This window comes from Kitasatospora sp. NPDC023118 (genome assembly GCF_055560875.1).
This window is the reverse complement of the sequence record NZ_JBVHHW010000041.1, coordinates 1-57,671: the sequence shown is the minus strand read 5'-3', so window position 1 is coordinate 57,671 and position 57,671 is coordinate 1. Positions and strand designations below refer to the sequence as shown.

Genomic DNA, 57,671 nt, shown 5'->3' with positions numbered 1-57,671 from the left:
ACCACCGCGCGGACGTCGTGGCGGGCGAACAGCCCGGTGACGGCGGCCTCGTCGGCGACGTCGCAGGCCTCGACGGCCGTCTCGGCGCCGAGCCCGGCCAGTTCGGCGACCAGTTCGGCCACGCCGTCGGCGGCGGCGCCGCTGCGGCTGACCAGGAGCAGGCTGCGCACGCCGTGCTCGGCGGCGAGGTGCCGGGCCACCAGGCGGCCGAGGCCGCCGGTGCCACCGGTGATCAGCACCGTGCCCTCGGTGGGCCAGCTCGGGGCCTCGGTCGCGAGCTCCTCCCGCGCGAGGCGGGCGGCGAACAACTCGCCGTCGCGGATGAGAAGTTGCGGCTCATCGACGGCGAGGGCGGCGGGCAGGATCCCGGTCTCGGCGGTGGCCAGGTCGAGCAGGCCGAACCGGCCCGGCTCCTCCGAGGCCGCCGAGCGGACGAATCCCCAGGCCGCCGCGCCGGCGAGGTCGGCGCCGGACACCGCGCCCCGCGTGACGAACACCAGCCGCGAGGCGGCGAACCCGTCGTACGCGAGCCACGTCTGGACCATCTCCAGGACGGCGGCCACTCGGGCGTGCACCGACTCGGCCCCGCCGGCGGGGAGTTCGGCCAGCACCACCGGCGGCACGCCGGACCGTGCGGCGAGCTCGGTCAGCGCCTGCGCGGTCGGCTCGACGGCGACGGACGCCACGTCCGCGTCGGCGGGCGCCTGCACCGGCACCCAGTCGAGGCGGAACAGCGCGTCGTGGCCCGCCGGGCGGGCCGCCGCGCCGAGCTGTTCGGCAGCGATCGGCCGGACGGTGAGCGAGCCCACCGACGCGACCGGCCGGCCCTCGGTGTCGGCCGCGGCGAGCGCCAGCCCGCCGGACGCCGACGGCGCCAGCCGGACCCGGAGCGCGGACGCCCCGGAGGCGTGCAGCACGACGTCCTCCCACGCGAACGGCACCCCGGCACCGCCCTCCCCGAGCCCGCCGCCCACGGCGAGCGTGTGCAGGCAGGCGTCGAACAGGGCCGGGTGCAGACCGTAGGCGCCGCCCTCGACGCCCTCGGGCAGGGAGACGTCGGCGAAGAGCTCGTCGCCCCGGCGCCAGACCGTCCGGAGGCCCTGGAAGGCGGGGCCGTACCCGAACCCGGCCTCCGCCAGGCCGTCGTAGAGGCCGGTCAGGTCGAGCTGCTCCGCGTCGGTCGGCGGCCACACCGAGGCGTCGAACGCCGCCGGTGCCGCGCCCGTGCCGAGCACGCCGCTGGCGTGCAGGGTCCACGGGTGCGGGCCGCCCGAACCGGGCCGGGAGTGCACGGTCACGGGCCGGCGGCCCGCGTCGTCCGGCGCCCCGACGGCGACCTGGAGCTGCACGGCTCCCTTTCCCGGGAGGACCAGCGGCGCCGCGAGCGTCAGTTCCTCGACGACGTCGCACCCGACCTCGTCGCCCGCGCGCACGGCCAGCTCGACCAGCGCCGTGCCCGGCACCAGGACCGAGCCCATGACGACGTGGTCCGCCGCCCACGGGTGGGAGCGCGCCGACAGGCGGCCGGTGAACAGGAGGCCGTCGCTGTCGGCCAGCTCCAGCGAGCCGGTGAGCAGCGGGTGTTCGGCGTTCCTGAGCCCGGCGGACTCGGCACCGCGGCCGGCGGGCAGGCCGGTCGGCCAGTAGTCCCGGTGCTCGAACGGGTAGGTCGGGAGCTCGGCGAGCTGCCGGCCGGCTCCGGCGAGCAGGGCCCGCCAGTCGACCTTCGCGCCGTGGACGTGCAGGCGCGCGAGTGCCTGGAGGAGGTTCGCCTCCTCAGGCCGGTCCTTGCGGAGCGCGGGGGTGGCCACGGTGTCGGCGTCGTCGGGCAGCGCGCCCGCGGTGAGCGCGGTGAGGACGGCGTCGGGGCCGAGTTCGAGGAAACGGCGGACGCCGGCCTCGTGGAGGGTGCGGACGCCGTCGGCGAAACGGACGGCCTCGCGGACGTGGCGAACCCAGTAGTCGGGGGTACGAAGGTCCTCGTCGCCGAGTTCACCGGTGAGGTTGGAGACGACCGGGGTCGAAGGGGTGCTGTAGGTCAGCCCGTCGAGGACCTCGCGGAAGTCCGCCAGCATCGGGTCCATCAGCGGGGAATGGAACGCGTGGGACACCCGCAGGCGCGTGGTCCGGCGGTCGGCGAAGTGCGCCTCGATCGCCGCGACGGCCTCCTCCGCTCCCGAGACGACGATCGAGCGCGGGCCGTTGACGGCCGCGATCGACACGAAGTCGCCCAGCAGGGGCAGCACTTCGTCCTCCGTCGTCTGCACGGCGAGCATCGCACCGCCGGACGGCAGCGCCTGCATGAGACGGCCGCGGGCGGCCACCAGGGCGCAGGCGTCGGCCAGGCTGAACACTCCGGCGACGTGCGCCGCGGCGACCTCACCGATCGAGTGCCCGGCCAGGAACTCGGCGCGCACGCCGAGTGATTCGACGAGACGGTAGAGCGCAACCTCGACGGCGAACAGCCCGGCCTGGGCGTACGCGGTCTGGTTCAGCTGCTCCTCGTCCGCGCCCCACACGACGTCCCGAAGCGGAAGCTCCAGAGCCCCGCACACCTCGTCGAAGGCACGGGCGAACACCGGGAACCGGGCGTACAACTCCCGTCCCATGCCGAGCCTTTGCGAGCCCTGCCCGGAGAACAGGAACGCCGTCTTGCCGTCGGTCGCGACCCCTCGGGCCACCTCCGCGCCGTCCACGAGCACCGTGCGGTGCGGCAGCGCCGACCGCCCGGCCAAGGTGAACGCCACGTCTGCGGAGGGCAGTTCCCCGGCATCCGTGAGCCGCGCGAGCTGTGCGTCCAGCGCCACCTCGGACTTGGCGGACACCACCCACGGCACCAGGCCGGGTGCGGCCTCGCTCTCCGGCTCCGCCGACTCGGGCAGCTCCAGGATGACGTGCGCGTTGGTGCCACTGATCCCGAAGGACGACACGCCCGCGCGGCGCGGTCGGTCGGTGGCCGGCCAGTCGGTGCGCTCGGTGAGCAGCTCGACGGCGCCGGCCGTCCAGTCGACGTGGGTGGAGGGCTGGTCGATGTGCAGGGACTGCGGGAGCACTCCGTGCTGCATCGCCAGCACCATCTTGATCACGCCGGCGACACCGGCCGCGGCCTGGGAGTGGCCGATGTTCGACTTGATCGAGCCCAGCAATAGCGGAACTTCGCGGTCCTGGCCGTACGTCGCGATGAGCGCCTGGGCCTCGATCGGGTCACCGAGCGTCGTGCCCGTGCCGTGCGCCTCGACGGCGTCCACGTCGCCGAACGACAGCCCGGCGTTCGCCAGCGCCTGGCGAATCACGCGCTGCTGCGAGGGACCGTTCGGCGCGGTGAGGCCGTTGGACGCGCCGTCCTGGTTGACGGCGCTTCCCCGCAGCACCGCGAGGACGCGGTGCCCGTTACGGCGGGCGTCCGACAACCGTTCCAGCACGACCATGCCGACGCCCTCGCCCCAGCCCACGCCGGACGCCGCCTCGGCGAAGGCCTTACTGCGGCCGTCCGCGGCCAGGCCGCGCTGCCGGGAGAACTCGACGAACGTCGCCGGGGTGGACATCACCGTCACGCCGCCGGCCAGGGCCAGCGTGCACTCGCCGCTGCGCAGGGCCTGGGCGGCGAGGTGCATCGCGACGAGGGACGAGGAGCACGCCGTGTCGACCGTGACCGCCGGGCCTTCAAGGCCGAGCGTGTACGAGACGCGGCCCGAGGCCACGCTCCCGGCGCTGCCGCTGCCCTGGTGGCCCTCGAACTCGCCGCCGCCGAGCAGGTTCGCGTAGTCGGCGTACATCACGCCCGCGAAGACGCCGGTCCGGCTGCCGCGCAGCGACACCGGGTCGATGCCGGCCCGCTCGAAGGCCTCCCACGAGGTCTCCAGCAGCAGACGCTGCTGCGCGTCCGTCGCGAGCGCCTCGCGCGGGCTCATCCCGAAGAACGCCGCGTCGAACGCCGCCGCCTCCCGCAGGAACCCGCCCGTCCGGGTGTAGGACGTGCCGCTGTGGTCCGGGTCCGGGTTGTAGAGGGTCTCGACGTCCCAGCCACGGTCGGCCGGGAACTCCGACACCGCGTCCACGCCGTCGGCCACCAGGTGCCACAGGTCCTCCGGCGACGCCACGCCGCCGGGGTAGCGGCAGGCCATCCCGACGAGCACGATCGGATCGTCGGACGGGACGGGCAGGGCCGCCGGGAGTTCCACGGTCTCCGCAGTGCCGAACAGGCCCTCCAGTAGGAAGCCGGCGAGCGCGTGGGCGGTCGGGTAGTCGAACACGACGGTGGCCGGCAGCTGGAGACCGGTCACGGTCCGCAGCCGGTTGCGCAGTTCGACCGCCGTCAGCGAGTCGAAGCCGAGGTCCTGGAAGGCCCTCGACGGGTCCACCGTCGCCCGGCCCTCGTGGCCGAGCACGAGCGCGATCTGATCGCGCACCAGGTCCAGGACGGCCTCGCGCCGCTCCTCACCGCCCAGGCCCGACAGCCGCCGGGTCAGGTCGATCGCGGCGGGGGCTGTGGCCGCCCGGCGCACCGGGGTCCGGACCAGGCCGCGCAGGAGGGCGGGGACGTCGCCGTGCGCGGCCGCCGCCGCCAGGTCGAGGCGGACCGGCAGCACGGCCGGTTCTCCGGTGGCGAGGGCCGCGTCGAGAAGCGCCAGCCCGTGCGCCGGGTCGAGCGGCGGCACGCCCGCGCGGGTCATCCGCTCGCGCTCGGCGTCGGTGAGCGTGCCGGTCATGCCGGCCACGTCCGACCAGGGACCCCAGGCGAGGGAGACGGCGGGCAGGCCGAGCGAGCGGCGGTGGAGCGCCAGGGCGTCCAGGTAGGCGTTGCCCGCCGCGTAGGCGGCCTGGCCCGCGCTGCCGAACGTGCCGGCCATGGAGGAGAAGAGGACGAAGGCGTCGAGGTCGAGGCCTTCGGTGGCCTGGTGCAGGTTCCAGGCCGCGTCCGCCTTCGGGCGCAGGACGGCGCTCACGCGCTCGGGGGTCAGCGAAGCGATCACACCGTCGTCGAGCACGCCGGCGGTGTGCACGACCGCGCGGATGTCGTGGCGGGCGAACAGGTCTGCCACGGCGGCCTCGTCGGCCACGTCACAGGCCTCGACGACCGCCTCCGCGCCGAGCTCAGCCAGCCCGGCGAGCAGCGCCTCGACGCCCTCGGCGTCCGCGCCGCGACGGCTGACCAGCAACAGGCTGCGCACGCCGTGCTCGGCCGCCAGGTGCCGGGCCACGAGCCTGCCGAGGCCGCCCGTGCCGCCCGTGATCAGGACCGTGCCCTCGCTCGGCCACACAGCCGCGTCGGCCGCCGCTTCCGTCCGGACGAGCCGGGCCGCGAGAATCTCCCCGTCACGGACGAGCAGCTGCGGCTCGTCCAGACCCAGGGCAGCGGACGGCAGCTCCGCCTCCCCCGCCAGATCCACCAGGCCGAAGCGACCCGGCTCCTCCGACATCGCGGACCGCACCAGACCCCACACGGCCGCGCCCGGCAGGTCCTCGCCCGCCACCACGCCGCGCGTCACGAACACCAGCCGGGAGGCCGCGAACCGCTCCTCCACCAGCCAACCCTGCACCAGCTCCAGCACGCGGGCCGTACGCGCGTGCACCTCATCGGCGGCCGTCTCGATCACGACCACCGGCGGGACGTCCGCCGGCACCTCCGCCAGCGACCCGACCGCCACGAACTCCGGCGCGTCGGAGGCCTTCACCGGCACCCAGTCCACCCGGAACAACGCGTCCCGGCCCACCCGCGTCCCAACCGCGAGCTGCTCGGCGGCGATCGGGCGCACCGTCAGCGCGCCGACCGAGGCCACCGGCCTGCCGTCGGCGTCGGCCACGGCAAGCGCCAGCACGCCGGAGGCCGACCGCGTCAGGCGCACCCGCACCGCCGACGCGCCGGAGGCGTGCAGCGCCACGTCCTCCCACGCGAACGGCACGCCGCCGCCCTCGCCGGACCCGGTCAGCGCGAACGCGTGGAGGCAGGCGTCGAACAGCGCCGGGTGCAGGCCGAAGCCGGTGCCCTCGGTACCCTCGGGCAGGGCGACCTCCGCGAAGACCTCGTCCCCGCGCCGCCAGACGGCCCGGAGGCCCTGGAACGCCGGGCCGTACCCGAACCCGGTGTCCGCCAGGCCCTCGTACAGTCCGGTGAGGTCCAGTTGTTCGGCTTCGACCGGCGGCCAGACCGAGGCGTCGAACTCCGCCGGTGCCGCGCCCGAGCCCAGCACGCCGCTCGCGTGCAGGGTCCAGACCGGCTCCGGACCGGTGTCCGCCGTGGAGTGGATGCCGACCGCACGGCGGCCGGAGTCGTCCGGCTCGGCCAGCCGCACCTGGATCCGGACGGGCCCCTCCTCGGGCAGCACGAGCGGCGCGGCCATGGTCAATTCCTCGACCAGGTCGCAGCCGACCTCGTCGCCCGCGCGCACGGCCAGCTCGACCAGCGCCGTGCCCGGCACCAGGACGGAACCCATGACGACGTGGTCCGCCAGCCACCCGTGCGACCGGGCCGACAGCCGGCCGGTGAACACCAGCCCGGCGGAACCGGCCAGTTCGAGCGAGCCGGTGAGCAGCGGGTGCTCGGCGTTCCTGAGCCCGGCGGACTCAGCCGTGGGGAAGAACGCCGAGGCGTCCGTCCAGAAGCGGCGGTGCTGGAACGCGTACGTCGGCAGGGCGACCGGGCGGGCGCCCGTCCCGGCGTGGAAGGCTGACCAGTCCACCGGCACGCCCAGCACGTGCAGACGCGCCAGCGCCTCGACGACGGTACGCTCCTCGTCGCGTCCGCGGCGCAGCGCCGGGGTCGCTTCGGCCTCGCGGTCGGGCAGCGCGCTCGCGGTGAGGGCGGTGAGGACGGCGTCGGGGCCGAGTTCGAGGTAGCGGCGGACGCCGGCCTCGTGGAGGGTGCGGACGCCGTCGGCGAAGCGGACGGCCTCGCGGACGTGGCGCACCCAGTAGTCGGGCGACGTCAGGCCATCGGCCAGCCGGCCCGTCAGGTTGGAGATCACCGGGATCGAAGGCGCCTGGTACGTCAGCCCCGTGAGGACCGCACGGAAGTCCTCCAGCATCGGATCCATCAACGGCGAGTGGAACGCGTGGGACACACGCAGGCGGGTCGTCTTGCGGTCCGCGAAGTGCGCCTCGATCGCCGCGACAGCCTCCTCCGTGCCCGAGACGACGATCGACGTCGGGCCGTTGACGGCCGCAATCGACACGAACTCGCCGAGCAGCGGCAGGACTTCGTCCTCCTTCGCCTGCACGGCCAGCATCGCGCCACCCTCCGGCAGCGCCTGCATCAGACGGCCACGGGCCGCCACCAGCGCGCAGGCGTCCTCCAGCGAGAACACCCCGGCGACGTGCGCCGCAGCCACCTCGCCGATCGAGTGCCCGGCCACGAACTCCGGTCGCACACCCAGCGATTCAACGAGCCGGTAGAGGGCCACCTCGACGGCGAACAGGCCCGCCTGAGCGTACGCCGTCCGGTTCAGCAACTCCTCGTCCGAGCCCCACACGACATCCCGGAGGGGCAGGTCGAACCGCGAGCACACCGCGTCGAACGCCTCCGCGAACACCGGGAACCGCACGTACAACTCCCGGCCCATTCCGAGCCGTTGCGAGCCCTGCCCCGAGAAGAGGTAGGCCACCCGCCCACTCGTGGCGATGCCGCTCGGCGCCTCGCCGTCCGCCACCGCCCGCAGGCCGACCAGGAGTTGCTCCATCCCGTCGCCGACCACGGCCGCGCGGTGTTCGAGCGCGGCGCGGGTCGCCGCCAGGGAGTACGCGACATCCACCGGACGGGCACCGCCGTCGGCCGTGACGGCGGTGAGCAGCCGCTCGGCCTGCGCGCGTAGGGCCTCCGGGGTCGCGGCGGACAGCAGCCACGGCACGACACCGGGCTCGACCTCAGGCGACTCCGTGGACAGGTCCGCCGTCGGGGCCTCCTCGATGATCACGTGGGCGTTGGTACCGCTGATACCGAAGGAGGACACGCCGGCGCGCCGCGGGTGGTCGCCCGGGGCCCACGCCCGACGCTCGGTCAGGAGCCGGACCGCCCCCTCCGACCAGTCCACCTTCGAGCTCGGCTCGTCGACGTGGAGCGTCGAGGGCAGCTCGCCGTTGTGCATCGCGAGCACCATCTTGATCACGCCGGCGACACCGGCCGCGGCCTGGGTGTGGCCGATGTTCGACTTCACCGAGCCCAGCCAGAGCGGCCGGTCCTCGGGGCGGTCCTGGCCGTAGGTGGCGAGGAGGGCCTGCGCCTCGATCGGGTCGCCCAGCGTCGTGCCCGTGCCGTGCGCCTCGACCACGTCGACCTGGTCGGCGCCGAGGCGCGCGTTGGCGAGCGCCTGCCGGATCACCCGCTGCTGCGACGGACCGTTCGGCGCCGTCAGACCGTTCGACGCACCGTCCTGGTTGACGGCGCTGCCTCGGACGAGCGCCAGCACCGAGTGCCCGTTGCGCAGCGCGTCCGACAGCCGCTCGACGACCAGGAATCCCGCGCCCTCGGCGAAGCCCGTGCCGTCGGCGGCGGACGCGAAGGACTTGCACCGCCCGTCGGGGGCGAGTGCGCCCTGTCGGCCGAACTCGGCGAACACCCCGGGTGTGGCCATGACCGTCACGCCACCGGTGATCGCGAGCGAGCAGTCGCCCTGCCGCAGCGCCTGGACGGCCAGGTGCAGCGCGACCAGCGAGGAGGAGCAGGCGGTGTCGACGGCGACCGCCGGACCCTCCAGGCCGAGCTTGTACGAGACGCGGCCGGCCACGACACTGCCGTTGCCGTCGCTGCCCGGGTAGTCGTGGTACATCACGCCGGTGAAGACGCCGGTGCGGGTGCCGCGCAGGCCGGTCGGGTCGATGCCGGCACGCTCCAGGGCCTCCCAGGAGAGCTCCAGCGTGAGCCGCTGCTGCGGGTCCATCGCGAGGGCCTCGCGCGGGGAGATCCCGAAGAAGCCGGGGTCGAACTCGGCGGCGCCGTCGAGGAATCCGCCCTCGCGGGTGTCGTGCGCGTCTCCGGTTCGCAGGGTCGACAGGTCCCAGCCGCGGTCGGCGGGGAACGGGGAGATCGCGTCCGCGCCGGACGTCACCAGCTCCCAGAGCTGCTCGGGCGTGGTCACCCCGCCCGGGTAGCGGCAGGCCATGCCGACGATCGCGATCGGGTCGTGGCGGACCTCCGTCGCCACCGGAACGTCCGTCTCGGCATCGATGGAACGGACCCGGTCGTCGGCCAGGTCGAGCAGGGCGTCGACCAGGCCCGCGTCACGGAGGCGGCGGGTCGGGATCGACTGCAGCGCGGCGCGCAGGTCGGCCTCGGCGCGGGACGCCTCGCCGCTCGCGGCCGCCGTCCGCACGCCGAGCTCGGTGACGATGTAGTCCGTCACGGCCTCGGCGTTCGGGTGGTCGAAGGCGAGGGTCGCGGGCAGGCGCAGGCCGGTGAGGGTGTTGAGCTGGTTGCGCAGGTCCGTCGCGGCGAGGGAGTCGAAGCCGAGCTCCTGGAACGCGCGGTCCGGCTCGATCGCGTCGCCCGACTCGTGGCCGAGCAGACCGGCCACCCGGGCCCGGACGAGTTCGAGGACGGTCCGCCGCTGCTCCGCCTCCGTCAGCCCGGCGAGCCGGGCGGCGAAACCGTCGGCCGGCGCGGCCGACGCCGGAGCGTGGGCCGCCGTGCGGCGGGCGGCCGGGACGAGGGCGCGCAGCAGCGCGGGGACCTCGTCGGTGCGGGCGCGCAGGGCGGCGGCGTCGACCCGGATCGGGACGACGGCGGCGCGCTCGCTGCGCAGACCGGCGGCGAACAGCGCCAGACCGGCCTCGCGGGAGAGCGGCGGGACACCCTGGGCGGCCATGCGGTTGCGATTGAGCTCCAGGAGGTGCTCGCCGAGGCCGGCGCCGACGTCCCAGAGGCCGTAGGCCATCGAGGTGGCGGGCAGGCCGGCGGCGTGGCGGTGGGCGGCGAGGGCGTCGAGGAAGACGTTCGCGGCGGCGTAGTTGCCCTGGCCGGCGGTCAGGACGAGACCACCGGCGGAGGAGAAGAGGACGAAGGCGGTCAGATCGAGGTGGCCGGTCAGCTCGTGCAGGTACCACGCGCCGTCGGCCTTCGGCGCCAGGACGGCATCCATGCGCTCGGGCGTCAGCGCGCCGACCAGACCGTTGTCACCGACACCGGCCGCGTGGATCACGGCCGACAGGCCAGGGATCGCCTCGATGAGCGCTGCGACCGCGTCGCGGTCCGCCATGTCACAGGCACGCACGTCAACCACAGCACCGAGGGCAGACAGCTCCGCCACCAGCTCCGCCGAGCCCGCCGCCTCCGGGCCACGACGGCTCGTCAGCACCAGACTCCGGACCCCGCACTCGGCAACCAGGTACCGGGCCACGACAGCACCCAGACCACCCGTGCCGCCGGTAATCAGCACCGTGTCATCCGCACCGACCGGCAGCGGACCCTCCGGCTGCGGCAGACGGCCCAGACGCGGAACGTGAACGGCCTCGGCCCGCACGGCCGACTCCGGCTCGGCGGTGACGATCACCTCCCCGTCCGTGTCCAGCAGGCCGAACCGGCCCGGGTTCTCCGCCTGCGCGGACCGCACCAGACCCCACACCGGAGCCTGCGCCAGATCCACCGGCTCACCCTCACGCACCGCCACCGCACCACGCGTCACCACCACCAGACGCGACGCCGCGAAACGCTCCTCCGCCAGCCAGGTCTGGAGGACTTCCAGCACGGCGTGGACGCTCACGCGGACACCGCTCGGGACGTCCTCGGGGGCCGCGAAGGCACCGCAGTCGAGGACGACCACGTCGGGCGTCGGCTCCTCGGAGTTCGACACGTCCTCCCACCGAGCCCAGGAGCTCTCCGCGGCAGGCGCGTTCGACAGCTCCGCCCACTCGATCCCGTAGAGCGGGTCGACCGAGCCCAGGTGCTCCGCCGACACCGCCCGGCCCACCATCGAGGCCACCGTCAGCACCGGACCGCCCGCCGGGTCGGCGAGGTCGAGCCGCAGCCCGCCACCGGCGAGCCGGACGATCCGCACCCGTACCGCGGAGGCGCCGACGGCGGACAGGGTCACGCCGGTCCACGCGAACGGGATCATCGTCTCCCGCTCGCCGCCGGCCAGGATCGCGGCGTGCATGGCCGCGTCGAGGAGCGCCGGGTGCACGCCGAAGCCGTCGGCCTCGACGCCCTCCGGCAGCACGACCTCGGCGAACAACTCCTCGCCGCGCCGCCAGGCCGCGCGCAGTCCCTGGAACACCGGGCCGTAGCCGAAGCCGGACTCCGCCATCCGCTCGTACGCGCCCTCCATCGGCAGCGGCTCCGCGCCGACCGGTGGCCAGACGGCCGCGTCGAACGACCCCGCCTCGACGGACCCGGAAGCGGCCAGCGAACCGGCCGCGTGCTGCACCCACCCGGCGTCCGGATCCCCGTCCGGCCGCGAGTGGATGGTGACCACGCGCCGGTCCGAGGCGTCCGGGCCACCGACCCGCACGTGCAGTTGGACGGCGCCGCGCTCGGGCAGCACCAGCGGTGCGGCCAGCGTCAGTTCCTCCACCAGTTCGCACCCGACCTCGGCCGCGGCCCGCAGCGCGAGCTCGACCAGCGCCGCGCCCGGCACCAGGACGGTGTCCAGGACCTGGTGGTCGGCCAGCCACGGGTGCGAGTCCAGCGACATCCGGCCGGTGAGGAGGAACCCGTCCGTGTGGGACAGGTCGACGGCCGCGCCGAGTAGCGGGTGTGCGAAGGCGCCCACGCCCACCGCGCCCAGGTCGCCGAGCGGGGTCGTCGCATCGAGCCAGAAGCGGCGGTGCTGGAACGCGTAGGTGGGCAGCTCCACCGTCCGGGCGCCGCTGCCGGCGAAGAGGACGGACCAGTCCACCTCGGCCCCGGCCGCGTGCAGCCGGCCGAGGGCGCCGATCAGGCTCGCCTCCTCGTCCCGGTCCGCGTGCAGGGCGGGCACGACGCACGTGCCGGCGGCGGTCGGGTCGTCGAGGGCGCCCTGCACCAGGCCGGACAGGACGGTGTCGGGGCCCAGTTCGAGGTAGCGGCGGACGCCGACCTCGTGGAGGGTGCGGATCCCGTCGGCGAAGCGGACGGCCTCGCGGACGTGGCGCACCCAGTAGTCGGGCGTCTGAAGGCCTTCGGCCAGCCCGCCGGTCAGGTTGGAGACCAGCGGGATCGAAGGCGCGTGGTACGTCAGTCCGTTGAGGACCGCACGGAAGTCCTCCAGCATCGGGTCCATCAGCGGCGAGTGGAAGGCATGGGACACGCGAAGGCGGGTCGTCCGGCGGTCGGCGAAGTGCTCCTCGATCTCCGAGACGGCCTCCTCGGCGCCCGAGACGACGACGGACGACGGGCCGTTGAGGGCCGCGATCGACACGAACTCGCCAAGCAGCGGAAGGACTTCGTCCTCCGTCGCCTGCACCGCGAGCATCGCACCACCCATCGGCAGTGCCTGCATCAGCCGGCCACGGGCAGTGACCAGCGCGCAGGCGTCCTCCAGCGAGAACACCCCGGCGACGTGCGCCGCAGCGACCTCGCCGATCGAGTGCCCGGCCACGAACTCCGGTCGCACACCCAGCGATTCGAGGAGACGGTAGAGCGCCACCTCAACGGCGAACAGGCCCGCCTGAGCGTACGCCGTCCGGTTCAGCAGCTCCGCGTCCTCGCCCCACACCACCTCGCGTACGGGAAGCTCTGTCGCCGCGCACACCGCGTCGAACGCCTCCGCGAAGACCGGGAAGCGGGCGTACAACTCCCGGCCCATACCGAGCCGCTGCGAGCCCTGGCCGGAGAACAGGAACGCCGTCGCCCCACCCGCCCGGGCGGACGAGGTGGCCGCCCCCGGAGCGAGTTCGCCCCGGCTCAGCGCGTCCAGTCCGGCCAGCAGCTCCACCCGATCCGCGCCGAGCAGCACCGCGCGGTGCTCCAGCGCCGGCCGCGTCGCCACCAGCGAGTGGGCGACGTCCAGCGCGTCGAGCTCCGGCCTCGCGCCGAGGAAGGTCGCGAGCCGCTCGGCCTGCGCCCGCAGGGCCTCCGGCGTCGCCGCGGCGAGCAGCCAGGGAATCGTGCCAAACTCGCCCTTTGCGACCGGCATTTCGACTACCGGCTCGGGACCCTGCTCGACGATCACGTGCGCATTGGTCCCGCTGATCCCGAACGCGGACACGCCCGCCCGGCGCGGGCGGCCGGTCGCCGGCCAGTCCCGGGCCTCGGCCAGCAGCTCGACCGCGCCCTCCGACCACTCGACGTGCGGCGAGGGCCGGTCGATGTGCAGCGACTTCGGCAGCACGCCGTGCTGCATCGCCAGCACCATCTTGATCACGCCCGCCACACCGGCCGCCGCCTGCGCGTGCCCGATGTTCGACTTGATCGAGCCCAGCAGCAGCGGGACTTCGCGGTCCTGGCCGTACGTCGCGAGCAGCGCCTGCGCCTCGATCGGATCGCCCAGCGTCGTGCCGGTGCCGTGTGCCTCGACGGCGTCGACGTCCGACGCGGCGAGCCCGGCGCTCGCCAGCGCCTGGCGGATCACCCGCTGCTGCGACGGACCGTTCGGCGCCGAGAAGCCGTTACTCGCGCCGTCCTGGTTGACGGCCGTGCCGCGGATCACCGCGAGCACCCGGTGGCCGAGCCGTTCCGCGTCGGACAACCGCTCGACGAGCAGCACCCCGACGCCCTCCGACCAGCCCACGCCGTCCGCCGCGCCCGCGAACGCCTTGCAGCGCCCGTCCGCCGACAGCCCCCGCTGCCGCGAGAACTCGATGAACATGCCCGGCGTCGACATCACCGTCGCGCCGCCCGCGAGGGCCAGCGAGCACTCGCCGGTGCGCAGCGCCTGGACCGCCAGGTGCAGGGCGACCAGCGAGGAGGAGCAGGCCGTGTCCACGGTCACCGCCGGGCCCTCCAGGCCCAGCGTGTAGGACACCCGGCCCGAGACGACGCTGCCGCCGCTGGTGCCCGAGGGGTTCGTGTTGAGAGCGTAGTCGTGGTACATGACGCCCGCGAAGACGCCCGTCCGGCTGCCGCGCAGGGACAGCGGGTCGATGCCCGCCCGCTCCAGTGCCTCCCACGAGGTCTCCAGGAGGAGCCGCTGCTGCGGGTCCATGTAGAGGGCCTCGCGCGGCGAGATCCCGAAGAAGCCGGGGTCGAAGTCGCCGGCGTCGTGCAGGAAGCTGCCGTGGCGGGTGTAGCTGTGGCCCTCCTTGCCGGGCTCGGGATCGTAGAGGTGCTCGATGTCCCAGCCGCGGTCGGTCGGCAGTCCGGTGGCGGTGTCGACGCCGTCCATCAGCAGCCGCCACAGGTCCTCGGGCGTGGCCGCGCCGCCGGGGTAGCGGCAGGCCATGCCGACGATCGCGATCGGTTCGTCGGCGGTGTGCGGGCGGCGCTCGGCGCCAACGGCCGGGGTCGGCTCCGTGCCCGCGCCGGCCAGGTCGAGGAGGTGCTCCGCGACGGCCCGGGCGTTGGGGAAGTCGAAGGCGAGGGTCGCGGGCAGGCGCAGGCCGGTGCGCTTGTTGAGGCGGTTGCGCAGGTCGGTCGCTGCGAGGGAGTCGAAGCCGAGCTCCTGGAACGCGCGCTCGGGCGCGATCGCATCGGCGGAGGCGTGGCCGAGCACGGCGGCGACCTCCGCGCGCACGAGTTCCAGCGCCAGGCGCCGGCCCTCGCTCTCGCCCAGCCCGGCGAGGCGCTTAGCCAGGCCGGTCTCGGCCGCACGGCCGCTCGTGGGCAGTTCGGCGCGCCTGCGCGGGGCAGCGAGGGCGCGCAGGAGCGCGGGGACCTCGTCGGTGCGGGCGCGCAGGGCGGCGGCGTCGACCCGGATCGGGACGACGGCCGCGCGGTCGCTGCGCAGGGCGGTGGCGAAGAGTGCGAGGCCGGTCGCGTGGTCGAGGACGGGAACGCCCTGGGTGGCCATCCGCGCCCGGTCGACGTCCGCGAGGTCACGCCCGAGGCCGGCGCCGACGTCCCAGAGGCCGTAGGCCATCGAGGTGGCGGGCAGGCCGGCGGCGTGGCGGTGGGCGGCGAGGGCGTCGAGGAAGACGTTCGCGGCGGCGTAGTTGCCCTGGCCGGCGGTCAGGACGAGACCACCAGCGGAGGAGAAGAGGACGAAGGCGGTCAGATCGAGGTGGCCGGTCAGCTCGTGCAGGTACCACGCGCCGTCGGCCTTCGGCGCCAGGACGGCATCCTTGCGCTCGGGCGTCAGCGCGCCGACCAGACCGTTGTCACCGACACCGGCCGCGTGGATCACGGCCGACAGGCCAGGGATCGCGTCGATCAGAGCGGCCACGGCCCCGCGGTCCGCCATGTCACAGGCGCGGACGTCAACCACAGTGCCGAGGGCGGACAGCTCCGCCACCAGCTCCGCCGAGCCCGCCGCCTCCGGGCCACGACGGCTCGTCAGCACCAGACTCCGGACCCCGCACTCGGCAACCAGGTACCGGGCCACGACAGCACCCAGACCACCCGTACCGCCGGTAATCAGCACCGTGTCGTCCGCACCGACCGGCAGCGGACCCTCCGGCTGCGGCAGACGGCCCAGACGCGGAACGTACACGGCCTCGGCCCGCACGGCCGACTCCGGCTCGGCGGTGACGATCACCTCCCCATCCGTGTCCAGCAGGCCGAACCGGCCCGGGTTCTCCGCCTGCGCGGACCGCACCAGACCCCACACCGGAGCCTGCGCGAGATCCACCGGCTCACCCTCACGCACCGCCACCGCACCACGCGTCACGACCACCAGACGCGACGCCGCGAAACGCTCCTCCGCCAGCCACGCCCACACCGCGCGCAGGACGTGCCGCGTCACCTCGCGGACGGCCGCCGGGACGTCGTCGGCCGGGACGGGCACGGTCGTGCAGTCCAGGACGACGGTCTCGGGCGCCGAGCCCTCGGCGGGCAGGGCGTCCCAGGCCGTCCATTCCGCGCCCATGCTCGCGGTGGCCGGCAGCTCCGACCACTCGACCGCGTAGAGCGGGTCGGCCGAGCCCAGTTGCTCCGCCGAGACCGCCCGGCCCCTCACGGAGGCCACCGTCAGCACCGGGTCGCCCGCCGGGTCGGCGAGGTCGAGCCGCAGCCCGCCACCGGCGAGCCGGACCAGCCGCACCCGTACCGCCGACGCGCCGACGGCACGCAGCGCCGCGCCCGTCCATGCGAACGGGACCACGGTGTCGTCGCTCCCGGCGTCCACGATGGCGACGTGCATGGCCGCGTCGAGGAGCGCCGGGTGCACGCCGAAGCCGTCGGCCTCGACGCCCTCCGGCAGCACGACCTCGGCGAACAGCTCCTCGCCGCGCCGCCAGGCCGTACGGAGGCCCTGGAAGGCATGGCCGTAGCCGAAGCCGGACTCCGCCATGCGCTCGTACGCACCCTCCACCGGCAGTTGCTCGGCATCGGCCGGCGGCCAGACGTCGAACGGCTCCGCCTCGACGGCTCCGGAGGCGGCCAGCGAACCGGCCGCGTGCTGGACCCACCCGGCGTCCGGGTCCCCGTCCGGCCGCGAGTGGATCGTGAGCTCCCGGCGGCCGGTGGGGTCCGGTGTTCCGACGCGGAGCTGGAGCTGGAGCGCACTCCGCTCGGGCAGCACCAGCGGTGCCGCCAGGGTCAGTTCCTCCACCTGCTCGCAGCCCACCTCGGCGGCGGCGCGCAGCGCGAGTTCGAGCAGACCGGCGCCGGGGACCAGGACCGTGCCCTGGACGGCGTGGTCGGCCAGCCACGGGAAGGCGGCCGTCGACAGGCGACCGGTGAGCACCAGCCCGTCCTCGTCGGCCAGTTCGACGGCCGCGCCGAGCATCGGGTGCGTGGTGGCACCGAGGCCGGCGGAGCGGACGTCACCACCGCGGACGGCCAGGGGCGCGGGCCAGAAGCGGCGGCGCTGGAAGGCGTACGTCGGCAGGTCGATGTGCCGGGCGCCGGTGGCGGCGAACAGCGCGGCCCAGTCCACCGTGGCGCCGTGGACGTGGAGACGGGCGAGGGCGTCGACGAGGGTGTGCTCCTCGGCCCGGTTGCGGCGGAGCGCCGGGATCGCTTCGGCCTCGCCGTCGGGCAGAGCACTCGCGGTGAGGGCGGTGAGGACGGCGTCGGGGCCGAGTTCGAGGAAGCGGTCGACGCCGGCGGCGTGAAGGGTGCGAATGCCGTCGGCGAAGCGGACGGCCTCGCGGACGTGGCGCACCCAGTACTCGGGGGCGCAGAGGTCCTCGGCCAGTGCGCCGGTCAGGTTGGAGATCACCGGGATCGACGGCGCGCCGTAGGTGAGCCCGTCGAGGACCTCGCGGAAGTCCGCCAGCATCGGATCCATCAGCGGCGAGTGGAACGCGTGCGAGACGCGCAACCGGTTCGTCTTGCGGTCGGCGAAGTGCGTCTCGATCGCCGCGACGGCCGCCTCCGTCCCCGAGACGACGACCGAGCTCGGGCCGTTGACGGCGGCGATCGACACGAACTCGCCAAGCAGCGGCAGGACTTCGTCCTCCGTCGCCTGCACCGCCAGCATCGCACCGCCCGCCGGCAGCGCCTGCATCAGCCGGCCACGGGCGGCCACCAGGGCGCAAGCGTCGGCCAGGCTGAACACCCCGGCGACGTACGCCGCGGCGACCTCACCGATCGAGTGCCCCGCCACGAACTCCGCCCGGACGCCCAGCGATTCGACGAGCCGGAACAACGCCACCTCGACGGCGAACAGCCCTGCCTGGGCGTACGCGGTCCGGTTCAGCAGCTCCTCGTCCGCGCCCCACACGACGCTGCGAAGGGGCTGGTCGAGGTGCTCGTCCAGCGCCGCGCAGACGGCGTCGAACGCGTCGGCGAACACCGGGAAGCGAGCGTACAACTCCCGTCCCATGCCGAGGCGTTGCGAGCCCTGGCCGGAGAAGAGGAACGCCCTCCTGCCCACCGACGCGACTCCTCGGGCCACCTCGGTCCCGTCGACGACCACCGCCCGGTGCGGGAACCGCGACCGCCCGGCCAGGGTGAACGCCACATCGGCAGCAGATAGTTCATCGAGCTCCGTCAGCCGCGCGACCTGAGCGTCCAGCGCCGCTTCGGACTTGGCGGATACCACCCAGGGAATCGCCCCCGCCGTCATCACCGCCTCTTGCACGGCCTCGGTTTCGGCCTGCTCCAGGATCACGTGGGCGTTGGTGCCGCTGATCCCGAAGGACGACACGCCCGCGCGGCGCGGGTGGCCGGTGGCCGGCCACTCGGTGCGCTCGGTGAGCAGCTCGACCGCGCCGGCCGTCCAGTCGACGTGCGAGGAGGGCGCGTCCACGTGCAGGGTGCGCGGCAGCACACCGTTCTGCATCGCGAGCACCATCTTGATCACGCCGGCCACGCCGGCCGCGGCCTGGGAGTGGCCGATGTTCGACTTGATCGAGCCCAGCAGCAGGGGCAGTTCGCGGTTCTGGCCGTAGGTGGCGATCAGGGCCTGGGCCTCGATGGGGTCACCCAGCGTCGTGCCCGTGCCGTGCGCCTCCACCGCGTCCACGTCGCCGAACGACAGCCCGGCGCTCGCCAGCGCCTGGCGAATCACGCGCTGCTGCGACGGGCCGTTCGGCGCCGTCAGACCGTTGGAGGCACCGTCCTGGTTGACGGCACTCCCCCGCAGAACTGCCAGCACTCGATGGCCGTTCCGGCGGGCATCCGACAGGCGCTCCAGTACCACCATGCCGACGCCCTCGCCCCAGCCGACGCCGTCGGCCGCGTCCGCGAACGAACGGCACCGGCCGTCGGCCGACAGGCCGCCCTGGCGCGAGAACTCCACGAACGTCCCCGGCGTCGACATCACCGTGACGCCACCGGCCAGCGCCAGCGAGCACTCACCGCTGCGCAGCGCCTGGGCCGCCAGGTGCATCGCCACCAGCGACGACGAGCACGCCGTGTCCACCGTCACCGCCGGACCCTCCAGGCCCAGCGTGTACGAAACGCGGCCCGAGGCCACGCTTCCCGCGCTGCCGCTGCCCTGGTAGCCCTCGAACTCGCCGCCGCCCAGCAGGCTCGCGTAGTCGGCGTACATCACGCCCGCGAAGACGCCGGTCCGGCTGCCGCGCAGCGACACCGGGTCGATGCCGGCCCGCTCGAAGGCCTCCCACGACGTCTCCAGCAGCAGGCGCTGCTGCGCGTCCGTCGCCAGCGCCTCGCGCGGGCTCATGCCGAAGAACTCGTGATCGAACTCCCCGGCGTCGTGCAGGAATCCGCCGAAGCGCGTGTAGGACGTCCCGACGTGGTCCGGGTCCGGGTTGTAGAGGGTCTCGACGGCCCAGCCGCGGTTCGTCGGGAAGCCGGAGACCGCGTCCACGCCGTCAGCCACCAGCCGCCACAGGTCCTCCGGCGACTCGACGCCGCCCGGGTAGCGGCAGGCCATCCCGACGATCACGATCGGGTCGTCCGACAGCGACGGCATCGCCTCCGGGACGTGGACGACGCTCTCGGTGCCGATCAGGCCCTCCAGCAGGAAGCCGGCCAGCGCGCTCGCCGTCGGGTAGTCGAACACGACGGTGGCCGGAAGCTGGACGCCGGTCACCGACCGCAGCCGGTTCCGCAGCTCGACCGCCGTCAGCGAGTCGAAGCCGAGGTCCTGGAACGCCCGCGCCGGGTCGACCGCCGAGCCGCCCTCGTGGCCCAGCACCAGCGCGATCTGGTCGCGCACCAGCTCCAGGACGGCCGCCCGCCGCTCCTCGCCGCCGAGGCGGGACAGCCGCTGCGCCAGGCCCGCCGACACGGCCGAACCGGCGACGACGGCGCGCCGCACGCGGCCCCGCACCAAGCCGCGCACCAGGGCGGGCACCTCACCGTGCGCGGCCATCGCCGCCAGGTCGAGGCGGACCGGCAGCACGGCCGGGTGCCCGGTCGCGAGCGCCGCGTCGAAGAGCGCGACGCCCTGGTCCGGGGCGATGGCCGGCAGACCGAGCCGGGCGATGCGCTCGCCCTCGGCGTCGGTGAGCGTGCCGGTCATGCCCGCCACGTCCGACCAGGGACCCCAGACGAGGGAGACGGCGGGCAGGCCGAGCGAGCGGCGGTGGAGCGCCAGAGCGTCCAGGTAGGCGTTGCCCGCCGCGTAGGCGGCCTGGCCCGCGCTGCCGAACGTGCCGGCGACGGAGGAGAAAAGGACGAAGGTCTCGACGTTCTCGGCGGCCCGGTGCAGGTTCCACGCCGCGTCCGCCTTCGGACGGAGGACGGCGGAGACGCGCTCGGGGGTGAGGGAACCGATCACGCCGTCGTCGAGCACACCGGCGGTGTGGACGACCCCTCGGATCTCGTGGCGGGCGAACAGGTCTGCCACGGCGGCCTCGTCGGCCACGTCACAGGCCTCGACGACCGCCTCCGCGCCGAGCTCAGCCAGCCCGGCGAGCAGCGCCTCGACGCCCTCGGCGTCCGCGCCGCGACGGCTGACCAGCAACAGGCTGCGCACGCCGTGCTCGGCCGCCAGGTGCCGGGCCACAAGCCTGCCGAGGCCGCCGGTACCGCCGGTGACGAGGACCGTACCCTCGCTCGGCCACGCCACCGCTTCGGCCATGGCCTCCGTCCGAATCAGCCGGGCCGCGAGGACCTCCCCGTCGCGGACGAGCAGTTGCGGCTCGTCCAAGCCCAGGGCAGCGGGCGGCAGTTCCTCCGAACCCGCCAGATCCACCAGGCCGAACCGGCCCGGCTCCTCCGACATCGCCGACCGCACCAGACCCCACACGGCCGCACCCGGCAGGTCCTCGCCCGCCACCACGCCGCGCGTCACGAACACCAGCCGGGAGGCCGCGAACCGCTCCTCCACCAGCCAGCCCTGCACCAGCTCCAGCACGCGGGCCGTACGCGCGTGCACGTCGCCGTCCGCCGGTCGGACCACCACCACCGGCGGCACGTCCGCCGGCACCTCCGCCAGCGACCCGACCACCGCGAACTCCGGAGCAGCCACGCCCTTCACCGGCACCCACTCCACCCGGAACAACGCGTCCCGGCCGACCGGGCCCGCCTCGCCCGCCGCCACCGGGCGCACGACCAGCGACCCGACGGTCGCCACCGGGCGCCCCTCGGTGTCGGCGATCGCCAGCGACACCCCGCCGCCCGCCGACGGCGTCAGCCGCACCCGGACCGACGACGCGCCGGAGGCGTGCAGCGTCACGTCCTCCCACGCGAACGGCACGCCGCGCTCGTCGGACCCGGTCAGCGCGAACGCGTGGAGGCAGGCGTCGAACAGCGCCGGGTGCAGGCCGAAGCCGCTCCCGTCGGTGCCCTCGGGCAGGGCGACCTCCGCGAAGACCTCGTCCCCGCGCCGCCAGGCCGCGCCGAGCCCCCGGAACGCCGGGCCGTACCCGAACCCGGCCTCCGCCAGGCCCTCGTACAGCCCGGTCAGGTCGACCGCCTCGGCACCGGCCGGCGGCCAGACGGACGCCTCGAACGGTGCCCGCGCCGCACCCGTCCCCAGCACACCGGTGGCGTGGAGGGTCCAGTCCGTCCCGTCCGCGTCGTCCGGCCGGGCGTGCACGGTGAGCGCGCGCCGCCCGGACGCGTCCGGCTCGCCGACCCACACCTGCACCCGCACGCCGCCCCGCTCGGGCAGGACGAGCGGCGCGGCGAGCGTCAGCCCCTCGACCAGGTCGCAGCCGACCTCGTCCCCAGCGCGCACGGCCAGCTCCATCAGCGCCGTCCCCGGCACCAGCACCGAACCCATGACGACGTGGTCCGCCAGCCACCCGTGCGACCCGGTCGACAACCGGCCGGTGAACAGGTAGCCGTCCGTGTTGACGAGCTCGACGGCCGCGCCCAGCAGCGGGTGCTCGGCGGCACCGAGGCCCGCGAGCCGGACGTCGCCGCCGCGCGCGGGCGTGACCGCCGGCCAGTAGTGCCGGTGCTGGAACGCGTACGTGGGCACGTCCACGGCGCGGGCACCGGTCCCGGCGAAGAGGGAGGCCCAGTCGACGCGCGCGCCGGTGACGTGCAGGCGCGCGAGGGCGGTCAGGACGGTCGCGTCCTCAGCCTGGTCCTTCCGGAGGACGGGGGTCAGGACGGCGTCGCCGGCGAGGCAGGCGGCCGCGAGCGCGGTGAGGACACCGTCGGGGCCGAGCTCCAGGAAGCGCGTGACGCCCGCGGCTTCCAGCGTGCGAATCCCGTCGGCGAAGCGGACGGCCTCGCGGACGTGGCGCACCCAGTAGTCGGGCGACGTCAGGTCCTCGGCCAGTGCGCCGGTCAGGTTGGAGATCACCGGGATCGAAGGAGCGGCGTACGTCAGCCCGTTGAGGACCTCGCGGAAGTCCTCCAGCATCGGATCCATCAGCGGCGAGTGGAACGCGTGCGAGACCCGCAGTCGCGTCGTCCTGCGGTCGGCGAAGTGCGCCTCGATCGCCGCGACAGCCTCTTCCGTGCCGGAGACGACGATCGAGCGCGGGCCGTTGACAGCGGCGATCGACACGAACTCACCCACCAACGGCAGGACTTCGTCCTCCGTCGCCTGCACCGCCAGCATCGCGCCACCCGCCGGCAGCGCCTGCATCAGCCGACCGCGAGCAGCCACCAGGGCGCAAGCGTCGGCCAGGCTGAACACCCCGGCGACGTACGCCGCGGCGACCTCACCGATCGAGTGCCCGGCCACGAACTCCGGCCGCACGCCCAACGATTCGACCATCCGGAACAGCGCCACCTCGACGGCGAACAGGCCCGCCTGGGCGTACGCGGTCCGGTTCAGCAGCTCCTCGTCCGGCCCCCATACGACGTCCCGAACCGGAAGCTCCAGCGCTTCGCACACCTCGTCGAAGGCCCGAGCGAACACCGGGAAGCGGCCATACAGCTCCCGTCCCATTCCCAGCCGCTGCGACCCCTGCCCCCGAGAACAGGAACGCCGTCCCACCGTCACCCACAAGCCCCCGGGCCACCTCGACGCCGTCGACGAGCACCGCCCGATGCGGGAAGGCCGTCCGCCCGGCCAGCGTGAACGCCACATCCACAGCCCGGAGTTCACCGAGGTCTCCGAGCCGCGCGACCTGCGCGTCCAGCGCCGCCCCGGACCCGGCGGACACCAGCCAGGGCATCGCCCCCGCCGTCACCGCGGCCTCCTGCACGGCCTCGGACTCGCCCTGCTCAAGGATCACGTGCGCGTTGGTCCCGCTGATCCCGAACGACGACACGCCCGCCCGGCGCGGGCGGCCGGCCTCCGGCCACTCCTGCGCCTCGGCCAGCAGCTCCACCGCGCCCGCCGTCCAGTCCACGTGCGACGAAGGCGCGTCCACGTGCAGCGTGCGCGGCAGCACACTGTTCTGCATCGCCAGCACCATCTTGATCACGCCCGCGACTCCGGCCGCCGCCTGCGCGTGCCCGATGTTCGACTTGATCGAGCCCAGCAGCAGCGGGACTTCGCGGTTCTGGCCGTACGTCGCGAGCAGCGCCTGCGCCTCGATCGGGTCGCCCAGCGTCGTCCCGGTGCCGTGCGCCTCCACCACGTCCACGTCGCCGAACGACAGGCCGGCGCTCGCCAGCGCCTGCCGGATCACCCGCTGCTGCGACGGACCGTTCGGCGCCGTCAGACCGTTCGACGCACCGTCCTGGTTCACGGCGCTGCCGCGCAGGACCGCCAGTACCCGGTGCCCGTTCCGACGAGCGTCCGACAGGCGCTCCAGCACCACGACACCGACGCCCTCGCCCCAGCCCACGCCGTCGGCCGCGTCCGCGAACGAACGGCACCGGCCGTCGGCCGACAGGCCGCCCTGGCGCGAGAACTCCACGAACGTCCCCGGCGTCGACATCACCGTCACACCGCCGGCCAGCGCCAGCGAGCACTCGCCGCTCCGCAGCGCCTGCGCCGCCAGGTGCATCGCCACGAGCGAGGACGAGCACGCCGTGTCCACCGTGACCGCCGGGCCCTCGAAGCCGAAGGTGTAGGACACCCGGCCGGAGGCGATGCTGGGGGCGCTCCCGTTGCCGCGGAAGCCCTCGAACTCCTCGCCGTCCAGCAGCGAGCGGTAGTCGGTGTACATGATGCCCGCGAAGACGCCGGTCCGGCTGCCGCGCAGCGTCACCGGGTCGATGCCGGCCCGCTCGAAGGCCTCCCACGACGTCTCCAGCAGCAGGCGCTGCTGCGCGTCGGTCGCCAGCGCCTCACGCGGGCTCATGCCGAAGAACTCGGGGTCGAACTCCCCGGCGTCGTGCAGGAACGCGCCCCACCGGGTGTACGACGTGCCCGGGACGGACCGGTCCTCGCTGTAGAGCGAGTCGACGTCCCAACCGCGGTTCGTCGGGAAGTCCGACACCGCGTCCACGCCGTCGGCCACCAGCCGCCACAGGTCCTCGGGCGACTCGACGCCACCCGGGTAGCGGCAGGCCATGCCGACGATGACCACCGGGTCGTCGGACGACACCGGGAGCGCCGACGGGAGTTCCTCGGCCTCCTCGGCGCCGAACAGGCCCTCCAGCACGAAGCCCGCCAGCGCGCTCGCCGTCGGGTAGTCGAACACCACCGTGGCCGGCAGCTGGAGACCCGTCACCGACTTCAGCCGGTTGCGCAGCTCGACCGCCGTCAGCGAGTCGAAGCCGAGGTCCTGGAACGCCCGCGACGGATCGACGACCGAGCCGCCCTCGTGGCCCAGGACCACGGCGATCTGGTCGCGCACCAGCTCCAGGACGGCCGCCCGCCGCTCGTCGGCACCAAGACCGGACAGGCGCTGCGCGAGGCCCGCCGAGGCGGCCGAGCCGGCCACCACCGCGCGCCGGACCCGGCCGCGCACCAGTCCGCGCAGCAGGGCGGGCACCGGGTCCTGGGCCCGCAGCACCGCGAGATCCAGGCGGACGGGCAGGATCGCGGGCTCGCCGGCGGCGAGCGAGGCGTCGAAGAGCGCGGCGCCCTCGGCGGGGGTGAGCTCCGGCATGCCCGAGCGGGCGATCCGGTGCAGGTCGACGTCGGCGAGCGTACCGATCATGCCGCCGTCGCGGGTCCACGGGCCCCACGCCTGCGAGACGGCGGGCAGGCCGAGTGAGCGGCGGTGGAGCGCCAGGGCGTCCAGGTAGGCGTTGCCCGCCGCGTAGGCGGCCTGGCCCGGGCCGCCGAAGACGCCGGAGACGGAGGAGAACAGGACGAAGGCCGCCAGCTTTCGGTCCTTCGTGGCCTCGTGCAGGTTCCAGGCGGCGTCCGCCTTCGGGCGCAGGACCTCCGAAACCCGCGCAGGCGTCAGCGAACCCACCACACCGTCATCGATCACCCCGGCCGTGTGGACGACCGCGCGGATCTCGTGCCGGGCGAACAGGTCCGCCACCGCCGCCGGATCGGCGACGTCACACGCCTCGACGACGGCCTCCGCGCCGGCCGCCGCCAGCTCGGCGAGCAGGTCGTCCGTGCCCTCGGCGTCAGCGCCCCGGCGGCTGACCAGCAGCAGCCGCCGCACGCCGTGCTCGACGGCCAGGTGTCGGGCCGTGATCCGGCCCAGGCCGCCCGTGCCGCCGGTGATCAGGACCGTGCCCTCGCCGGCCCACACAACCGGCTCGCCCGCCGATTCGGCGCGCACGAGCCGGGCCGCGAGGACCTCCCCGTCGCGGACGAGCAGTTGCGGCTCGTCCAAGCCCAGGGCAGCGGGCGGCAGTTCCTCCGAACCCGCCAGATCCACCAGGCCGAACCGGCCCGGCTCCTCCGACATCGCCGACCGCACCAGACCCCACACGGCCGCACCCGGCAGATCCTCGCCCGCCACCACGCCGCGCGTCACGAACACCAGCCGGGAGGCCGCGAACCGCTCCTCCACCAGCCAGCCCTGCACCAGCTCCAGCACGCGGGCCGTACGCGCGTGCACGTCGCCGTCCGCCGGTCGGACCACCACCACCGGCGGCACGTCCGCCGACACCTCCGCCAGCGACCCGACCACCGCGAACTCCGGAGCAGCCACGCCCTTCACCGGCACCCACTCCACCCGGAACAGCCCGTCCCGGCCGACCGGGCTTGCCTCGCCCGCCGCCACCGGGCGCAGGGCCAGCGACCCCACGGACGCCACCGGCAGGCCCTCGGCGTCGGCAACCGCCACCGCGACGCACTCCTCGCCGGTCCGGGTGACGCGCACGCGCACCGAGGACGCGCCGGAGGCGTGCAGCGACACGTCCTCCCACGCGAACGGCACGACGCCGTGCGGCATCCCGTTGACGGCCGTCACGTGCAGGGCGGCGTCGAGCAGCGCCGGGTGCAGACCGTAACCGGCGCCCTCGGTGCCCTCCGGCAGGGCGACGTCGGCGAAGACCTCGTCGCCGCGCCGCCAGGCCGCCCGCAGGCCCTGGAACACCGGGCCGTACGCGTAGCCGCCGTCGGCCATCCCGTCGTACAGCCCGGTCAGGTCGACCGTCTCGGCGCCGGCCGGCGGCCAGACGGTCGTGTCGAACGCGGTGCGCGTCTCCCCCACGGCGAGGACGCCGCTCGCGTGCTGGTCCCAGGCGCGGCCGTCGGCGCCCTCGGGCCGGGAGGCGATGGTGAAGGTGCGGCGGCCGTTCTCGTCGGCCGCGCCGACCCGCAGTTGCAACTGAACGCCCTCACGCTCGGGCAGGACGAGCGGCGCGGCCAGGGTCAGTTCCTCGACGCGGTCGCAGCCGGCCTCGTCCCCGGCGCGGACGGCGAGTTCGAGGAACGCGGTGCCGGGCAGTAGGACGTTGCCGCGTACCTCGTGGTCGGCGAGCCAGGGGTGGGACTGCCGGGAGAGCCGGGACGTGAACAACAGGCCGTCGTCGTCGGAGAGTTCGAGCGAGGCGGTGAGCAGCGGGTGGCCGGCCGTGTCGAGGCCCGCGGCGCCGAGGTCACCGGCGGTCCCGGGGGCGGTCACGGGCCAGTAGCGACGGTGCTGGAAGGCGTAGGTCGGCAGGTCGATCGGGCGGACGGCAGTGCCGGCGAAGAGCGCGGACCAGTTGACGCGGGCGCCGGTGACATGCAGGCGCCCGAGGGCGGCGAGCGTGGTGAGTTCCTCGGCCTGGTCCTTGCGGAGGACGGAGGCCAGCACGGCATCGTCGGACAGAGAACCGGCCGCGAGCGCGGTCAGGACACCGTCGGGGCCGAGTTCCAGCAAGCGCGAGACGCCCGCGGCCTCCAATGCCCGGATCCCGTCGGCGAACCGGACGGCCTCGCGGACGTGGCGCACCCAGTAGTCGGGCGAGCAGAGCAGCTCGGGCGTGGCGATCTCACCGGTCAGGTTGGAGACAACCGGGATCGAAGGGGCCGTGTACGTCAGCCCGTTGAGGACGGAACGGAAGTCCGCCAGCATCGGGTCCATGAGCGGCGAGTGGAACGCGTGCGAGACGCGCAGCCGGGTCGTCTTGCGGTCGGCGAAGTGCGCGCGGACCGCCTCGACGGCCGCCTCGCTACCGGAAACGACCACCGACGAAGGCCCGTTCACGGCGGCGATCGACACGAACTCACCCAACAACGGCAGGACTTCGTCCTCCGTCGCCTGCACGGCCAGCATGGCCCCACCCGAAGGCAGCGCCTGCATCAGCCGGCCGCGGGCGCTCACCAGCGCGCACGCGTCGGCGAGCGAGAACACCCCGGCCACGTGCGCGGCCGCCACCTCACCGATCGAGTGCCCGGCGACGAACTCCGGCCGCACGCCCAACGATTCGGCCAACCGGTACAGCGCCACCTCGACGGCGAAGAGCGCCGCCTGGGCGAACTCCGTCCGGTTCAGCAGCTCCTCGTCCGATCCCCACACCACGTCCCGAAGCGGGAGGTCCACCGCCCCGCACACCTCGTCGAAGGCCCGAGCGAACACCGGGAAGCGGCCATACAGCTCCCGCCCCATCCCCAGTCGCTGCGACCCCTGACCCGAGAACAGGAAGGCCGTCCCACTGGCCCGGACCGCGCCCTCGACGACCCCGCCCGAGCCCGCCGCCAGCGCGTCGAGCCCACGCAGCAGCGCGTCCCGGTCCGAACCGACCACCACGGCCCGGTGGTTGAGCATCGACCGGCTCGTGGCCAGCGCCGCCGCGATGTCCGCGACCGGCAGGCCCGCCGCGACCTCGCGCAGCCGGGCGGCCTGGGCGCGCAGCGCGTCCGGCGTCCGGCCGCTCAGCACCCACGGCACGACGGCCGGGACCGGGGCTGCCCCCTCCGGCTCCTCCGCCACGACCTCGTCCGCCTGCTCCAGGACCACGTGCGCGTTCGTCCCGCTGATGCCGAACGCCGAGACGCCCGCACGGCGCGGACGCCCGGTCCGCGGCCAGTCGCGGGCCTGCGTCAGCAGCTCGACGGCGCCCGCCGTCCAGTCCACGTGCGAGGACGGCTCGTCGACGTGCAGGGTGGCCGGCAGCACCCCGGCGCGCAGCGCCATGACCGTCTTGATGACACCCGCGACGCCGGCCGCCGCCTGGGCGTGGCCGATGTTCGACTTGACGCCGCCGAGGTAGAGCGGCCGGTCCGCGGGCCGGTCCTGCCCGTAGGTCGCGAGCAGGGCCTGGGCCTCGATCGGGTCGCCCAACGTGGTACCCGTGCCGTGGGCCTCGACCGCGTCGACCTGGTCGGGGGTGAGGCGGGCGTTGGCGAGCGCGGCCTGGATGACGCGCTGCTGCGAGGGGCCGTTGGGGGCGGTCAGGCGGCTGCTGGCGCCGTCCTGGTTGACGGCGGTGCCCCGGACGACGGCGAGGACCTCGTGGCCCAGGCGCCGGGCGTCCGAGAGCCGCTCGACGAGCAGGACGCCGACGCCCTCGGCCCAGGAGGTGCCGTCCGCGGCCTCCGCGAAGGGCTTGCAGCGCCCGTCGGGGGCGAGGCCGCGCTGGCGGGAGAACTCGGTGAACAGGCGAGTGGTCGGCATGACGGCGACGCCGCCGGCGACGGCCATCGAGCACTCGCCGGCGCGCAGCGCGCGGACCGCGAGGTGGAGAGCGACGAGGGCGGAGGAGCACGCGGTGTCGACGGTGACGGCCGGGCCCTCAAGCCCGAGGGTGTAGGCGATGCGGCCGGAGAGGACGCTGACGGCTCCGCCGGTGAGGAGGTGGCCCTCGGTCTCCTCGGTCTGGCGGGCGAGGGAGCCGTAGTCGGTGTCGGCGCCGCCGATGAACACGCCGGTGTCGCTGCCCCGCAGGGCGGCGGGGGCGATGCGGGCGCGCTCGATCGCCTCCCAGGCGGATTCGAGCAGGAGCCGCTGCTGCGGGTCCATGGCGAGGGCCTCGCGGGGGGCGATGCCGAACAGCTCGGCGTCGAAGTCGGCGACGCCGTCGAGGAACCCGCCGTGGCGCACGTAGCTCTTGCCGGGGGTGCCGGGGGTGGGGTCGTAGAGGCCCCCGGTGTCCCATCCGCGGTCCTCCGGGAGGTCGCCGATGGCGTCGGCGCCGTCGGCGACGAGCCGCCAGAGGTCCTCCGGGGTGCGGACGCCGCCGGGGTAGCGGCAGGCCATCCCGATGATCGCGATCGGCTCGGTGTCCCTCGCCTCGACGGACTCCAGGCGCTGCCTCGTGCGCCGCAGGTCCGCGGTGACCTTCTTGAGGTAGTCGCGGAGCTTGTCCTCGGAGGTGCTGGCCATGGGTGGGAATCCTCGCAGTTCGGAAGGGTGGTACGGGTCCGTGGAACGGCCCCGGGGCGGACGGCCCCGGGGCCGGTCCTCAGGCGAGTCCGAGCTCGCGGTCGATCAGGTCGAACATCTCGTCGTCCGTGGTGTCGTCGAGCGCGTCGTCCGGCCCGTCGGCGACCGCGGGCGACTCGGTCGCGTCGCCGTCGAGCCGCCACTGGAGGCTCTTGAGGCGGGCGAGGAGGCGGGTGCGGGAGTCGGCGTCCAGTTCGGTGGCGCCGAGCGCGCTCTCCAGCTCGTCGAGTTCGGCGAAGACGGGCCGGGCGGGCGCCGCGGTGCCGGTGGGCGCGCCGACCAGGTCGCGCAGGCGCCCGGCGAGGGCGGTGGGCGACGGGTGGTCGAAGATCGTCGTGGTGGGCAGCCGCAGGCCGAGTTCGGCGCTGAGGCGGTTGCGCAGCTCGACGGCGGTCAGGGAGGACATGCCGAGGTCGAGGAAGCCGCGCTCGGGTTCGACGGCCTGGGGCGAGCCGTGGCCCAGGACGGCGGCGAGGTGTCCGACGACGACGTCCAGCAGCAGCTTTTCCTGCTGGGCGGCGGCGAGGCCGGGCAGCCGGTCCAGGACGCCCCGCTCACCGGTCGCCGTGCTCCCGGCCGGGCCCGCGGCCGTGCGCCGGACGGCGCGGCGGGGCGCGAGCTCGGCGAAGAGCGGCGGAGCCCCGGCCGTGGCGAGGGCGTGCCGGTCGAGCCGGATCGGGGCCAGGTGCGGTCGGTCGACGCCGCTCGCGGCATCGAGCAGGGCGAGGCCCTGGACGGCCGTGAGCGGCAGCATGCCGGAGCGCGCGAAGCGGGCGATGTCCACGGCGTCCAGCGTGGACGTCATTCCACTCGATTCTCCCCAGTATCCCCACCCGAGGGAGACGGCCGGGCGGCCTTCGGCGCGGCGGCGGTGGGCGAGGGCGTCGAGGAAGGCGTTGGCGGCGGCGTAGTTGGCCTGGCCGGGGCCGCCGGCCGTGGCGGCGAAGGAGGAGAACAGGACGAAGGCGGAGAGGTCGAGGTGACGGGTCGCCTCGTGGAGGTTCCACCCGGCGTCGACCTTGGGGCGCAGCACCTCGGAGAGCTGGTCGTCCGTCAGGCTTTCGAGCAGTCCGTCGTGCAGGACGCCGGCGGCGTGGACGACGCCGGTGAGCGGGTGCTCGGCGGGGACGGTGGCGAGGAGCGCGTCGAGGGCGGCGCGGTCGGCGGTGTCGCAGGCGGCGACGCGGGCGTCGCCGCCGAGGGCCGCGAGGTCGGCGAGGAGTTCGGCGGCGCCGGGGGCGTCGGGGCCTCGGCGGCCGGTGAGCAGGAGGTGGCGCACGCCGTGTTCGGTGACGAGGTGGCGGGCGACGAGGGCGCCGAGGGTGCCAGTGCCGCCGGTGATCAGGACGGTGCCCGCCGGGTTCCAGGACCATGCCCGGCCGTCCACGGATTGGTTCACCGGGCGCAGCCGAGGTGCCGTCACCTCGCCGCCGCGGACGGCCAGGCGCGGCTCGTCGGGGACGGCGAGGGCGGCGGGCAGGGCGGCGTCGGAGGCCGGGTCACCGTCGAGGTCGACGAGGAGGAAACGGCCGGGGTTCTCGGACTGGGCGGAGCGGATGAGTCCGTGGGCCGCCGCCTGGGCGAGGACGGTGGCGTCGGTGGAGGGGGCCGCGGCCTCGGCGCCGTGGGTGAGCAGGGCGAGGCGGGCGTCGGCGAGCCGGGGCTCGCCGAGCCAGGCGCGGGCGAGGCCGTGGGCGGCCCGGACGGCGCGGTGCGCGGCGGTGACAGGGTCGCCGCCGTCGGCCGCGGCGAGGCGGTGGACGACGGTGGCGGGTGCGGGTTCTCCGGCGTCGAGGGCGGCGGTGAGGTCGGCGAGGTCGGCGTGGGCGCGGGCGCCGAGGGCGGCGGCGAGCGCGTCGTCGCCGAGGACGGCCGTGTCCCCGAGGTCAGCGGCAGAGACCGCGCTCCTGGGTGTCGGGGCCCACTCGACCGCGTAGAGCGGCTCGGCCGCCCGGGCGAGGTGCTCGGCCTCGATCGGGCGGACGGTGACGGCCTCGGCGGTGAGCACGGGGGCGCCGGCCGCGTCGGCGGCGGTGAGCGCGTGGCTGCCGCCGGCGGCCGGGGTGAGCCGGACGCGGAGCAGGGCGGCGCCGGTGGCGTGGACGGTGACGCCGCGCCAATCGGCGGGCTGGGCGGGGTCGATGCCGCCCGGGAGGGCGGCGAGCAAGGGCTGGAGCAGCCCTGGGTGGACGCGGAAGCCGGCCGTCTCGGTGCGGTGCTCCTCGGGCAGGGCGACTTCGGCGAACAACTCGTCGCCGCGCTGCCAGCGCGCGACGACGGTGCGGAAGCGCTCGCCGTACTCGGTGCCGTCCGGCTCGGCGGCCAGCGCGCGGGCACCGGCGGGCGGCCATTTGGTCAGGACCGAGCCGTCGGCGCCGCCAGTGATCACAGTGCCAGTGATCAGAGTGCCGGTGGTCAGAGCGCCGGTGGCGTGGCGGGTCCACGGGGTGTCGTCGGGCGCGCCGGTCGGGCGGGCGTGGACGGTGAGGGCCCGTCGGCCGTCGGCGTCGGCGGGTCCTGCGGTGAGCTGGAGGTCGACGGTGCCGTGGTCGGGCAGGGTCAGCGGGCTGAGCTCGGTGAGCTCGGCGACGATCGGGCAGCCCGCCTCGTCGCCGGCCCGCACGGCCCAGTCGAGCAGCGCGGTGCCCGGCACGACGGCGGTGCCGCGCACCCGGTGGTCGGCCGTCCACGGGTGCGTCGTGGTGCCGATCCGGCCGGTGAGCAGCACGGTGTCGGCGTCCGCGAGGCGGACGGCGCGGTCCAGCCCGCAGGGTTCGAGGGGCGCGCCGGTACGGGCGGCGTCCTGGGCGAGCCAGTAGCGGCGGCGCTGGAAGGCGTAGGTGGGCAGGTCGACGGGCCGGCCGCCGGCGAGGGCCGGGCGCCAGTCGATCCGTACGCCGCGCACGTGGGCCTCGGCGAGGGAGGTCAGCAGCCGGGCCGGACCGCCGTCCTCGCGCCGGACGGTGCCGAGCACGACGGCCTGGGCGCCCGCGTCGGCCGCGGTGTCCTCGACGGCCATGGCGAGCACGGGGTGCGGGCTGCATTCGAGGAAGGCGTCGTGGCCCTGGGCGAGCAGGGCGCGGACGGACTCCTCCAGGCGGACGCTCTGCCGCAGGTTCCGGTACCAGTAGCCGGCGTCGAGCGGGGTGTCGCCGAGCCAGTCGGCGGTGACGGTGGAGAAGAACGGGATGCGGGCCTCGCGCGTGGTCAGTCCGGCGAGTTCGGCGCGGAGGGTCTCCTCGATCCGCTCGACCTGGGCGGAGTGGGAGGCGTAGTCGACGGGGATGCGCTTGGCCCGGACGCCGTCGCGGGCGCAGCCGGCCAGGAGGTCGTCGAGGGCCTCGGTCTCGCCGGAGACGACGACGCCGGACGGGCCGTTGGCGGCGGCCACCGAGATCCGGCCGCCGTAGGGCTCGATGCGGGCGAGGACGTCGGCGTGGGACTGCGGCACCGACACCATGCCGCCGTGGCCGGAGAGGCCGCGGGCGATGGCCTGGCTGCGCTGGGCGACGACCTTGGCGCCGTCCTCCAGGGAGAGCGCGCCGGCCACGCAGGCGGCGGCGATCTCGCCCTGGGAGTGGCCGAGGACGGCGGCGGGGGTGACGCCGTGGACCTGCCAGCAGGCGGCGAGCGCGATCATCGTGGCCCACAGGGCGGGCTGGGCGACGTCGACGCGGTCGAGTGACGGCGCTTCGGCCCCACCGCGCAGGACGGCTTCGAGGGACCAGTCCGTCCAGGGGGCGAGGGCCTGTCCGCAGGCGGTGATCCGCTCGGCGAACTCCGGTGAGGCGTCGAGCAGTTCGGCGCCCATGCCGGCCCACTGGGAGCCCTGGCCGGGGAAGACGAGGACGACCCGGCGGTCGCGCCCGGCGCCGTGCCGGCCGGTGACGACGCCCGGGGCGGGCGTGCCGTCGGCGAGCGCGGCGAGTCCGGCCCGCAGGTCCTCGGTGCCCGTGCCGACGACGGCGGCGCGGTGCTCCAGCAGGGCCCGGCCGGTGGCGAGGGAGTGGGCGAGGTCGAGCGGCGCGGCGGCGCTGGCGTCGAGGTGGTCGAGCAGGGCGCGGGCCTGGCCGCGCAGGGCCTCGGCGCTGCGGGCGGAGAGCAGCCAGGGCAGGGCGGGGCGCTCGGGCGCGGGGGCCGGCTCGGGCTGCTGGTCGGGGGCCTGTTCGAGGATCACGTGGGCGTTGGTGCCGCTGAGGCCGAAGGAGGAGACGCCGGCGCGGCGGGGTCGTCCGGTGGCGGGCCAGTCGCGGGCCTCGGTGAGCAGGTCGACGGCGCCCTCCGTCCAGTCGACGTGCGTGGTGGGCCGGTCGATGTGGAGGCTCTGCGGGAGGGCGGCGTGCCGCAGGGCGAGGACGGTGCGCATGACGCCGGCGACGCCCGCGGCGGCCTGGGTGTGGCCGAGGTTGGACTTCACCGAGCCGACGAGGAGCGGGTGTTCACGCTCCTGGCCGTAGGTGGCGAGGAGCGCCTGGGCCTCGATCGGGTCGCCGAGGCGGGTGCCGGTGCCGTGCGCCTCGACGGCGTCGACCTCGGCGGGCGTCAGACCGGCGTCGGCCAGGGCGGCCCGGATCACCCGCTGCTGGGACGGGCCGTTCGGGGCGCTGAGCCCGTTGCTGGCACCGTCCTGGTTGACGGCCGAGCCGCGCACGACGGCCAGCACCGGGTGCCCGTTGCGCCGCGCGTCCGAGAGCCGCTCGACCAGCAGCACGCCGACGCCCTCGGAGAAGCCGGTGCCGTCGGCGGCGTCGGCGAAGGGCTTGCAGCGGCCGTCGCGGGCCAGGCCGCGCTGGCGGGCGAAGTCGACCGGGATCATCGGCGTCGACATCACGGTGACGCCGCCCGCGAGGGCGAGCGTGCACTCGCCACCGCGCAGCGCGCGGACCGCGAGGTGGAGCGCCACCAGGGACGACGAGCAGGCGGTGTCGACGGTGACCGCCGGGCCCTCCAGGCCGAGGGTGTAGGCGACGCGGCCGGAGATCACGCTCGCGGCGTTGCCGGTGCTGACGTACGGCGCGGCCTCGTCGGGGATGCGGGCGACCCGGTCGAGGTAGTCGCTGGAGGACAGGCCGGCGAAGACGCCGGTGCGGCTGCCGCGCAGCGTGCCGGGGTCGATGCCGGCGCGTTCCAGGGCCTCCCACGAGGTCTCCAGGAGGAGCCGCTGCTGCGGGTCCATCGCGAGGGCCTCATTGGGGCTGACGCCGAAGAAGGCGGCGTCGAAGCCGGCGGCGTCGGCGAGGAAGCCGCCCTCGCGGGTGCGGGAGGAGTCGGGGTGGTCGGGGATGCCGTCGTAGAGGCGGTCGAGGTCCCAGCCGCGGTCGGCGGGGAAGGGGGCGATGGCGTCGGTGCCGGCGGACAGCAGGGTCCACAGGTCGTCGGGGGTCGCGACGCCGCCGGGGAAGCGGCAGGCCATGCCGACGATCGCGATCGGCTCGTCGGCGGCCTGGAGGGTCGCACCGTCCGCGGTCGCCCCGCCGGTGCCGGTGAGGCCGTCGGCCAGGTGCCCGGCGAGGGCCCCCGGGGTGGGGTGGTCGAACACGAGGGTCGCGGGCAGCCGCAGGCCGGTCGCGGTGTTGAGGCGGTTGCGCAGTTCCACGGCGGTCAGGGAGTCGAGGCCGAGGTCGCGGAACGGCCGCGTGGCGTGGACCTGGTCGGCCGAGGAGTGGCCGAGGACGGCCGCGGTGCAGCCGCTCACCAGGTCGAGCAGCTCCGCGGCGCGGTCGGCCGCGGTGAGCCCGGCGAGGCGGGCGCGCAGCCCGTCGGCGGCCTGGCCGCCCTGCGCGGTGCGGCGGGCCGGGGCACGCACCAGGGAGCGCAGCAGGGCGGGGAGTTCCGCCGCGCCGCGCGAGCGCAGGGCGGCGGTGTCGAGGCGGACGGGGACCAGGAGGGCGCGGTGGTCGGCGACGGCCGCGTCGAACAGGGCGAGGCCGTCCGGGGTGCTGAGGGTGAGCGCGCCGGACTGCTCGGCGCGGGCCCGGTCGGTGACGCCGAGGTGGGCGGTCATGGTGCTGGCCTGTGCCCACAGGCCCCAGGCGAGGGCGGTGGTGGGCAGGCCTGCGACACGGCGGTGCTGGGCGAGGGCGTCGAGCCAGGCGTTGGCGGCGGCGTAGTTGCCCTGGCCGGGCGAGCCGAAGACGCCGGCGGCGGAGGAGAACAGGACGAGGTCGGCGAGGTCGAGTCCGCGGGTGAGCTCGTGCAGGTGGCGGGCGGCGTCGGCCTTGGGGCGCAGCACGGCGGCGAGCCGGTCGGCCGTCAGGCCTTCGACGACGCCGTCGTCGAGGACGCCGGCCGCGTGGACGACGGCGGTGAGCGGGTGCTCGGCGGGCACGGCGGCCAGCAGGGCGGCCAGGGCGTCGCGGTCGGCGGTGTCGCAGGCGGCGACGGTGACCTCGGCGCCGAGGGCGGTCAGCTCCTCGGCGAGGGCCGCCGCGCCGGGGGCGTCGGGGCCGCTGCGGCCGGCGAGCAGCAGGTGCCGCACGCCGCGCGCCGTGACCAGGTGGCGGGCGAGTTCGGCGCCGAGGGTGCCGGTGCCGCCGGTGATCAGGACGCTGCCGTCGGCGTCCCAGGGGCGCGGGACGGTGAGCACGATCTTGCCGGTGTGCCGGGCCTGGGCCATGTACCGGAAGGCCTCGCGGGCGCGGGTGACGTCCCAGCAGGTGAGCGGCAGGGGACGCAGCGCGCCCTGTTCGAACAGCGCGACCAGGTCGGCGAGCATCTGGCCGATCCGCTCGGGTCCGGCCTCCTGGAGGTCGAAGGCGCGGTAGCGGGCGCCGTCGTGGGCGGCGGCGACCTCGGCGGGGTCGCGGACGTCGGTCTTGCCCATCTCGATCAGCCGTCCGCCGGGCCCGAGGAGGCGCAGCGAGGCGTCGACGTACTCCCCCGCGAGGGAGTTGAGGACGACGTCCACGCCTTCGCCGCCGGTGGCGGTGCGGAAGCGCTCCTCGAAGTCGAGGGTGCGGGAGGAGGCGACGGCGGTGTCGGGCAGGCCGTCCGCGCGCAGCAGGTGCTGCTTGGCCTCGCTCGCGGTGCCGTAGAGCTCGGCGCCCCAGAGGCGGCCGAGCTGGGTGGCGGCCATGCCGACGCCGCCGGTCGCGGCGTGGACGAGGAGGCGTTCGCCGGCCTGGAGGTCCGCGAGGTCGCGCAGGGCGTAGTAGGCGGTGAGGAAGGCGACGGGGGCCGAGGCGGCCTGGGCGAAGGTCCAGCCCCGCGGGACGCGGGCGAGCAGGCGGTGATCGGTGACGGCGAGCGGACCGAACCCGCCCGGGACCATGCCCATCACGCGGTCGCCGACGGCGAGTCCGGTGACGCCGGGGCCGAGTTCGCGCACGACGCCGGCCGCCTCGGAGCCGAGGAAGCGGGCGCCGCCCGGGTACATGTCGAGGGCGTTGAGGACGTCGCGGAAGTTGAGGCCGGCGGCGCGGATCTCGATGCGTACCTCGCCCTCGGCGAGCGGCGCGGCCGCGTCGGGGCTCGGCAGGAGTTCGAGGTCGTCGACGGTGCCCTTGGTGCGGATGTCGAGGCGCCACGGACCGTCGGGCACGGGCAGCGGCTCGGCGGTGTGGGCGCGGGCCAGGCGGGGGGCGTGGGCGGTGCCGTGGCGCAGGGCGAGCCGGGGTTCCCCGGTGGCGAGCGCGGCGGGCAGAGCGCGCCAGGAGGCCGGGTCGTCGTCCAGGTCGGCGAGGACGATGCGGTCGGGGTGCTCGCTCTGGGCGGAGCGGACCAGGCCGTGGACGGCGGCGGCGGGCAGGTCGTGGACGTCCTCGGCGGGGTCGGCGGCGACCGCGCGGCGGGTGGTCACCAGCAGGGTGGCGTCGGGGCGGTCGTCGGCGAGCCACGTCTGGAGGACGGCGAGGGCGCGTTCCAGGGCGTCGAGCGGTTCGTCGCCGCTGAGTTCGACGAGCGTGGCGTCCGTGTCGGCGCCTTCGGTGAGGGTGACGCCCGCCTCGGCGAGGGCCGCCGCATGGGCGGGCGGCTCGCCGAGGACGGTCCAGCGGGCGGGGGCCGACCCGGGCTCGGGGAGGGGCAGGGCCGGCCAGTCCAGGTGGAAGAGCGCCTCGCGCGCCACCCGGGCGTCCGGGTCGAAGGCGCCCTCGGCGAGCGGGCGCACGGCCAGCGCCTCGATGGCGGCCACCGGGCGGCCGGTCGGGTCGGCCATCGCGACGGACACCGTGTCGGGCCCGGCCGGGGTGAGCGTCACCCGCAGCGCGGTGGCCCCGGCGGCGTGGAGCGTGACGCCGGTCCAGGAGAACGGCAGCCCGGGGCGGCCCGCCAGCGGGCCGAGCCCGGCCGGGTGCAGGGCGGCGTCGAGGAGGGCGGGGTGCAGGCCGTAGCGGGCGGCCTCGGCGCGGGCCGGCGCGGGCAGCTCGACCTCGGCGTGGACGGCGGCACCGAGGCGCCAGGCCGCGCGGACGCCCTGGAAAACCGGACCGTAGCCGTAGCCCTGCTCGCGCAGGCCCGGGTAGAAGCCGCCGACGTCGATCGGCTCGGCGCCGACCGGCGGCCAGGCGGCGGACGCCGGCGCGGGCTCGGGCTCGGCCCCGGCGGGGGCGACGCTGCCGTCGGCGTGCCGGGTCCAGGCCTCGGGCGCCTCCGCGTCGGCCGGGCGGGTGTGCAGGGCGACCGGGCGCCGGCCCGTGTCGTCCGGGGCGCCGACCTCGATCTGCACCTGAAGCGCGGCGCGCTCGGGCAGCAGGACGGGCGCGTGCAGGGTCAGTTCCTCGACGCGCCCGCAGCCGAGCTCGTCGCCGGCCCGGACGACCGCCTCGACCAGCGCGGCGCCGGGCACCACGACGGTGCCCGCGACGGCGTGGTCGGCGAGCCACGGGTGGGTGTGCAGCGACCAGCGGGCGGTGGCCACCAGCCCGCCACCCTGGGCGAGTTCGACGGCGGCGCCGAGCAGCGGGTGCTCCGGCGCGGCCAGCCCCGCGGTGGTGACGTCGCCACCCGTCCCGCCCGGGCGCGGCCAGTAGCGCTGCCGCTGGAACGGGTAGGTCGGCAGCTCCGTGGCGCGCGCGCCGGTGCCGGCGAACAGGAGGTCCCAGTCCACCCGGGCGCCGTGGTTGCGCGCGTCGGCGAAGGCGAGCAGGAAGCGGCCGGGGCCGCCCTCGTCGCGGCGCAGCGTGCCGAGGGCGGCGGCGGGCAGGCCGCTGTCCTCGATCGTCTCCTGGACACCGGTGGTCACCACGGGATGCGGGCTGACCTCGACGAACACCCGGTGACCCGCGGCCAGCAGGGTGCGGGTGGCCTGCTCGAACTCCACGGTGTGGCGCAGGTTGCGGTACCAGTAGGCGGCGTCCAGCCCGGCGGTGTCGATCACGGAGCCGGTGACGGTCGAGCAGAACGGGACGTCGGCGCTGCGCGGGGCGATCGGTGCGAGGAGGTCGAGCAGCTCGTGCTCGATGCGTTCGACGTGCGCGGAGTGCGAGGCGTAGTCGACGGGGATGCGGCGGGCCCGCACGCCGGTCCGCTCGCAGTCGGCGATCAGCTCCTCCAGGGCCTCAGGGTCGCCCGAGACCACCACCGAGCCGGGGCCGTTGACGGCGGCGACATAGACACGGTCGTCCCAGCGCACGAGGCGCTCGCGGACGGCGGCGACCGGCTCGGCCACCGAGACCATGCCGCCGAGGCCCGCGAGCCGCCGGATCGCCCGGCTGCGCAGGGCGACGACGCGGGCGGCGTCGTCCAGCGACAGGGCGCCCGCCACGCACGCGGCGGCGATCTCGCCCTGCGAGTGGCCGAGCACGGCGGCCGGTTCGACGCCGTGCGCCCGCCACAGTTCGGCCAGCGACACCATGACGGCGAACAGCACGGGCTGCACGACGTCGACCCGGTCGAAGCCGGGCGCACCGGGCTCACCACGCAGGACGTCCGCCGCCGACCAGTCGGTGTACGGCTCCAGCGCCGCCGCGCACTCGGCGAAGCGCTGCGCGAACACCGGCGCGGTGTCGAGGAGTTCGACCGCCATGCCGGCCCACTGGGAGCCCTGGCCGGGGAAGACGAACACCGGTGCTCCCTCCCCCGCGGCCCGGCCCTCCAGGACGGCGGGGGTGGCGCGGCCTTCGGCGAGCGCGTCCAGACCGTCCAACAGCCCGGCCCGGTCGGGCGCGACGACGGCGGCCCGGTGCTCCAGGGCGCTACGGGTGGTGGCGAGGGAACGGGCGACGTCGTCGAGGGCGGGCTCGGCGGCACGGACGTGGGCGGCGAGGCGGCGGGCCTGCCCGCGCACGGCCTCGGGAGTACGGGCGGACAGCAGCCAGGGCAGCGGGCGGGCGGCGGCCGGGTGCTCGGGCAGCGGCTCGGGCGTGGGGGCCGCTTCGAGGATCACGTGGGCGTTGGTGCCGCTGACGCCGAACGAGGACACGCCGGCGCGCGGCGGCCGTCCGGTCTCGGGCCAGGGCCGGGCCTCGCTCAGCAGCTCGACGGCGCCGGCGGTCCAGTCGACCTGCGCGGTCGGCTCGTCGATGTGCAGGGATTTCGGGAGCTCGCCGTGCTGCATCGCGAGCACGGTCTTCATCACGCCGGCGACTCCGGCGGCGGCCTGGGTGTGGCCGAGGTTGGACTTCACCGAGCCCAGGAGCAGCGGGAGTTCGCGGTCCTGGCCGTAGGCGGCGAGGAGCGCCTGGGCCTCGATCGGGTCGCCGAGGCGGGTGCCGGTGCCGTGTGCCTCGACGGCGTCGACCTCGGCGGGCGTCAGACCGGCGTCGGCCAGGGCGGCCCGGATCACCCGCTGCTGCGACGGGCCGTTGGGCGCCGTGAGGCCGTTGGAGGCGCCGTCCTGGTTGACGGCGGAGCCGCGCACGACGGCGAGGACGGGGTGCCCGTTGCGCCGCGCGTCCGAGAGCCGCTCGACGAGCAGCACGCCGACGCCCTCGGCCCAGCCCGTCCCGTCCGCAGCGGCGGCGAACGGCTTGCAGCGGCCGTCGGGGGCCAGGCCGCGCTGGCGCGAGAACTCGACGAACACCTGCGGCGTGGACATCACCGTCACGCCGCCCGCGAGCGCCAGCGAGCACTCGCCGCGGCGCAGCGCCTGGGCGGCCAGGTGCAGGGCGACCAGCGAGGAGGAGCACGCCGTGTCGACGGTGACGGCCGGGCCCTCCAGGCCGAGGGTGTAGGCGACTCGGCCGGAGATCACGCTCGCGGCGTTGCCCGTCATCACGTGCCCGGCCACGCCCTCCCGGGCCGCGTCCAGCAGCACCTGGTAGTCCTGGAAGTTGGAGCCGACGAATACGCCCGTCCGTGATCCGTGCAGCGCCCCGGGGTCGATGCCGGAGCGCTCGACGGCCTCCCAGACCGTCTCCAGCAGGAGCCGCTGCTGCGGGTCCATCGCGAGGGCCTCGCGCGGGGAGATCCCGAAGAAGGCGGCGTCGAAGTCGGCCGGGGCGGCGAGGAACGCACCTTCGGAGACGTAGCTGGTGCCCTCGTGGTCAGGGTCCGGGTGGTGCAGGCGGTCGGTGTCCCAGCCCCGGTCGGCAGGGAACGGGCCCACCGCGTCGCGGCCCTCGGCGAGCAGTCGCCAGAGGTCCTCCGGCGACTCGATGCCGCCGGGGAAGCGGCAGGCCATCGCGACGATCGCGATCGGCTCGTCGGCGGCGACGGCGGGGGCGGTGAACGTCTCGCCCGCGGCCGTGCCGGCCAGCTCGGCGCGCAGGTGTGCGGCGACGGCGGCCGGAGTCGGCTGGTCGAACAGCAGAGTGGCGGGCAGGCGCAGACCGGTCGCGGCGGTGAGGCGGTTGCGCAGCTCGACGGCGGTCAGCGAGTCGAAGCCGAGGTCCCGGAACGCCCGGGCGGCGTCGACGGTCGCGGTGGAGGCGTGCCCGAGGACGGCGGCGGCCTCGGTGCGGACGAGCTCCAGCAGCAGGCGCTCCTGCTCGTCGGCGCTGCGGCCGCGCAGCTGATCGGCCAGCGGGGATGCGGTCGTCGTCGGGGCGATGCCCTGGTGGACCGCGCGACGCACCTCGGGCAGGTCCGCGATCAGCGCGCTCGGACGGGCGGCGGTGAGCACGGGGGCGAGCGCGCTCCAGTCCACGTCCGCCACGGTGAGGCCGGAGGCATCCGCAAGCAGGGCCCGACTCAGCGCGGCGACCGCCCGCTCCGGGTCCATCGGGGCGAGCCCGCTGCGCCGCATCCGCCCGGTGAGGCCCGGGTGGTCCCCCGCCATGCCGCCCCCGGCCCAGGGGCCCCAGGCGATGGCGGTGGCGGGCAGCCCGGCGGCGCGGCGGTGCTCGGCGAGGGCGTCGAGGTAGGCGTTCGCGGCGGCGTAGTTGGCCTGGCCGGGGTTGCCGAGGACGCCGGTGATCGAGGAGAAGAACACGAACAGGGCGAGGTCGTGCCCGGCCGTCAGCTCGTGGAGGTTGCGGGCGGAGACGGCCTTGGCGCGGAGTACGGCGTCGAAGCGGTCCGCCGTGAGGCTCTCCAGGACACCGTCGTCGAGGACACCGGCGGCGTGGACGATGCCGGTCACCGGGTGTTCGGCCAGCAGGGCGGCGAGCGCGTCGCGGTCGGCGACATCGCACGCGGCGACGGTGACGCGGGCACCGAGGGCGGCCAGCTCGTCGCTCAGCTCCCGCGCGCCGGGGGCCTCCGGGCCACGGCGCCCGACGAGCAGCAGGTGCTCGGCCCCGGCGGACGCCAGCCAGCGGGCGACGTGGGCACCGAGAGCGCCGGTGCCGCCGGTGACGAGGACGGTGCCTCGGGGGGCGGTCCAGCCGGCTGGGGCGACGGCCGCCGCGCGCCCGTCCGTACCGGTCGCGGCCGCGCGGGTCGACTCCGCCGGCAGGTGGCGGCGAGTCAGGCGGCGGGCGTAGGCGCCGGAGCCGCGCAGGGCGAGCTGGTCCTCGGCGGTCTGGGCGAGGAGACCGGCCAGGCGGACGGCGGTGCGGGCGTCGGGGGCGGCGGGCAGGTCGATCAGCCCGCCCCAGCGCTGCGGGTGCTCCAGTGCGGCCACCCGGCCGAGGCCCCACAGCTGCGCCTGCTCCGGCTCGCGCACCCGGTCGGCACCCTCGGCGGCGACGGCGCCCCGGGTGAGGCACCAGAGCCTCGCCGGACCGCCGGCGGCCTCCAGGGTGCGCAGCAGCTCGACGGTCGCGGGCAGGTAGCGGGGCACGAGGTGGTGGTCGGGGTGCGGGCGGCCGTCGGCGGCGAGGAAGGAGAGGACTCCGGCGACCGGCTCTGCGGAGCCGTCCGCGAGCAGGGCGTCCACGTCCTTGACCCGCGCCACGCGCTCGATCCGCAGGCCCCGGTCGGCCAGGGCGTCGAGGACGGCGGCGGGCCAGTCGTCCGCCGCGCCCGCCGCGCCTTCCGGCCCGACGGCGAGCCAACGGCCGGACGGGACGGTGTCGGTGAGGCCGCGTACGGGCGCCCAGGACGTCCCGTACGTCCAGCCGTCGAGCGTGGCCAGCAGGCGCCGCTGCCCGCGCCAGGAAGCCAGGACCGGCAGCAGGCGGTCGAGCGAGGCCTCGGCGGCCTCCTCCGCTATCCCGAGCACCGCCGACGCCTCCCGCAGGTCGCCGGCCTCGACGGCGGTCCAGAACGCGTCCTCGACCGGGTCGGCCGAGGGCGCGCCCGCATCGCGGTGCTGGAGCTCGGGCAGCCAGTAGCGCTGCCGCTGGAAGGCGTACGTCGGCAGGTCGACGCGACGGCCGCCGGACCCGGCGAGCACCGCCGCCCAGTCCGGGCCCGCGCCGCGCACGTGCAGGCGGGCGAGGGCCGCCAGGACGCCCGGCTCCTCGGGACGGTCCTTGCGGAGGACGGCGGCCAGGACCGCGTCGGCGGGCAGCGACTCGGCCGCCATGGCGGTGAGCACGCCGTCGGGGCCGAGTTCGAGGAAGCGGGTGGCGCCGGCGGCGTGCAGGGTGCGGACGCCGTCGGCGAAGCGGACGGCCTCGCGGACGTGGCGCACCCAGTAGTCGGGCGACGTCGGGCCCTCCGCCAGGTCGCCGGTCAGGTTGGAGACCAGCGGGATCGAAGGAGCGTTGTACGTCAGCCCGTTGAGGACGGCGCGGAAGTCCGCCAGCATCGGGTCCATCAGCGGCGAGTGGAACGCGTGCGAGACGCGCAGCCGCGTCGTCCTGCGGTCGGCGAAGTGCGCGCGGACCGCCTCGACGGCCTCCTCCGTACCGGAAACGACGACGGAGGTCGGGCCGTTGACGGCGGCGATCGACACGAACTCGTCCAGCAGCGGGAGGACTTCGTCCTCCGTCGCCTGCACGGCGAGCATCGCGCCGCCCTCGGGCAGCGCCTGCATCAGACGGCCGCGAGCACTGACCAGCGTGCAGGCGTCCGAGAGCGAGAACACCCCGGCGACGTGCGCCGCAGCCACCTCGCCGATCGAGTGCCCGGCCACGAACTCCGGCCGCACGCCCAGCGATTCGAGCAGCCGGTAGAGTGCCACCTCGACGGCGAACAACCCGGCCTGGGCGTACTCCGTCCGGTTCAGCAGCTCCGCGTCCAAGCCCCAGACGACTTCCCGAAGCGGCAGATCCACCGCCGCGCACACCTCGTCGAAGGCCTCCGCGAACGCTGGGAAGCGCTCGTACAACTCCCGCCCCATCCCCAGCCGCTGCGTCCCCTGCCCGGAGAACAGGAACGCCGTCGCCCCCTTCTCCGCCGCGCCCGTCACGAGGCCCGCTCCCCCGCCCCCGGCCGCCAGGGCGTCCAGGGCGCGCAGTCGCTCCTCCAAGTCGGCCGCGACGACGACCGCCCGGTGCGCCATGGCCGTCCGGCCGGTGGCCAGGGAGTACGCGACATCGGCCGGGTCGAGCGGTCCGCGCGTCCGGAGGTGGGTGGCCAGGCGTCCGGCCTGGGCCCGCAGGGCCGTCTCGTCGTGCGCCGACAGCACCCACGGCAGCGCCGCCCCGGGAACCACATCAGGAGCGATGTCCCCGACGGGCTCCGCCGGCGCCGCCTCCAGCACGACGTGCGCGTTGGTGCCGCTGACGCCGAAGGAGGACACCGCCGCGCGCCGGGGCCACGCGTTGGCGGGCCATTCCCGGGCCTCGCCCAGCAGTTCGGCGGCGCCGGCGCTCCAGTCGACGTGCGGGGTCGGGGCGTCGAGGTGCAGGGTGCGCGGCAGCAGGCCGTGCCGCATCGCGAGCACCGTCTTGATCACGCCGGCCACGCCGGAGGCCGCCTGGGTGTGGCCGGTGTTGGACTTCAACGCGCCGATGAGCACCGGACGTTCGCGGTCCTGCCCGTATGTCGCGAGCAGCGCCTGCGCCTCGATCGGGTCGCCGAGCCGGGTGCCCGTGCCGTGCGCCTCGACGACGTCCACCTCGCCCGGCGTCAGACCGGCGTCGGCCAGGGCGGCCCGGATCACCCGCTGCTGCGAGGGGCCGTTGGGCGCCGTCAGCCCGTTCGAGGCGCCGTCCTGGTTGACGGCGGAGCCGCGCACGACGGCCAGCACCGGGTGGCCGAGGCGCTGCGCGTCGCAGAGCCGCTCGACGAGGAGGACCGCGGCGCCCTCGCTCCACGCGGTGCCGTCGGCCGCCGCCGCGAAGGGCTTGCACCGGCCGTCGGCGGCGAGGCCGCCCTGCCGGGAGAACTCGGTGAACATCTGCGGGCTGGACATCACCGTCACACCGCCCGCGAGCGCGAGCGTGCACTCGCCGCGGCGCAGCGACTGGACGGCGAGGTGCAGGGCTACGAGGGAGGAGGAGCACGCGGTGTCGACCGTGATGGCCGGGCCCTCCAGGCCGAGGACGTAGGAGATGCGGCCGGAGGCGACGCTGACGGTGTTGCCGGTCAGGAGGTGTCCGGCGGCGGTCTCGGCGACCTGGCCGCCGGCCGTGGAGGCGCTGTCGTAGCCGCCGTGCCCGGTGCCGACGAACACTCCGGTCGGGGTGCCGGTCAGCGTCCCGGGGTCGATGCCGGCCCGTTCGACGGCCTCCCAGGCGGTCTCCAGGAGGATCCGCTGCTGGGGGTCCATGGCCAGGGCCTCGCGCGGGGAGATGCCGAAGAACTCGGCGTCGAACTCGCCCGCGTCGTGCAGGAATCCGCTCTCGCGGGAGGTGACGGCGCCCTCGGGCAGGTCCCAGCCGCGGTCGGCGGGGAAGGCGGAGACGGCGTCGACGCCGTCGCGCACCAGGTCCCAGAGTTCCTCCGGGGAGGCGACCCCGCCCGGCAGCCGGCAGGCCATGCCGACCACGGCGATCGGCTCCCGGTGCTGCTCGGTCGCCTCGCGGAGCCGCTCGCGGGTCTCGTGGAGGTCCGCGATCGCCCGCTTCAGGTAGTCGCGGAGCTTGTCTTCGTTCGACATCGGGACGTCAACCTCTCCGGGGGTCTGCCAGGGAACGCCGTGCGGGAAGGGCCCTGCCGGACGCCCGGTCCGGCGCCGCGCGCGAACTCCTGACGTCGGGTCCGACCCGTCGCCCGCCCAGTCTCGCCACGGACGGCCCCGGTTTTCCCTAGAGCGCGAAGCACGGACGGGCGTGCCCGGCACCCGGAGGTGCCCGGCACGCCCGTCCGGCCCGCGGCTACTCCTGGCCGCGCAGCCACTCCTCCACGATCTCGGCAGTGAGGGCCGAGTCCTCACGGATCATCGACAGGTGGTCGGCGTCGACGCCGACCACCCGGGCGCCCGGCACGAGCGGTTCGACCTGGGCGCGCTGCTCGATGGGGGCCTCGTCGACGCCCGTCAGGACGCGGTCACAGGTGATCAGCAGGACGGGGGCCGTGGTGTGGTGGACCTCCAGGCGGTTGAGCAGGACCATCCAGCGGCCCATGGCGGACAGCCGGGAGTTGGTCAGCCGCACCGGCGAGTCGGCGCCGGTGAAGTTGAGCCGCATCATGCCGGTGTAGTCGGTGCCCTCGTCCGCGTTGTGCTGGAAGCTCAGCGTGTCGAAGAGGACGACGCCCGCCGGGCGGATGCCCCATGTGTGCTCCAGCAGGCCGGCCGCGGCGTAGGCGAAGGAGCCGCCGGAGGAGTGGCCGGCGAGGACGAACGGGTGGCCGTCGCTGGCGCGCAGGGCGCTCTCGGCGATCACCCGGGTGGCGACCTCGGGGGTGGCGGGCAGCCGCTCGCCGGTGGCGAAGCCGACCAGCGGGAGCGCCGACACCTCGCGCTCGCCGCGGAAGTGGGCGGCGAGCCGGGAGTACTGGTGCACGCCCGCGTTGGCGGTGGGCGCGCTGACGCAGATCAGCCGGGTCGGGCGCGGCCCCTCCGCGAGGCGGGTCGCCCAGGGCAGGTCCTCCAGTTCGGCGGTCGCCTCGAAGGTGGGGCGCAGGGCCGCGACGGTCGCGAGCATGCGCTGGGCCTCGGACACCTTGCCATTGACCAGGGCGTCGGTGAACAGCCGTTCCAGGGAGTCGAGTTCGGGTTCGCCGCCGGGCACGAGGACGGCCCCGCCCTCGCCGTCCTCGGTGCGCTGGTTGGCGAGTTCGCTACGGATCCAGGTGGCGAGCTCGACGGGCGAGCGGCTGTCGAAGACGACGGTGGCGGGCATCCGCAGGCCGGTGACGGCGGCGATCCGGTTGCGCAGTTCGACGGCGGTGAGCGAGTCGAACCCGAGCTCGTAGAAGTCGCGTTCGGCGTCGACGGCCTCCGGGGAGGAGTGGCCGAGGACGGCGGCGGCCTCGGCGCGCACGGTGTCGACGAGGTAGCGCATGCGGTCGCGCTCGTTGAGGTCGAGCAGCTGCCGGGTGAAGCCGGCGGCCGCGTCGGCGCCGCTCGCGCCGCCGCCCGAGGCGGTGCGCCGGGCGGCGCGGACGAGTCCGCGGAACAGCGGCGGCACATCGCCCTGGGGGCGCATGCCCCCGGCGGCCAGGCCCATGGGGATGACGAGCGGTTCGGCGGAGCCGAGAGCGGCCTCGAACAGGGCGAGGCCCTGCTCGACGGAGAGCGGCGGGATGCCGCCGGACTGCATGCGCCGCATGTCGGTCTCGCTGAGCTCACTGGTCATGCCCGCCTCCTGGGCCCACGGGCCCCAGGCGAGCGAGGTGCCGGCGAGGCCGAGCGACCTGCGGTGGTCGACCAGGGCGTCCAAGAACGCGTTGGCCGCGGCGTAGTTGCCCTGGCCGGGGCTGCCCATGACGCCCGCGATGGACGAGAAGACGGCGAAGGCGGCGAGGTCCAGCTGCCGGGTGAGCTCGTGCAGCTGCCAGACGGCGTCGACCTTGGGCCGCAGGACGGCGGACAGGCGCTCGGGGGTCAGCGCGGTGATGATGCCGTCGTCCAGCACACCGGCCGTGTGGATGACGGCGGTGAGCGGGTGTTCGGTCGGGATGCCGGCGAGCAGGGCCTCGGTGGCGGCGCGGTCGGCGGTGTCGCAGGCGACGACGCGGCCCTCGGCGCCGAGGGCCGCCAGGTCGGCGAGGAGTTCGGCCGCGCCGGGCGCGTCCGGTCCGCGCCGGCTGGTGAGCAGCAGGTGGCGGGCGCCGCTGACGGCGAGGCGGCGAGCGAGGTGGCGGCCGAGGGCGCCGGTGCCGCCGGTGATCAGCACGGTGCCGTCGGGGTTCCACTCCGCGGGCATCGTGAGGACGGTCCGGTCGGCCGGGGCCTCGGTGGCGAGCGCGGTGCGCGCGTCGCGGATGTCGTGCGCGGCGACCGGCGGCGGGGCAAGCTCACCGCTCGCCGCCAGGGCGACGAGCTCCGCGAGGATGTCGGCGGTCTCCTCGGGGTCCGGCGCCGGCAGTTGGGCCAAGGCGTCGTCGTCGAGGACGAGGTCGGTACCCGCCGCCGCGCGGTCGACGAGCCGCTCGGGCGGCAGGCCGTGGCCGAGCAGGGCGGCGCGCAGCCCGTCGGGGGCCGTGGCGGAGACGTCGGCGCCCAGTCGCAGGGCGAGCTCGACGGCGGCGGTGGCCGGTCCGGTGGCGGTGGCGTGCACGTGGACGGTCCGGCCGGCCTGGAGGGCCGAGCCGCCGAGGGCCTGCCGGGCGGGGACGAAGTCCGCGGCCAGGGCGGCGGCGCCCTCGAAGGACCAGCCCTCGGGCAGCCGGGCCAGCAGGCGCCGGTCGGCGACCGCCTTCGGCCCGGCGGGCAGCACGCCGAACACCTCGTCGCCCGGGCGAAGGTCCGGCACGCCGTCACCGACCGCCGTCACCACGCCGGCCGCGCCGGTGCCGCGGCCGTGGACGGCGGCCCGGACGGCGACGGCGACCTGCCCGGTCGCGGGCGGCCCGGCCGCCCCGGGGCAGGGCACCAGGGCCATGTCCTCGGGGGTCGTGCCCTCCAGGACCCACGGCGTGCCGGCCGGGGGCAGCAGCCCCGCCGCGTCCGCGAGCCGGGCCAGTCGGCCCACCCGCAGGGCGCCGCCGCGGACGGCGAACTGGGCCTCGCCGTCCGCCAGCAGGCCGGGCAGCAGCGGCAGGACCGCGGCCACGTCCTCCGTGCCTTCGACATCGAGCAGGGCGAAGCGGCCGGGGTGCTCGGAGTTCGCCGAGCGGACCAGGCCCCAGGCGGCGCCGCCGGGCAGGTCGCGGACGGTCTCGCCGTCGGCGGCCCGGACGGCGCCCCGGGTCACGAACACCAGCCGGGAGGCGGCGGCGCGGTCGTCGGCCAGCCAGTCCTGGACGAGGGCGAGTACGCGCGTGGTGTGTGCGTGGACGGCCTCGGGGACGTCGCCGGCCGGGCCTTCCAGGGTGACCAGGACGAGGTCGGGCACCGGACGGCCGAGGTCCGCGAGAGTCGCGGCCGAGGAGCCCGTGCCGTAGGCGTCCCGGCCGAGCGCCGTGCAGCTCGGCGCCGTGGCGGCGGGCGGCGTCGCGGGGGCGGGGACCCACTCGATCCGAAACAGCGGGTCGCGGCCGGTGCGGGCGGCGGCCGCGGCGGTCTGCGGGGCGCGCAGGGCGACCGAACCGACCGTCAGCACCGCGCCGCCCGCCGGGTCGGTGGCGGTGACGGACACCGTGTCCTCCCCGAAGCGGGCCACGCGCACCCGCAGGGCGGCCGCTCCCCCGGCGTGCAGGGCCACGCCCTGCCAGGCCTGGGGCTGCGGCAGCTGCTCCTCGGTGCCGACGCCGATCAGCACGGCGGCGTGCAGGGCCGCGTCGAGCAGGGCCGGGTGGAGGCCGAAGTAGCGGGCGTCCTCGCCGGGTTCGCCGGCCAGCTCGACCTCCGCGAACACCTCCTCGCCGCGCAGCCAGGCGGCGCGCAGTCCCCGGAACGCCGGGCCGCGCCCGGGCTCGCGGTAGAAGCCGTCCAGGTCGACGGCGAGCGCGCCCGCCGGCGGCCAGACCGCCTGGGCGTGGTCCGGCAGGTCGGTGTCCTGGGGCACGAGGGTGCCGGTGGCGCAGCGCGTCCACGGCTCGTCGGGGGCGGCGTCGCCGGGGCGGGCGTAGCAGGCCACCGGGCGGGCGCCGGTCTCGTCGGGCGTGCCGACGCGCACCTGCACGACGGGTTCGTCGTCCTCGGCGAGCGGCAGCGGGTCGCCGAGCGTGAGCTCCGCGATCCGGCCGCAGCCGACCTGGTCGCCGGCCCGGACGGCCAGTTCGACGAAGGCGGCGGCGGGGAAGGCGAGCCGGCCGCCGATCCGGTGGTCGAGCAGCCACGGGTGGACGCGCAGGGCGAGGCGGCTGGTGAAGAGCACGCCGTCCGTGTCGTCGGCGAGCGGGACGGCGGCGCCGAGCAGCGGATGGTCGGCCGGGACGAGGCCGACGGAGGCGACGTCGCCGGAGAGGGCGGCCGGGCGAGGCCAGTAGCGGCGGTGGTCGAAGGCGTAGGTGGGCAGGTCGACCCGGCGGGCGCCGGTGCCGTCGAACAGGGCCGCCCAGTCGACCGGGACGCCGGCCGCGTGGAGCGCGGCGAGGGCGGTGAGCAGGGTGCGCTCGTCGGCGCGGTCCTTGCGCAGGGCGGCGGCGTGGACGCAGTCGGCCGCGTCGTCGCCGAGGCTCTGTTCGACGAGGGCGGTGAGGACGCCGTCGGGGCCGAGTTCGAGGAAGGCGGTGGCCCCGGCTTCGCGCAGGGTGCGGACGCCGTCGGCGAAGCGGACGGCCTCGCGGACGTGGCGCACCCAGTAGTCGGGGCTGGTGAGGTCCGCGCCGAAGGCGCCGGTGAGGTTGGAGACGACCGGGATCGAAGGGGCGCCGTAGGACAGGCCGTTGAGGACGGTGCGGAAGTCCTCCAGCATCGGGTCCATCAGCGGGGAGTGGAAGGCGTGGGACACCCGCAGGCGGGACGTCCTGCGGTCGGCGAAGTGCGCCTCGATCGCCGCGACGGCCTCCTCCGTGCCGGAGACGACGACGGAGGTCGGGCCGTTGACGGCGGCGATCGACACGAAGTCACCGAGCAGCGGCAGGACTTCGTCCTCCGTGGCCTGAACGGCGAGCATCGCGCCGCCGGACGGCAGCGCCTGCATCAGCCGGCCGCGCGCCGCCACCAGGGCGCACGCGTCACCGAGCGAGAACACCCCGGCGACGTGCGCCGCGGCGATCTCGCCGATCGAGTGGCCCGCGACGAACTCCGGGCGCACGCCCAGGGATTCGACGAGCCGGTACAGCGCCACCTCGACGGCGAACAACCCGGCCTGGGCGTACTCCGTCCGGTTCGGCAGCTCCGCGTCCTCGCCCCAGACGACCGCGCGCAGCGGCTGGTCCAGGTGCTCGTCCAGCACCGCGCACACCGCGTCGAAGGCGTCCGCGAACACCGGGAAGCGCGTGTACAGTTCCCGGCCCATGCCGAGGCGCTGCGAGCCCTGGCCGGAGAACAGGAAGGCCGTCGAGCGGTCCGCCGCGACGCCGCGAGCGACCTCGGTCAGCCCCTCGCTGCAGGCGAGCAGCACGGCCCGGTGCTCGAAGGCGGATCGTCCGGTGGCGAGCGAGAACCCGATGTCCAACGGAGAGAGTTCGAGGGCGCAGGCGCGGGCGAGGTGGGTCTCCAGCGCGGCCTCGGAGCGGGCGGAGAGCACCCACGGGACGACGGCGGGCAGCACCCGCTGGTCCTCGGTGCACTCGGTCACCGGGGGGGCCTGTTCGAGGATCACGTGCGCGTTGGTGCCGCTGATCCCGAACGAGGAGACCCCGGCCCGCCGAGGACGGCCGACCTCGGGCCACGGCCGGGCCTCGGTGAGCAGGTCGATCGAGCCCGCCGTCCAGTCCACGACGGTGGACGGCCGGTCGATGTGCAGGGACTTCGGCAGCACGCCGTGCCGCATGGCGAGCACGGTCTTGATCACCCCGGCGACGCCGGCGGCGGCCTGGGTGTGGCCGATGTTGGACTTCAGCGAGCCGAGCAGGAGCGGCCGTTCGCGGTTCCTCCCGTAGGTGGCGAGGAGCGCCTGGGCCTCGATCGGGTCGCCGAGGGCGGTGCCGGTGCCGTGGCCCTCGACGGCGTCGACCTCGGCGGCCGACAGTCCCGCGCTCGCGAGCGCCTGGCGGATGACGCGCTGCTGCGAGGGGCCGTTGGGCGCGGTGATGCCGTTCGAGGCGCCGTCCTGGTTGACGGCGCTGCCACGCACGACGGCCAGCACGGGGTGCCCGTTGCGGCGGGCGTCCGACAGCCGCTCCAGGACCAGCATGCCGACGCCCTCGGACCAGTTGGTGCCGTCGGCGGCGTCCGAGTAGGCCTTGCAGCGGCCGTCGGCGGCGAGGCCGTTCTGGACGGTGAAGCCGGCGAAGCTCACCGGCGTGGTCATCACCGTCACGCCGCCCGCGAGCGCGAGTCCGCACTCGCCGTTGCGCAGCGCCTGGGCGGCCCAGTGCAGGGCGACGAGCGAGGAGGAGCACGCGGTGTCGACCGTGACGGCCGGGCCTTCCAGGCCGAGCGTGTAGGAGATGCGCCCGGACAGCACGCTCGACGCCAGGCCGGTGCCGGCGTGGCCGCCGATGTCCTCGCGCGAGTTCATCATGAGCGTCGCGTAGTCGAGGCCGTTGGTGCCGACGAAGACGCCGGTGCGGCTGCCGCCGAGCTTCTGCGGGTCGACCCCGGCGCGCTCCAGGGCCTCCCAGGACGTCTCCAGCAGCAGGCGCTGCTGCGGGTCCATCGCGAGGGCCTCGCGGGGCGAGATTCCGAAGAAGGAGGCGTCGAAGTCGGCGACGGCGTCGAGGAAGCCGCCTTCCAGGGTGGCGCTGCGGCCTCGACCGTCGCGGTCGCCGACGAGCAGGGTCCGCAGGTCCCAGCCGCGGTCCTGCGGGAAGCCGGCGATTCCGTCGCCGCCCTCGGAGACCAGGCGCCACAGCTCGTCGGGCGAGGTGACCCCGCCGGGCAGACGGCAGGCCATGCCGACGATCGCGATCGGCTCGCCGTCGTCGGCCGCGGCCCGCACGGCGGGCAGCAGCGGGTCCGCGGGGGTGTCGAGGAGCTCGGCCAGGAGGTGCTCGGCGAGGGCCTGGGCGGTCGGGTAGTCGTAGACGGAGGTGGCGGGGAGCTTGAGGCCGGTGGCCGCGCCGAGCCGGGCGGGCAGCTCGACGGCCGTCAGCGAGTCGAAGCCGAGGTCGCGGAACTTGCGGTCCGCGGCGACCGCGGAACGGTCGGCGTAGCCGAGCACGGCGGCGACGTGGGTGCGGACGAGGTCGGTGAGCAGGGCGGTGCGCTCGGTCGGGGTGAGGGCGCGCAGGCGGCCGGTGAGCTCGGAGGCGGCGGTCGCGTAGTCGCGGCGGGCCGCGGCGGCGGCCTCCAGGGCGGGCCGGGCCGCTGGGAGGTCGCGCAGCAGCGGGTTGCCGCGCAGGCCGACGAGGCTTTCCAGGACCTGCGGCTGCGTCAGGTCCAGCAGCACGAGCGCGGGGGCCGGGCGGGTGACGGCCTGACGCAGCGCGGCCAGGGCGAGGTCGGGGTGCAGGGCGGGGACGGCGGCGCGCTGGATGCGTCCGTCGTCCTCGGCCGGGGCGCCCGGGTCGATGCTGGTGGCCTCGGAGCCGATCCAGGCGCCCCAGGCCACGGAGGTGGCGGGCAGGCCGTCGGCACGGCGGCGCTGGGCGATCGCGTCCAGGACGGCGGCCGGGGCGGCGAGGGTGGCGCGGCCGGGGGTGCCGACGGCGCCCGCGACGGAGGAGCAGAGCACGAAGGCCGTCAGGTCGAGGCCGCGGGTCAGCTCGTCCAGGTGGAGGGCGGCCCCGGCGCGGACCCGGTGGACTGCGGCGAGGCGCTCGGGCGTCAGGTCGTCGAGGACGCCGTCGTCGACCGTGCCCGCCGCGTGGACGACGGCGGTGAGCGGGGCGTCGGCGGGGATCCCGGCCAGCAGGGCGGCGAGGGCGTCACGGTCGGCGACGTCGCACGACGCGATCGTCACGACGGCGCCCAGGCCGCTCAGCTCCTCGGCGAGGTCGGCGGCGCCGGGGGCGTCCGGCCCGCGGCGGCTCGCCAGCAGCAGGTGGCTCGCGCCCGCGGCGGCGAGCCAGCGGGCCACGGCGGCGCCCCGGCCGCCGGTACCGCCGGTGATCAGCACGGTGCCCGGGGTCTGCCCCGGCGTCCAGCCCGCGTCCGGCACGCCGGCCGGGGCCGGGACCAGGCGGCGGGCGTGGACGGCGGCGGTGCGGATCGCGATCTGGTCCTCGCCGTCCGCGCCGGCGAGCGCGGCGGCCAGGCGGCGCACTGCGGACCGGTCCGGCGCCTCGGGCAGGTCGACGAGGCCGCCCCACCGCTGGGGGTGCTCCAGCGCGGCGACCCGACCGAGGCCCCATACGGCGGCCTGCTCGGGCGCGGCCGGCGAGTCGGTACGGGCCACGGCGACCGCGCCGCGCGTCAGGCACCACAGCGGCGCGGTGAGGTCCGCGTCGCGCAGCGCCTGCAGGAGGGTGAGGGTCGCGGCGGCCGGGTCGGCCTCTCGGCCGAGTGCGAGGAGGGACAGGACGCCGGTGAACGGGCGCCCGGTCGAGGGCAGTTCGCGCAGCAGCGCAGCGAGCTCGGCGCGCTCCGGGGCGGGCACGGACAGGCACAGCGCGTCCGGTCCGACGGCCTCGCAGGCCGCCTCCGTCCACGCCTCGTCGCCGCCCTCGGCGGGTGTCACCACCAGCCATGGGCCGGACGGCCGGGCCGTCGAGCCGCCCGGCAGCGCGCGCCAGGACTCGTGGAAGCGCAGCGCGTCCAGCAGGGACTGGTCGCGGTGGTGGCGCCGCCACGCGGACAGGGCCGGGAGCACCGCTCCGAGCGCGTCGCCGTCCACGGCGAGGTCGGCCGCGAGCGCCTCCAGGTCCTCGCCCTCGACGGCGGCCCAGAAGCGGGCGTCCAGCGGGTCGTCCGGAGCGGCGGTGCCGGGGCGGGTGGTCGGGGTGTGCGTCTGCGGCCAGTAGCGCTCGCGCTGGAAGGCGTACGTCGGCAGGCCGGTGCGGCGGGCACCGGTGCCGTCGAACAGGCGCGCCCAGTCGATGGGCACGCCGACGACGTGGAGGCGGGCGAGTGCGGTCAGCAGGGCGGTCTCCTCGGGACGGCCGCGGCGGCCCGCAGGCTCGACGACGACCTCCGAGGCATCCGCCAGGGTCTGGCGGACGGCCGGGGACAGGGCCGCGTCCGGGCCCAGCTCCACGAAGTCGGTCGCACCGGCGGCGTGCAGCGTGCGGATCCCGTCGGCGAAGCGGACGGCCTCACGGACGTGGCGCACCCAGTAGTCGGGGGTGCGGAGGTCCTCGTCGCCGAGTTCACCGGTGAGGTTGGAGACCAGCGGGATCGAAGGGGCCTGGTACGTCAGCCCGTTGAGGACCTCACGGAAGTCCTCCAGCATCGGGTCCATCAGCGGGGAGTGGAAGGCGCGCGAGACCTGCAACCGCGTCGTCTTGCGGTCGGCAAAGTGCGCCTCGATCGCCGCGACGGCCTCCTCCGCTCCCGAGACGACGACGGACGACGGGCCGTTGACGGCCGCGATCGACACGAAGTCGCCCAGCAGGGGCAGCACTTCGTGCTCCGTCGCCTGCACGGCCAGCATCGCGCCGCCGGACGGCAGCGCCTGCATGAGACGGCCGCGAGCGGCCACCAGGGCGCAGGCGTCGGCCAGGGAGAACACTCCGGCGATGTGCGCGGCCGCGATCTCGCCGATCGAGTGCCCCGCCACGAACTCGGCCCGCACGCCCAGCGATTCGACGAGCCGGTAGAGCGCCACCTCGAAGGCGAACAACCCGGCCTGGGCGTAGGCGGTCTGGTTGATCAGCTCCTCGTCCGAGCCCCACACGACCTCGCGGACGGGCAGGTCGAACTGCGCGCAGACCGCGTCGAAGGCCTCGGCGAACACAGGGAAGCGGGCGTACAACTCCTTCCCCATGCCGAGGCGTTGGACGCCCTGTCCGGAGAACAGCAGTGCTGTCCTGCGCTCGCCGTCGGCGACGCCCCGGGCCACCTCGGCACCGTCCAGCAGCACCGCCCGGTGCGCGAACCGCGACCGCCCGACGGCCAGCGAGAGGCCGACGTCCACGGGCGAGCCGTCCAGCCCTTCGAGTCGCGCGAGCTGCGCGTCCAGCGCGGCCTCGGACTTGCCCGCCAGCACCCACGGCACGACGCCCGGCGCCACCGACGGCTCCGGAGCGGGGGCTTCGGCCGGCGCCGCCTGCTCGACGATCACGTGCGCGTTGGTGCCGCTGATCCCGAACGCCGACACGCCCGCGCGGCGCGGCCGGCCGGTCTCCGGCCACTCCTCCGCCTGCGTGAGCAGCCGGATGTCACCGGCCGTCCAGTCGACGTGCGAGGACGGCGCGTCCACGTGGAGCGTGCGGGGCAGCACGCCGTGCTGCATCGACAGCACGGCCTTGATCACGCCGGCCGCGCCGGCGGCGGCCTGGGTGTGGCCGATGTTGGACTTCAGTGAGCCGAGCAGCAGCGGGCGTTCGCGCTCCTGCCCGTAGGTGGCGAGGAGCGCCTGGGCCTCGATCGGGTCGCCCAGGGTGGTGCCCGTGCCGTGGCCCTCGACGAAGTCGACCTCCGCCGCCGAGAGGCGCGCGTTGGCGAGGGCCTGGAGGATGACGCGCTGCTGGGACGGGCCGTTGGGAGCAGTGAGGCCGTTGGAGGCACCGTCCTGGTTGACGGCGCTGCCGCGCACGACCGCGAGCACCGGGTGCCCGTTGCGGCGGGCGTCCGAGAGGCGCTCCAGCACCAGGACGCCCGCGCCCTCCGACCACCCGGTCCCGTCCGCCGCGTCGGCGAACGCCTTGCAGCGCCCGTCCGGGGCCAGACCGCCCTGCCGGGTGAAGCCGGGGAACCCGAGCGAGGACGACATCACGGTGACGCCGCCGGCCAGGGCCAGCGTGCACTCGCCGCTGCGCAGCGACTGTGCGGCCAGGTGCATCGCCACCAGCGAGGAGGAGCACGCCGTGTCGACGGTGACCGCCGGGCCCTCCAGGCCGAAGGTGTAGGAGATCCGGCCGGAGACCACGCTCGCGGCCAGGCCGGTGCTCGCATGGCCCTCGATGTCCTCCTGGGCGTTCATCACCAGCGTCAGGTAATCCTGGCCGCCCGTGCCGACGAAGACGCCGGTCCGGCTGCCGCGCAGCGCCGTCGGGTCGATCCCGGCGCGCTCGACGGCCTCCCAGGACGTCTCCAGCAGGAGTCGCTGCTGCGGGTCCATCGCGAGGGCCTCGCGCGGCGAGATCCCGAAGAAGGCCGCGTCGAAGTCGGCCACCCCGTGCAGGAAGCCGCCCTTCGCCGTGGCGCTTCGCCCCCGGTCGCCGGGGCCGCCACCGAGCAGGGTGTCGAGGTCCCAGCCGCGGTCGGTCGGGAAGTCGGAGATGCCCTCGCGGCCCTCGGCGACCAGCGCCCACAGCTCCTCGGGCGTGCCGATCCCGCCGGGGAGGCGGCAGGCCATGCCGACGATCGCGATCGGGTCGTCGGCGGTGGCGGCTGCCGCCGCGGCCGGGGCCACCGGCTCGTCGTGCCGGCCGAGCACCTCCGCGAGGACGAGGTCGGCGATCGCGGTGGGGGTCGGGTGGTCGAAGACCAGGGTGGCCGGGAGGCGCAGGCCGGTGACGGCGGTGAGGCGGTTGCGCAGTTCCAGGGCGGTGAGGGAGTCGATGCCGAGGTCGTGGAAGTCGCGGTCGGCGGCGACGGCCTGCGGCGAGGCGTGGCCGAGGACGGCCGCCGCCTCGGTGCGGACCAGGTCGACGACGTGGCGCAGCCGGTCGGTCTCGCGCAGTTCGTAGAGCCGGGTGGCGAGAGCCGTCATGGTGGCGGCGCCGGTGCCGGTGGCGGAGGCCGTACGGCGTCCGCCGGGCAGGAGGGCGCGGAACATCGTGGGCACCTCGCCGCGCGGGCGGGCCCCGGCGGCCATACGACCGGTCGCGACCAGGTACGGCTCGTCGAGTCCCATGGCGGCGTCGAGCAGGGCGAGGCCGTCCTCCTCGGTCAGCGGCGGGACGCCGGAGGAGCGGATGCGGTGCAGGTCGGC

At 75.7% G+C, this 57,671-nt stretch carries 3 protein-coding genes and 1 pseudogene (1 of these 4 running past the window's edge); all 4 read right to left on the bottom strand.

The features are described 5' to 3' along the window. Nucleotides 1–22,712: the 5' portion of an SDR family NAD(P)-dependent oxidoreductase gene (locus tag ACZ3UD_RS34060; protein WP_465596700.1), read on the bottom strand. 1,090 nt of this gene lie to the left of the window's left edge; the window shows 22,712 of its 23,802 coding nt (coding positions 1–22,712); it begins with the start codon at nt 22,710–22,712; its stop codon lies beyond the left edge, outside the window. Nucleotides 22,713–22,920: 208 nt separating this feature from the next. After that, a pseudogene (locus ACZ3UD_RS34055) lies at nt 22,921–29,382 on the bottom strand (SDR family NAD(P)-dependent oxidoreductase); the annotation flags it as partial. Between the two features lie 79 nt (nt 29,383–29,461). Then, nucleotides 29,462–45,694, bottom strand: coding sequence for a type I polyketide synthase (locus tag ACZ3UD_RS34050; protein WP_465596697.1), 16,233 nt, complete (start codon nt 45,692–45,694; stop codon nt 29,462–29,464). 217 nt (nt 45,695–45,911) lie between these two features. Further along, entirely contained in the window at nt 45,912–57,593 is an 11,682-nt protein-coding gene (locus ACZ3UD_RS34045) for a type I polyketide synthase (protein ID WP_465596694.1), read from the bottom strand. Between the last annotated feature and the right edge of the window lie 78 nt (nt 57,594–57,671).

Coding starts and splice junctions, on each gene's coding strand:
- ACZ3UD_RS34050 (WP_465596697.1), bottom strand. CDS start 45,694: ATGTCGAACGAAGACAAGCTCCGCGACTACCTGAAGCGGGCGATCGCG.
- ACZ3UD_RS34045 (WP_465596694.1), bottom strand. CDS start 57,593: ATGGGACTCGACGAGCCGTACCTGGTCGCGACCGGTCGTATGGCCGCC.